General features: G+C 56.9%; 53 protein-coding genes (1 of these 53 cut by a window edge). 22 read left to right on the plus strand and 31 right to left on the minus strand.

The window, feature by feature from the left end; translation table 11 throughout:
• Positions 1–733 precede the first annotated feature (733 nt).
• The 5 genes from Q0915_RS22190 to Q0915_RS22210 form a co-directional block, all read right to left on the minus strand.
• Positions 734–1,366 (minus strand): hypothetical protein, encoded by a 633-nt coding sequence (locus tag Q0915_RS22190; RefSeq protein WP_299478936.1) that lies wholly within the window; start codon positions 1,364–1,366, stop codon positions 734–736.
• Positions 1,367–1,729: 363 nt separating this feature from the next.
• The gene (locus Q0915_RS22195; RefSeq protein WP_299544416.1) at positions 1,730–2,263 is read right to left on the minus strand and encodes a universal stress protein; all 534 of its coding nucleotides are present in this window, start codon (positions 2,261–2,263) and stop codon (positions 1,730–1,732) included.
• A 159-nt stretch (positions 2,264–2,422) separates the two neighbouring features.
• Entirely contained in the window at positions 2,423–2,737 is a 315-nt protein-coding gene (locus Q0915_RS22200; RefSeq protein ID WP_299478942.1) for a non-heme iron oxygenase ferredoxin subunit, read from the minus strand.
• Between the two features lie 55 nt (positions 2,738–2,792).
• Positions 2,793–3,824 carry a fatty acid desaturase gene (locus Q0915_RS22205; protein WP_299478945.1) on the minus strand — a complete coding sequence of 344 codons (1,032 nt, stop codon included), beginning with the start codon at positions 3,822–3,824 and terminating at the stop codon, positions 2,793–2,795.
• 2 nt (positions 3,825–3,826) lie between these two features.
• On the minus strand, positions 3,827–4,582 hold the full coding sequence (locus Q0915_RS22210; protein ID WP_299478947.1) for a class II aldolase and adducin N-terminal domain-containing protein: 756 nt from the start codon (positions 4,580–4,582) through the stop codon (positions 3,827–3,829).
• A 111-nt stretch (positions 4,583–4,693) separates the two neighbouring features.
• On the opposite strand from Q0915_RS22210, the gene Q0915_RS22215 reads away from it, so the two are divergent.
• A complete protein-coding gene (locus tag Q0915_RS22215) occupies positions 4,694–5,587 on the plus strand; it encodes a LysR family transcriptional regulator (protein WP_299478949.1) in 894 nt (297 codons plus the stop codon).
• A 245-nt stretch (positions 5,588–5,832) separates the two neighbouring features.
• The gene (locus tag Q0915_RS22220; protein ID WP_299478952.1) at positions 5,833–6,660 is read left to right on the plus strand and encodes a hypothetical protein; all 828 of its coding nucleotides are present in this window, start codon (positions 5,833–5,835) and stop codon (positions 6,658–6,660) included.
• On the opposite strand, the gene Q0915_RS22225 is transcribed toward Q0915_RS22220, so the two are convergent.
• Genes Q0915_RS22225 through Q0915_RS22260 form a run of 8 tightly spaced genes read right to left on the minus strand, consistent with a single transcriptional unit; the run spans position 6,661 to position 15,162 of the window.
• Positions 6,661–7,449, minus strand: coding sequence for a crotonase/enoyl-CoA hydratase family protein (locus tag Q0915_RS22225; protein WP_299478955.1), 789 nt, complete (start codon positions 7,447–7,449; stop codon positions 6,661–6,663).
• The gene (locus tag Q0915_RS22230; protein ID WP_299478958.1) at positions 7,446–8,306 is read right to left on the minus strand and encodes a hydroxymethylglutaryl-CoA lyase; all 861 of its coding nucleotides are present in this window, start codon (positions 8,304–8,306) and stop codon (positions 7,446–7,448) included. Before Q0915_RS22230 ends, Q0915_RS22225 begins: the two co-directional genes overlap by 4 nt.
• A 52-nt stretch (positions 8,307–8,358) precedes the next feature.
• Positions 8,359–9,990, minus strand: a complete 1,632-nt coding sequence (locus Q0915_RS22235) for an acyl-CoA synthetase (RefSeq protein ID WP_299478961.1) — start codon at positions 9,988–9,990, stop codon at positions 8,359–8,361.
• Complete coding sequence (locus Q0915_RS22240; RefSeq protein ID WP_299478964.1) at positions 9,977–11,971, minus strand: acetyl/propionyl/methylcrotonyl-CoA carboxylase subunit alpha; 1,995 nt, start codon at positions 11,969–11,971, stop codon at positions 9,977–9,979. The genes Q0915_RS22235 and Q0915_RS22240 overlap by 14 nt, the downstream gene beginning before the upstream one ends.
• Entirely contained in the window at positions 11,971–12,486 is a 516-nt protein-coding gene (locus Q0915_RS22245) for an O-acetyl-ADP-ribose deacetylase (protein WP_299478967.1), read from the minus strand. The genes Q0915_RS22240 and Q0915_RS22245 overlap by 1 nt, the downstream gene beginning before the upstream one ends.
• A gap of 3 nt (positions 12,487–12,489) precedes the next feature.
• Entirely contained in the window at positions 12,490–12,918 is a 429-nt protein-coding gene (locus tag Q0915_RS22250; protein WP_299478969.1) for an ASCH domain-containing protein, read from the minus strand.
• A 5-nt stretch (positions 12,919–12,923) separates the two neighbouring features.
• Complete coding sequence (locus Q0915_RS22255; protein ID WP_299478971.1) at positions 12,924–14,531, minus strand: carboxyl transferase domain-containing protein; 1,608 nt, start codon at positions 14,529–14,531, stop codon at positions 12,924–12,926.
• A 1-nt stretch (position 14,532) separates the two neighbouring features.
• On the minus strand, positions 14,533–15,162 hold the full coding sequence (locus Q0915_RS22260) for a TetR/AcrR family transcriptional regulator (protein ID WP_299478974.1): 630 nt from the start codon (positions 15,160–15,162) through the stop codon (positions 14,533–14,535).
• 185 nt (positions 15,163–15,347) lie between these two features.
• Between Q0915_RS22260 and ppk2 the strand changes: the two genes are divergently transcribed.
• The 3 genes from ppk2 to Q0915_RS22275 all read left to right on the plus strand — a co-directional run bounded on the left by ppk2 (position 15,348) and on the right by Q0915_RS22275 (position 18,247).
• Positions 15,348–16,256, plus strand: a complete 909-nt coding sequence (ppk2, locus tag Q0915_RS22265; RefSeq protein WP_299478977.1) for a polyphosphate kinase 2 — start codon at positions 15,348–15,350, stop codon at positions 16,254–16,256.
• Between the two features lie 105 nt (positions 16,257–16,361).
• Positions 16,362–17,369 (plus strand): Gfo/Idh/MocA family oxidoreductase, encoded by a 1,008-nt coding sequence (locus Q0915_RS22270; RefSeq protein ID WP_299478979.1) that lies wholly within the window; start codon positions 16,362–16,364, stop codon positions 17,367–17,369.
• 311 nt (positions 17,370–17,680) lie between these two features.
• Positions 17,681–18,247, plus strand: coding sequence for a VPLPA-CTERM sorting domain-containing protein (locus Q0915_RS22275; protein WP_299478981.1), 567 nt, complete (start codon positions 17,681–17,683; stop codon positions 18,245–18,247).
• A gap of 147 nt (positions 18,248–18,394) precedes the next feature.
• On the opposite strand, the gene Q0915_RS22280 is transcribed toward Q0915_RS22275, so the two are convergent.
• Positions 18,395–18,718 carry a hypothetical protein gene (locus Q0915_RS22280; RefSeq protein WP_299478983.1) on the minus strand — a complete coding sequence of 108 codons (324 nt, stop codon included), beginning with the start codon at positions 18,716–18,718 and terminating at the stop codon, positions 18,395–18,397.
• 87 nt (positions 18,719–18,805) lie between these two features.
• Entirely contained in the window at positions 18,806–19,345 is a 540-nt protein-coding gene (infC, locus tag Q0915_RS22285) for a translation initiation factor IF-3 (protein WP_299479180.1), read from the minus strand.
• 301 nt (positions 19,346–19,646) lie between these two features.
• Between infC and Q0915_RS22290 the strand changes: the two genes are divergently transcribed.
• A complete protein-coding gene (locus Q0915_RS22290) occupies positions 19,647–20,090 on the plus strand; it encodes a translation initiation factor IF-3 (RefSeq protein WP_299478986.1) in 444 nt (147 codons plus the stop codon).
• Here the strand turns inward: Q0915_RS22290 and Q0915_RS22295 are convergent.
• The 4 genes from Q0915_RS22295 to Q0915_RS22310 form a co-directional block, all read right to left on the minus strand.
• On the minus strand, positions 20,087–20,461 hold the full coding sequence (locus tag Q0915_RS22295) for a YkvA family protein (RefSeq protein ID WP_299478989.1): 375 nt from the start codon (positions 20,459–20,461) through the stop codon (positions 20,087–20,089). The genes Q0915_RS22290 and Q0915_RS22295 overlap by 4 nt on opposite strands.
• Positions 20,462–20,710: 249 nt before the next feature.
• Positions 20,711–21,871, minus strand: coding sequence for a glycerate kinase (locus Q0915_RS22300; protein WP_299478992.1), 1,161 nt, complete (start codon positions 21,869–21,871; stop codon positions 20,711–20,713).
• Positions 21,872–22,019: 148 nt separating this feature from the next.
• The gene (locus Q0915_RS22305) at positions 22,020–23,897 is read right to left on the minus strand and encodes an SLC13 family permease (protein ID WP_299478995.1); all 1,878 of its coding nucleotides are present in this window, start codon (positions 23,895–23,897) and stop codon (positions 22,020–22,022) included.
• Positions 23,898–24,027: 130 nt separating this feature from the next.
• A complete protein-coding gene (locus Q0915_RS22310) occupies positions 24,028–25,716 on the minus strand; it encodes an acyl-CoA dehydrogenase family protein (protein WP_299478998.1) in 1,689 nt (562 codons plus the stop codon).
• Between the two features lie 163 nt (positions 25,717–25,879).
• Here Q0915_RS22310 and Q0915_RS22315 point away from each other — a divergent pair, with 163 nt between their 5' ends.
• Positions 25,880–26,779: a YihY/virulence factor BrkB family protein gene (locus Q0915_RS22315; RefSeq protein ID WP_299479001.1), complete on the plus strand. Its 900-nt coding sequence runs from the start codon at positions 25,880–25,882 to the stop codon at positions 26,777–26,779.
• Between the two features lie 2 nt (positions 26,780–26,781).
• On the opposite strand, the gene Q0915_RS22320 is transcribed toward Q0915_RS22315, so the two are convergent.
• Positions 26,782–27,657, minus strand: a complete 876-nt coding sequence (locus Q0915_RS22320) for a DMT family transporter (protein WP_299479004.1) — start codon at positions 27,655–27,657, stop codon at positions 26,782–26,784.
• Between the two features lie 456 nt (positions 27,658–28,113).
• Here Q0915_RS22320 and Q0915_RS22325 point away from each other — a divergent pair, with 456 nt between their 5' ends.
• Positions 28,114–29,298 carry an FAD-dependent oxidoreductase gene (locus Q0915_RS22325; RefSeq protein ID WP_299479007.1) on the plus strand — a complete coding sequence of 395 codons (1,185 nt, stop codon included), beginning with the start codon at positions 28,114–28,116 and terminating at the stop codon, positions 29,296–29,298.
• Between the two features lie 46 nt (positions 29,299–29,344).
• On the opposite strand, the gene Q0915_RS22330 is transcribed toward Q0915_RS22325, so the two are convergent.
• From Q0915_RS22330 to secA, 7 genes are all read right to left on the minus strand, one after another.
• Entirely contained in the window at positions 29,345–30,142 is a 798-nt protein-coding gene (locus Q0915_RS22330) for an alpha/beta fold hydrolase (protein WP_299479009.1), read from the minus strand.
• Positions 30,143–30,217: 75 nt separating this feature from the next.
• Positions 30,218–31,399 carry an adenylate/guanylate cyclase domain-containing protein gene (locus Q0915_RS22335; RefSeq protein WP_299479012.1) on the minus strand — a complete coding sequence of 394 codons (1,182 nt, stop codon included), beginning with the start codon at positions 31,397–31,399 and terminating at the stop codon, positions 30,218–30,220.
• A gap of 67 nt (positions 31,400–31,466) precedes the next feature.
• Positions 31,467–32,972 carry a glycosyltransferase family 39 protein gene (locus Q0915_RS22340; protein ID WP_299479015.1) on the minus strand — a complete coding sequence of 502 codons (1,506 nt, stop codon included), beginning with the start codon at positions 32,970–32,972 and terminating at the stop codon, positions 31,467–31,469.
• Between the two features lie 38 nt (positions 32,973–33,010).
• Positions 33,011–33,442, minus strand: a complete 432-nt coding sequence (locus Q0915_RS22345) for a GtrA family protein (RefSeq protein WP_299479018.1) — start codon at positions 33,440–33,442, stop codon at positions 33,011–33,013.
• A complete protein-coding gene (locus Q0915_RS22350; RefSeq protein ID WP_299479021.1) occupies positions 33,432–34,463 on the minus strand; it encodes a glycosyltransferase family 2 protein in 1,032 nt (343 codons plus the stop codon). Before Q0915_RS22350 ends, Q0915_RS22345 begins: the two co-directional genes overlap by 11 nt.
• A gap of 135 nt (positions 34,464–34,598) precedes the next feature.
• On the minus strand, positions 34,599–36,368 hold the full coding sequence (locus Q0915_RS22355; RefSeq protein ID WP_299479024.1) for a B12-binding domain-containing radical SAM protein: 1,770 nt from the start codon (positions 36,366–36,368) through the stop codon (positions 34,599–34,601).
• 426 nt (positions 36,369–36,794) lie between these two features.
• Positions 36,795–39,569: a preprotein translocase subunit SecA gene (secA, locus tag Q0915_RS22360; protein WP_299479027.1), complete on the minus strand. Its 2,775-nt coding sequence runs from the start codon at positions 39,567–39,569 to the stop codon at positions 36,795–36,797.
• A gap of 266 nt (positions 39,570–39,835) precedes the next feature.
• Between secA and Q0915_RS22365 the strand changes: the two genes are divergently transcribed.
• The 4 genes from Q0915_RS22365 to Q0915_RS22380 all read left to right on the plus strand — a co-directional run bounded on the left by Q0915_RS22365 (position 39,836) and on the right by Q0915_RS22380 (position 42,829).
• Complete coding sequence (locus tag Q0915_RS22365; RefSeq protein WP_299479030.1) at positions 39,836–40,699, plus strand: peptidylprolyl isomerase; 864 nt, start codon at positions 39,836–39,838, stop codon at positions 40,697–40,699.
• A 149-nt stretch (positions 40,700–40,848) separates the two neighbouring features.
• On the plus strand, positions 40,849–42,090 hold the full coding sequence (gene argJ / locus Q0915_RS22370; protein ID WP_299479033.1) for a bifunctional glutamate N-acetyltransferase/amino-acid acetyltransferase ArgJ: 1,242 nt from the start codon (positions 40,849–40,851) through the stop codon (positions 42,088–42,090).
• Between the two features lie 82 nt (positions 42,091–42,172).
• Positions 42,173–42,574 (plus strand): (deoxy)nucleoside triphosphate pyrophosphohydrolase, encoded by a 402-nt coding sequence (locus tag Q0915_RS22375; RefSeq protein ID WP_299479035.1) that lies wholly within the window; start codon positions 42,173–42,175, stop codon positions 42,572–42,574.
• A 42-nt stretch (positions 42,575–42,616) separates the two neighbouring features.
• The gene (locus Q0915_RS22380) at positions 42,617–42,829 is read left to right on the plus strand and encodes a Flp family type IVb pilin (RefSeq protein WP_299479038.1); all 213 of its coding nucleotides are present in this window, start codon (positions 42,617–42,619) and stop codon (positions 42,827–42,829) included.
• A gap of 50 nt (positions 42,830–42,879) precedes the next feature.
• Here the strand turns inward: Q0915_RS22380 and Q0915_RS22385 are convergent, their stop codons facing one another.
• The gene (locus tag Q0915_RS22385) at positions 42,880–43,767 is read right to left on the minus strand and encodes a methyltransferase domain-containing protein (protein ID WP_299479041.1); all 888 of its coding nucleotides are present in this window, start codon (positions 43,765–43,767) and stop codon (positions 42,880–42,882) included.
• Positions 43,768–43,949: 182 nt separating this feature from the next.
• Between Q0915_RS22385 and Q0915_RS22390 the strand changes: the two genes are divergently transcribed.
• The 4 genes from Q0915_RS22390 (at position 43,950) to Q0915_RS22405 (ending at position 46,501) form a co-directional block, all read left to right on the plus strand.
• Positions 43,950–44,705, plus strand: coding sequence for a ComF family protein (locus Q0915_RS22390; protein WP_299479044.1), 756 nt, complete (start codon positions 43,950–43,952; stop codon positions 44,703–44,705).
• 108 nt (positions 44,706–44,813) lie between these two features.
• Positions 44,814–45,071, plus strand: coding sequence for a glutaredoxin 3 (gene grxC, locus Q0915_RS22395; protein WP_299479047.1), 258 nt, complete (start codon positions 44,814–44,816; stop codon positions 45,069–45,071).
• Positions 45,072–45,119: 48 nt separating this feature from the next.
• The gene (locus tag Q0915_RS22400; protein WP_299479051.1) at positions 45,120–45,974 is read left to right on the plus strand and encodes a carbon-nitrogen hydrolase family protein; all 855 of its coding nucleotides are present in this window, start codon (positions 45,120–45,122) and stop codon (positions 45,972–45,974) included.
• Entirely contained in the window at positions 45,971–46,501 is a 531-nt protein-coding gene (locus tag Q0915_RS22405; protein WP_299479054.1) for a DUF1178 family protein, read from the plus strand. Before Q0915_RS22400 ends, Q0915_RS22405 begins: the two co-directional genes overlap by 4 nt.
• Positions 46,502–46,571: 70 nt before the next feature.
• On the opposite strand, the gene Q0915_RS22410 is transcribed toward Q0915_RS22405, so the two are convergent.
• From Q0915_RS22410 to ubiG, 3 genes are all read right to left on the minus strand, one after another.
• The gene (locus tag Q0915_RS22410; protein WP_299479057.1) at positions 46,572–47,075 is read right to left on the minus strand and encodes a hypothetical protein; all 504 of its coding nucleotides are present in this window, start codon (positions 47,073–47,075) and stop codon (positions 46,572–46,574) included.
• A 220-nt stretch (positions 47,076–47,295) separates the two neighbouring features.
• Entirely contained in the window at positions 47,296–47,991 is a 696-nt protein-coding gene (locus tag Q0915_RS22415; protein WP_299479060.1) for an alpha/beta fold hydrolase, read from the minus strand.
• Positions 47,991–48,752: a bifunctional 2-polyprenyl-6-hydroxyphenol methylase/3-demethylubiquinol 3-O-methyltransferase UbiG gene (gene ubiG, locus Q0915_RS22420; protein WP_299479063.1), complete on the minus strand. Its 762-nt coding sequence runs from the start codon at positions 48,750–48,752 to the stop codon at positions 47,991–47,993. The genes Q0915_RS22415 and ubiG overlap by 1 nt, the downstream gene beginning before the upstream one ends.
• A gap of 199 nt (positions 48,753–48,951) precedes the next feature.
• On the opposite strand from ubiG, the gene Q0915_RS22425 reads away from it, so the two are divergent.
• From Q0915_RS22425 to clpB, 6 genes are all read left to right on the plus strand, one after another.
• A complete protein-coding gene (locus Q0915_RS22425; protein ID WP_299479066.1) occupies positions 48,952–50,202 on the plus strand; it encodes an aspartate kinase in 1,251 nt (416 codons plus the stop codon).
• Between the two features lie 71 nt (positions 50,203–50,273).
• Positions 50,274–52,541 (plus strand): phosphoenolpyruvate--protein phosphotransferase, encoded by a 2,268-nt coding sequence (gene ptsP / locus Q0915_RS22430; protein ID WP_299479070.1) that lies wholly within the window; start codon positions 50,274–50,276, stop codon positions 52,539–52,541.
• Positions 52,542–52,751: 210 nt separating this feature from the next.
• Positions 52,752–53,825 (plus strand): peptide chain release factor 1, encoded by a 1,074-nt coding sequence (gene prfA, locus Q0915_RS22435; RefSeq protein ID WP_299479073.1) that lies wholly within the window; start codon positions 52,752–52,754, stop codon positions 53,823–53,825.
• On the plus strand, positions 53,822–54,682 hold the full coding sequence (gene prmC / locus Q0915_RS22440; protein WP_299479076.1) for a peptide chain release factor N(5)-glutamine methyltransferase: 861 nt from the start codon (positions 53,822–53,824) through the stop codon (positions 54,680–54,682). Before prfA ends, prmC begins: the two co-directional genes overlap by 4 nt.
• A 362-nt stretch (positions 54,683–55,044) precedes the next feature.
• Positions 55,045–55,764 carry a DUF4167 domain-containing protein gene (locus tag Q0915_RS22445; protein ID WP_299479079.1) on the plus strand — a complete coding sequence of 240 codons (720 nt, stop codon included), beginning with the start codon at positions 55,045–55,047 and terminating at the stop codon, positions 55,762–55,764.
• 211 nt (positions 55,765–55,975) lie between these two features.
• Positions 55,976–57,303, plus strand: partial view of an ATP-dependent chaperone ClpB gene (gene clpB / locus Q0915_RS22450; RefSeq protein ID WP_299479082.1) — the 5' portion only. It continues 1,270 nt past the right edge of the window; only the first 1,328 of its 2,598 coding nucleotides appear in the window; the start codon lies at positions 55,976–55,978; the stop codon falls past the right edge of the window.

The following is a 57,303-nucleotide window of genomic DNA, read 5'->3' on the forward strand; positions in this document are numbered from 1 at the left end:
CATAGAGGTCCAATACAGTCCAAAGGCACGCAGGTTTCGTGGAGTCTGGTTGCGTCTATGGCCGCGCCCAATGGTGTGTCTTCGAGGGTCGTGCCATTCCGTTTTGGTGAGCATACAGGCTGACGGCTATGCCTCTGGTCCAGAGTGCGAGTAGGCGTCCGGGGCCGGGCACCGTAAGGTAACCTGAGTAGTCATGTGCAAGTCTTGAAAGTCAGGGTTCGGTCTGCTTCTGGCGCAATCCTCCTGAACAAAGCGCCACTTTGTATCGATCCCGGCAAAAAGCAAGTACCACATCTCCCGAACAGTCTCAGCTTTTTGCTGAGCTTGGGAATGCCTGCAAAAACTCGGGCTTCTTGCCTTCAAATTTGGCGCGATCGGGTTCCTGGTCGTTCGCGTAGTCCGGCATGCCAACTCCTTCTCCAACCCTCCTGATCCATCCAAAAGGCTTGCAGATCTGCGATAAGCTCACCCGCGCCTAACGAAGGCTCAAGCGCATTTTTACCCCTGTTAAGGTTTGTATGGACACATCCCAAGTGAGGTCCCGCTTGCAGCGCAGAGATGGACTACGGGCCTTGCTAACGCTGGCAAAGGGCTGGTTCCTGACTTTTGCGGCATGAAAAAAGAAGTTCTCGAGGGGATATTCGATCTTCTATGCCTGCTTTCGGGCCGTTGCGTCTTGAGGGAATACGGCCCCGGAGGGCCGTTTTGAAAAACGCGGGTTCTGCGACGAGACTTAAGCAGGTTGTGTCCTGCGCCAACCCATGAAGCCAAGCATTCCAAGCCCGCCGGCAAGGAGGGGGAGAGCGGCTGGCACTGGTACCGCAGTTAGCCGGATATCATAGGTGGCAGGGCCACTCGGGTCGTTGCATGGACCATTTTGGATCGAGAAAGTATATGGTGTTCCAGCCATCGCTTTGAAAATAAGCGAGGTGCCCATGTTGTCCGCTTCGGCCAGAATATTGGTTTCGAATAGTCTGCCTTCGTATGTGTCCGCCAAGTTCAAAGCGAATTCAGACATGTTTCCGGTGTTGCGCTCCTGAACGAACCCGCCATCAATTGTCTTTGTACCGTTTTTGACGGAAATCGGTCCGAAGATGAATTCGACAACAAAGTTCGATGTAGCGCTGAATGAAAAAAAGTCGGTAGCACCGACGATTCGGCCATGAAGATCGATTTGGCGGTATTCTGAATTTCCGAAACCCAGTACGCCAAGATTAGAGCCTAAAGGGTCGGAAGACGCGTCGTTGAGAATTTGTGTGCCATCCACAAGGTCTCTTGCTCCTTCAGTGAATCCTATGGTCGCAGCGTGCGCCGGTCCTCCCAAACTGGTTACCACAAGGGCGGCTCCGAAGATTTTCTTCAACATCTAAAGTATCCCTTTCCCGCACCATCCAACGCTATTGCATTGGCGCACAGAGCCATGGTGCAAGACAGCCCCAAGAGCGCCAGTACACTTGCAGAAGCAAGTGGTTGAGCTTGTCAGTGGCAATAACGATGCCACTCCAAAGCGAGCGCTGTTGGGGGAAAACCGGTGGCTATCCGACAAAATTGCAAAATCTGCGTTTCACTACGCGAAGCCGATTTGCATTTTGAAAAAGGACGTGTCCCTCCGGGTGAGGGGTTCGTTTTTGCCAATCATCAAAGGGAGACAGTCTTGCACCGGGATCACGCCAGGAGCTGTCCAAGAGTGATCTGGGCCCTCTCGCAATCGGCCTTTTTCAATGGTCTGCTATTTCACGGAAATGCAGGTGCAGTTGGCGCGGTTGAAGATCTCCTGGGAGACGCTTCCGAATGTCGAGCTTTCCGAATGTGTCACGCCGCGGGCGCCCATGACGATTGTGCCGGCCTCGATTTCTTCCTGCATCTTGAGGATCTCGTCCGCCGGTTTCCCGTCCAGGATGTCCAAGGTTTCGAACGCGATATCGTGACTTGAGGCCTTTTCGGCAAAATGATCGAGGATTATCTGCCCGATCTTGTGCAGTATCTTGTCGGGCGCAGGCCCCAGGTTCGCCGAGATCGCCTTGTTCAGGATCTGGTGCAACGGCTTGTCGAACTGGTTGGAAATATCCAAAGCCATCAGGTCGTTGGCATCTTTTCCGCGCAGCAGGACATGGCAAATATAGAGGCGCCCCTGATATTTGGCGGCCAGATCCGCGGCGATCCTGAGTGCTTTCATCGAATGGATGGAACCGTCTACGGGTATCAGGATCTTGTGCATGTCACGTCCGGTGATCTTGGAATCGGCAGTTAATACTATGATCATTACGCCCGGAGATGAAAGTCGCCAAAAGAACTGAGCTTCAGGCCAGCTTGATTTCTCTGAGGCGGCATTGCGGAACCGCCTCTGAGAGGCTTTTCAGCCTGTCCGGTAAACCCTTTTGAAACCGATAAATTCAGCTGTTGCCCGACAAGCGCAGCGTTTTCACTCGGCCAGGAGAACAAGCACGCGTCCATTTTTCACCTTGACCGGATAGGTCTTCAGATCGGTATTGACCGGCGCTGACAATGCCTTACCGGTTTTGATGTCGAAGCGGCCGCCATGCAGCGGGCATTCGATGACACAGTCGATCACGAGCCCTTCTTCGAGGCTTTCGTCCTCATGTGTGCACATCAGGTCCGTTGCGAAGAAACCCTCTTCAGTGTTGTAGATCGCCAACCGCTTCCCGCTATGGGTCCACGCGATCAGATCTTCCTTGTCTATGTCACCGGTGGCACATGCGTCGATCCAGGTGGTCATAGGGGTTCCTTCACATTTCTGGCGGTGCGCTCAGGCAGAATTGCGCGCGTTTCGGCTACATGGTGCGCCGCGCAAAGCGCTGGGTTGCGCCACCGTCGGTGATCATGTGCGGTGCCTGCCGGATGCTGGTCGCTCGGGTAGACAATCCGAGAGACCTGCGGACCGTCACCACCAGAACTTCCCAGTTGGTTCGAAAGAATCCCGGATCAGGTTCAGGGATCTGGTCCTTCACTGCCTTCGAAAGCGCGGGCAGCGCATGAAAGGGAACTTGCGGATAAAGGTGATGCTCCACATGATGGCTCATGTTCATATAGAGGAAATTGGCAATAGGCCCGCCCTGAAAGGACCGCGTGCTTTCAAGTATCGAAGGCGAGTTCTCCTGAAGTTCGACATGTTGCACCAGCGTGAACAGGAGCATGACCGGTGCACCCAGAATACGAGGCAGTATCAGGAACCAGACCGGCCACCAGACGCCGAAGAACGGGGCTGCTGCGATCAGCGCATAGATTGCCAGCATGATCCGGGCGTTGCGGGTCATTCTGGACAACTCCCCCGGATCGGGTGTCACCATTTTGATCGTGTCGGTATAGCGCTTGGCCGCCAGGTTCACGAATGCGGCGGCATGAAAGCGCAGGAGCCCGAGGCCGGCAATTTCAGTCAGCCACCCGCCAAATCCCATCGGAGTGTCGAAAGGCATCTGGCTGTCCTTGCCGACATGCCAGGTGTGGGTGTGGTGATTGGTGTGCGTATAGCGGCGATGCAGGGGTTCTTCCATATAGATCAGCGACGTGACCCACAGGACGGCCTCATTCAGCCATCTTGTGCGAAAGGCGGTTCCGTGCGCCGTTTCGTGGCTCATGGCGTAGCTCGGGACAGTCAGGAGGATCCCGTGAATGAGCATGGCGGGCCAGACCCACAAAGTGCCGAGCGTCCACCAGACCAACGCGCCTGTCAGAAAGAGACCGCAAAGCCACTGCGCCAGATAGACCAGGCCGGGCCGGTCTGAGCGGGCGGCAATGGCCTTGAGCGTCCTCTTGTCCAGGCGGACACCTGACGAAGCCGCATTTGTCGGCACGTAGTCGCGCACTTTCAGCTCGCGTAGTCAGAGTTTTCGCTGTCGAGAATGGCTTTGAGCTCGTTCAGATGGCGTTCCGACTGGCCTGGATAGTCTTCCAGTTCCTGTGCCGTCTTCTCGGCAATATCATGCGGAAGTATCCGCAGCGGCTGGCCCGTCTGGAGGGCGCGGATATAGGTTTCGGCAGCGCGCTCGAAATAGAAGAGACGGTTGAACGTGTCGCCGACCGTGTCGCCGATAATCAGGACGCCGTGGTTGCCCATGATCATCGTCTTGACCTTCGGGTCGGTCAGCAACGCGGCGCAGCGTGCACCTTCATCGTCAAAGGCAAGCCCGCCATAGCCCTCATCGACGACCTGGCGCCCGTAGAATGTCGCCGCATTCTGATCGATCGGAGGCAGGGTGCTGTCCTTCAGGCATGCCAGAACCGTGGCATGGATCGAATGAACATGCATCACGCAGCGTGCGTGCGGACACAGCCGATGAATGGACCCATGGAGGCCCCAGGCCGTCGGATCCGGTGCATCCGGCCCCTCCATTGTCGACGGATCGTTTGCATCGAGAAGCAACATGTCCGACGCCTTGATACGGCTGAAATGCATCTGGTTGGGGTTCGTCAGGAACTGCGTGCCGTCGTCATTGACGGCAAGACTGAAATGGTTGGCGACAGCCTCGTGCATATTCAGCCGCGCGGTCCAGCGGAACGCCGCTGCCATATCAACGCGCTCCTGCCAGTTGGTGAGATTGCTGTTTTCGGCGATCTGCAACATGTCACGACTCCCTCGTCCGGTTTCCGCATCCTCTCAAGCTTTCAGGATGCTGACAATCAATCGATTCGAAGTTATGACATTAAGAAAATTAATGTATAGGTTATGCGTAGAATGCCACAGTCCAATTTGCCCCCGTTGACCTGGCTGAGGGCTTTTGAAGCCTCGGCGCGACACCTCAGTTTCACGCGTGCGGCAGCTGAACTTCATTTGACCCAGTCGGCGGTCAGTCAGCACGTGCGAAGCCTTGAATCCTATCTCGGCCGGGATCTTTTTGTAAGGAAGACAAGGGCACTGGAGTTGACAGAGGATGGCGGCAATTACCTGCCGAGCCTGCGCGAGGCCTTTGATCTCATTTCCAGCAGCACACAGACATTCATTGGCGCGGACAAGGGAACCAATCTCACACTTCAATGCAACATGGCATTTTCTGTCTTCTGGCTCGCACCCAGACTGAAACGGCTTTATGAGGCAAATCCCTGGCTTGTCCTGAACATCGTGACGCCGATCTGGGATCCGGAGCGCCATGCTGCGAATGCAACAATTGAGATCCGCTTCGGCCGCCCGGAAGAGATGTCCGCTACCGCAGAGTGCCTGGCGACGGACAGATGCTTTCCGGTGTGCGCGCCGGAGTATCAAGGCGGGGCTCCAGACCTTGAGACCGCAAAGCTGTTTGATTGCGCTGGCACGACGGCCACATGGAGTACCTGGTACAAGACAAGGGGAGAGGCCTTTCATCGCGATGACGAGGTCAACCTGGCGTCGACTTACGTCATTGCCATTACGGCAGCCATGCGAGGGGCCGGGCTGTCGATGGCGCATGACCTGCTGGTGCGGGATCTGCTGGAAGACGGGTCGCTGGTAAGACCGTTTGAGCATTCGGCGCCACTTGCCGAAGCTTACTTTCTTTTCCCGCCATCCGCGCACGCCCGGACACCGGCCTCAGAGGCGTTCTTGAACTGGATCGGTGAAGAGTTTGCACACAGCTCGCTTAAATCTGCCAGTTGAGTAACATGGAAAAATAAAATTCATTAATTAAGTCAAATATTTATATGGATCTATCGATCCGTTTAGCTGGGAATTGGTTCTAAATTTAATCTAGTTTTGGCGTGTACATTCGCCAAACCGCTTACATTGTTTCTGGATAGATTCATCTCATTCTTGATTTAATTTCGCTCAGTTGATTCAATGGAAGAATCAGTAAGTCTCCCCAGTTTGTTACGGATCCGCTGTTTAAACGCATGGAGAGCGGTTTGGGCAAAACGGCCAAGATTGAATTTATTCGTCGTGTGATACCATTAAGCCTTAGCGTCCTTGCGATTGTTGGCGGCTTTTTCTTCATATCCTTTTTGAGCGGCCTCGTTTGCCTGTTGGCGGCGGCCGGCATCTACGCTGCACTTCCGAAACCGTCGATGCCTTCTGGCGCGGTGAAACCAGTTTCCAAACCTTCCGTTATGGTTCTGGACGCAATCGGTTTTGGTTTTGGAATTGTGTTCTTTTCCATAGCCATTCTTGGAATGGTGAGCGCGACGGGCGGATTAGCGCTTGCCGCTCTGTTGGCGCTTGTTCCGGCTAGCGCGTCCTTCCTGTTCTTCGCAGTGGCAGTGCGGCAGGAAACGTCCTGGGTCCGCTTTTTCGGCAATGGGTTTGAATTCACGCAGTTTGGGCGGCGTGCGCGCGTTCCCTACGAGGAGCTAAAGCAAGTCAGTGTCCGGCTCTGGGAGGCTTCCGGCTGGGTTGCCTGGTTTCAGTCGACAATCGGATCGATCGGGCACAAGAAGGCAGTCCTGTTGAACGGTGAGCAAAGCACCAAGACACTCGTCTTGAAACACCCCGTCAGCGGCACTTTCACAATTTCATCCGAACTCATTCCAGACCTGCAGCGCATTCTTATCGGCATGGACCGGGCGGGCATCGAGTTGCCGGAAGGCATCAGCGAGTGGCAGCGCAAGAAAATCCGCCGCCGCAGGGAGCGCATGTATGGCGGACCGGAATCCGACGCAGCGAAGCCCGAGGAACAGGTTGAGGTTGCACGTATCGCAGCCTTGATTGAACACGCACGGCGGCAGGCGACTTCCTGATCAGCCAGCCGCCCAGGTTGGCTTTCTCTTTTCGAAGAAAGCGGAAATTCCCTCATGTGCTTCAGGTGTCTCCCAGACATCGGCGAGCCGTCGGATCGTATCCTCAATGATGTCGGGCGTAATCGCAGGCCCAAGAGAGCGCGCCAGAGCTTTTGATGCGGCGACCGCAGATGGCGCTGCGCCCAAATAAGGCCTGACTTCACTTTCAACTGCCAAATCCAGATCCTCTCCGGACACGACTTTTGCAACAAGGTCGAGTTTGGCCGCCTCGTGCGCCCCAAAAATTCGGGCAGACATGAACACCCGGCGCGCCTTGGCTTCGCCCATCCGCGCAAGCACGTAAGGGCTGATTGTTGCGGGGATCAGACCAAGCCGCACCTCGGTCAGTCCGAATTTGGCCGTGTCAACCGCAACGACCGTATCGCAGACGCTCATCATGCCGATGCCGCCACCAAAAGCCTGGCCCTGAACGCGGCCGATCAAGGGTTTCGGCAGCTCATTCAGCGCCTTCAGCATCATCGCCAGTTTGCGGGCTTCAGCCATCCGGGTCTGCCGGTCCGCCTCGAACTGCTCGCGCATCCACCCAAGATCTCCGCCGGCGCAGAAACTTGTGCCTGCGCCCGTCAGTATGATTGCTCGGATTTCGGGGTCAGCCCCAAGACGCCCGGCTGCGTCCGTAAGGTCTGAAATCATCATCGCGGAGAAAGCGTTGTGCTTTTCAGGCCGGTTGAGCGTGAGTGTGGCAACGCCGCGATCATCCGTCGCTATGGAAATGGTTTCAAAACTCATGCTGTGTCGCTCCTCAGACTGCGCGCGAACTCGGAGACTTCGGCCAGCCGGTCGGTTCGAATGCCCGTCTCAAATCCCTTGCCTTCCACGAGCGCAACAACCGCCTCCGTTGCGACATTGCCTTTTGCACCGGGCGCATAGGGGCAGCCTCCCAGTCCGCCGACAGCACTGTCGAAAGTGCGCAGGCCACGTTCGAGGCTGACCTCAATATTCTCCAGTGCGCGTGCCTTGGTGTCGTGATAGTGGCCTGCCAGTTTGTCTGCCGGCACGACTTCAAGAACGGCATCCAGCATCCTTGAGATGGTTTCGGGCGTACCGGCACCGATCGTATCGCCAAGCGAAATTTCATAACAGCCGAGCTCGAACAGGAGCCCGGCAACATCGGCAACCTTTTGCGGCGGGGTCGGGCCGTCATAGGGACAATCGGTGACGCAGGAAACGTAGCCGCGCACCGGCATTTCATCATGATGCGCCTTGTCGAGAAGGGGTTTGAAACGCTCAATGCTTTCGGCCACCGAGCAGTTGATGTTCTTTTTCGAAAAACCCTCGGACGCGGAGCCGAATATCGCAACCTCGTCGGTCGATGCCTTGCGGGCGGCGGTATAGCCTTTCACGTTCGGTGTCAGCACCGAATAGACAACGGCCGGATGGCGGTAGATGCTCTCCATAACCTCCTGGGCGTCGGCCATCTGAGGCACCCATTTCGGGCTAACGAAACTGGTCACTTCGATCTTGCGGAAGCCGCAGTCCGACAGCCCGTCGACGAGCTCGATTTTCTGCTCGGTTGGAACAAAGCGCTTTTCATTCTGAAGCCCGTCGCGCGGACCCATTTCGAAGATTGTGATGAATTCGGACATCGGTGTGCTCATTTTGCAGAAAAAACTTTGGTTACAGGCTTGTCCAGATTTGTCACCCTTCCTGCTCAGCACGTGCCCTGAGTTCCTTCCGGATAACCTTTCCGGTGGTCGTCATCGGCAAGGCATCCACAAAGGCGACTTCGCGTGGATATTCATGGGCGGCAAGGCGTGTCTTGACGAAATCCGCAATCTCCTTGCCCAGAGCTTCGGTCGGCTCGAAGCCTTCTTTCAGGACGATATAGGCCTTGACGATTTCGGTACGCTGTTGGTCCGGCTTGCCAACAACACCAGCCAGCGCGACTGCGGGATGGCGGATAAGACAGTCCTCGATTTCGCCAGGTCCGATACGATAACCAGAGGACGTGATGACATCGTCGTCCCGGCCGACGAATTGCAGCCAGCCGTCGTCGTCCTCAAGCCCAGTGTCACCTGTCAGCAACCAGTCGCCGGCAAATTTCTTTTCCGTTGCCTCGGGATTGTTCCAGTATTTCAGAAACATGACTGGATCCGGACGTTTCACGGCTATGTTTCCAAGCGTATTTGCCGGCAGAATTGCGCCCGTATCGTCCACGACCGCAACTTCATGGCCCGGCACCGCACGTCCCATGATCCCCGGACGGGATTCCATGATACGGCTACAGCTGGAGACGATCATGTTGCATTCGGTCTGGCCATAGAACTCGTTGATGGTCAGCCCGAAGGTCTTGCGGCCCCATGCAATCAGCTCGGCGCCGAGGGTTTCGCCACCGGACGCAACGGAACGCAGATCGAAATGCCAGCGGTCTCCTATGTCCGGAACCTGCCGCATCATCTTCAGGGCTGTCGGAGGCAGGAAGGTATTGCGGATCTTCTGGTTCTCAAGAAGCTGAAAGGCAGCCTCCGCTGTGAATTTGCCGAAGCGGCAGGCGACGACGGGAACACCCAAAAAAAGCGCCGGCATGAGCACATCGAGCAAGCCGCCGATCCACGCCCAATCAGCGGGCGTCCAGATCCGATCACCCGGTTGACCGAGAAAGTCGTGGCTCATCTCGACACCTGGCAGATGGCCGAGCAGGACCCTGTGCGCATGAAGTGCGCCCTTGGGCTGGCCCGTTGTTCCAGAAGTATAGATGATAATCGCGGGATCCTCGACGGCGGTCTCGAAGGGGGTGAACGTGTCCTGATGTCCGGCCATGTGGCTGGCCAGATCCTGTGCGGCACCATCTTCTCCATCGACACAAAAAATAGTGGTCAGTTGCGGCAGGTGGTCGCCAAGCTTCGCGAGTTTTGCAGCGCCGCTCGCATCGGTGATCACTACCTTCGCGCCGGAATCGCGCAACCGGTATTCCAGTGCCTCTTCTCCGAAAAGCGTGAAAAGAGGAATGGTGATCGCCCCCAGTTTCAGCGCAGCAATATGTGCAAAGGCCGTCTCGGGGCGCTGCGGCAAAAGCACTCCGATCCGGTCACCCGGCAGAACGCCGCGATCCGCAAGAAGATTGGCCAACTGGTTCGACAGGCGGCGAAGGTCCGCATAGCTGTAGCGGGCCGTATCACCGTTCTCTTCCACATAGACCAGTGCTTCCCGTGCCGGTTCCCGATCCGCCCAGGCGTCGCACACGGCAACGCCCATGTTGAACTTTTGGGGGATATTCCAGCGAAATTTCCGGGTCAGATCCTCATAACTTTCCGCCTCAGGCAGCAGCATCGGCATCCTCCACGAGTGCCAGCAGAACCGTGCCATCGGTGACCTGTTCACCCTCCGCCACGAAGACTTCACCGATCATCCCGTCGCGCGGAGCTTTGAGCGTATGCTCCATCTTCATTGCTTCAAGAATGACCAGGGGCTGGTCCTTGGAAACTGTGTCGCCGTTGCCCGCGGACAGAACTTTCACAAGGCCCGGCATGGGCGCGATGACCTGATCACCAGTCCCTGCCGCATCATCATCGCTGCCGAGCATGTCCGGTAAGCCGATGGAAAAAGCGTGACCGTTCTGGAATACGGTCAGGCCATCACCACTGCAAACGACTACAGCACTCGCACGATGGCCTTCGCAGTCGTAAGTTATTGCGTTTCCATCAACTTTGACGACTGTAAAGATCCTCTCACCTTCTGTGAGATGAACCTCAAACCGGCGACTTCCAAGTGCGCGAACCTCAACGTCCCTCCGGTCGCTGCCGATGTCCAAAAGCGCAAACTGCCGGGATGCGCTCCAGATGCGCCATCCGGCAAGCGTTTCGAACGGATCATTCCCGCTGGCTGGTTTGGTAAGGCCGAGTGCTGCGAGTGCGGCGAGTGCAACAGCGTCTTCGGGGACAGAGGGCTCTTCGACCAGCTCTTCCAAGTCGCGGTCGATGAGCCCGGTATCAACGTCTCCGCTCGCGAAACCCTTGTGTCTGCATAGTGCCGCCAGAAAACCTGCATTCGTGACACAGCCTGCCACTTCCGTTGCTTCCAGCGCTGCCAGAAGTTTGCCGAGCGCTGCGTCTCTTGTCGGGCCGTGTACAATAATCTTGGCGATCATTGGATCGTAGAAGGGCGTGATTTCGTCACCGGAGCGAACACCGCTGTCCACACGCGCGCTTTTTTCCGGCAATGAAAGATGGTCCAGCGTGCCGATAGCGGGCAGAAAGCCTTTGGGCGCATCTTCGGCATAGAGACGGGCCTCGAAAGCCCATCCGCTGAACGCCAACTCATCCTGCCTTTTGGGCAATGTTTCACCGAAAGCGACGCGGAGCTGCCACTCGACCAGATCCTCCCCGGTGATCAACTCAGTCACCGGGTGTTCGACCTGAAGTCTTGTGTTCATTTCCATGAAATAAAAGCGGTCAGCGCGCAAACCGTCCGAAACATCGGCGATGAATTCGATCGTTCCAGCTCCCGAATAGTCGATCGCTTTTGCAGCCTTCACGGCCGCGTCACCCATGATCTTGCGCATTTCATCCGGCATGCCGGGGGCAGGGGCCTCCTCGATGACCTTCTGGTGGCGGCGCTGCAGGGAACAGTCGCGCTCGAACAGATGCACGGCATTTCCGTGACTGTCGCCAAACACCTGGATCTCGATGTGGCGCGGCTTGGTCAGGTATTTTTCGATGAGGACACGGCCGTCGCCGAAACTGGCTTCCCCTTCGCGCTGCGCGCCCGACAATGCGTCCAGAAAATCCTGCGGATCGTCGACGCGGCGCATGCCTTTGCCGCCGCCGCCTGCGCGTGCCTTGATCAGAACCGGGTACCCGATCTCGCCGGCTTGATCTTTCAAGAACACGGGGTCCTGGTTGTCGCCATGATAGCCGGGCACGACGGGAACATCCGCCTGTTCCATCAGCGCCTTGGCGGCGTCTTTCAGGCCCATGGCCCGAATGGATTTCGCACTGGGACCGATGAAGGTAATGCCTGCCTTTTCAAGGGCTTCGACGAAGTCCGGGTTCTCCGAAAGAAAACCATAGCCGGGATGTACAGCTTGTGCTCCGCTTTGCCTGCAGGCTTCGATGATCGTGTCAGTCTTGAGGTAGCTTTCAGCGACCGGCGCGGGACCGATCCGAAAGGCTTCGTCCGCCATTGCCACGTGTTTGGCATTCGCGTCAGCATCCGAAAAGACGGCAACAGTCCTGATCCCGAGTTTCTTTGCGGTCGCGATCACCCGGCAGGCGATTTCACCGCGATTGGCGACGAGGATTTTCTTGAACATCAGTCTTCTTTCCTCTCAAGCGCTGCCTGCAAAAGGGCATGGCTCTGATCATCAAATGCGACAAGCGTGACGGTTTTGATTTCGGGCAGACTGGCCAAAGTGGCCCTGACGGTTTTGACCGCAATATCGGCCGCAAGATCCGCCGGATAACCAAAGATCCCGGTGGAAATTGCCGGGAAGGCAACTGTCTCGCAGCTGTTGGCCGCTGCCAGCCGGAGGCTTGTCTCATAACAGCTTGCGAGCAGGGCGGGCTCGCCTTCATTGCCACCCCGCCAGACAGGGCCGACCGTGTGAATGACGTGCTTTGCCGGCAATCTGTACCCGGCCGTAATCTTCGCCTCACCCGTTTTGCAGCCGTTCAAGAGCCGGCATTCCTGGACGAGCTCCGGCCCCGCGGCGCGGTGGATCGCGCCGTCGACACCGCCCCCGCCAAGCAGGGAAGAGTTGGCCGCATTGACGATAGCGTCAACTTCAAGCTGCGTGATATCTCCGATATGCGTCTCGATCCGGCTCATGGCTTATCCTTCACGCTGCACTTCCTGAAGATCCCGGACCACCCTGAAGCGTTCGCAGACCAGCCACATTTCTGGATCAAAGCCGCCGTTCCGCTCGAAAAAGGCCTGATGATCCTTGCGCCAGCCCGCGAGGTCAACGTTCTCGCCTTCGGCCAGGGCGAAGTCTTCGGGAACGTCACAAAACCGCATGGTTTTGATGTCAAGCGTCTCAATGACAAGCGCCGGCGTTCCGTCCCAATCGAGGGCTATGTCCCTACGCCCTACCTCCGGCATGGTTTCCCCGCCGGCTTCAAAATCGCGTAGTGCGCCACAGGTCGCGGTTTTCGTGCCGGCCCGGACAAGTGCGATCAGATGGCTGCTCAGCTCTTCCCCGTCGCCAAACTTGAATGTCGTGGCGCCGGGATAGGTCTCCTTGAGGTGCTTAAGATCCATCTTACTCACATCCTGAAGAGACCGAAGCGGGTGTCCTCGATCGGCGCGTTCAGGGCCGCTGAGAGGGAAAGACCCAGAATGTCGCGCGTCTTGCGCGGGTCGACGATGCCGTCGTCCCAAAGACGTGCCGTGGCATAAAGCGGATGCCCCTGTTCCTCGAACTGGTCGATGATGGGCTGCTTGAACGACTGTTCTTCCTCTGCCGACCAGCTTCCCCCTTTTCGTTCGATGCCGTCGCGGCGGACCGTTGCCAGAACACCGGCCGCCTGCTCACCCCCCATCACCGAAATGCGGGAATTCGGCCATGTCCAGAGGAAGCGCGGCGAATAGGCACGCCCGCACATGCCGTAGTTTCCGGCACCGAAGGAGCCGCCGACGAGCATCGTGATTTTCGGGACGGACGTGGTGGCGACCGCCGTTACAAGTTTAGCGCCGTCCTTGGCGATGCCGCCACTTTCATATTTCCGGCCGACCATGAAGCCGGTGATGTTCTGCAGGAACACCAGCGGTACCTTGCGCTGGGAGCAGAGCTCAACGAAATGCGCACCCTTGACCGCGCTTTCGGAAAAGAGGACGCCGTTGTTGGCAATGATGCCGACCGGCATGCCGTGAATATGCGCGAACCCGCAGACCAGGGTCGTGCCGTAGCGCGCCTTGAATTCATCGAACCTTGACCCGTCGACGACACGGGCGATGACTTCCCGGATGTCGTAAGGCGTCTTCAGATCCGCTGGGACAACACCGAGGATTTCGTCCGGGTCGTAAAGCGGGTCCTCGGGCGTTTCCAGTGCTACCTGCGAGGTCTTTGACCGGTTCAGGCTGGCGATGGCGCGTCTTGCGAGCGCGAGCGCGTGTGCGTCGTCACGTGCAAGATGGTCGGCAACACCGGACAGGCGCGTGTGAACGTCGCCGCCACCAAGATCTTCTGCCGAGACTTCCTCGCCCGTTGCCGCTTTCACAAGCGGGGGGCCTGCCAGAAAGATCGTGCCCTGGTTCTTGACGATGATGGTTTCGTCCGACATTGCCGGAACATAGGCACCACCTGCGGTACAGGACCCCATGACAACGGCGATCTGCGCAATGCCCTTGGCTGACATGTTCGCCTGATTATAAAATATCCGGCCAAAATGATCCCGGTCCGGAAAGACCTCGTCCTGATTGGGCAGGTTGGCGCCGCCTGAATCCACGAGATAAATGCAAGGCAGATTGTTTTCTAAGGCGATCTCCTGGGCACGCAGGTGTTTCTTGACCGACATCGGATAATAGGTGCCGCCTTTGACGGTCGCGTCATTGGCGAGGATCATGACCTCCTGGCCCTCCACCCGGCCGATGCCGGCGATCATTCCGGCAGAGGGTGCGGCGCCTTCATACAAGTCGTGGGCAGCGAGCATGCCGACCTCCAGAAATGGAGACCCGGGATCAAGAAGGCGCGACACACGCTCCCGGGGAAGAATTTTGCCGCGGGAAACATGGCGGGTGCGCGCAGTCTCGCCGCCACCGTCCAGCGCTGACCGCGCCGCAGTACGCACGGCATCCATCGCCGTTTCGTGTGCGGCCTTGTTGGCGGCAAATTCACTGCTTCTGGATGACAGGTTCGATTTCAGGATGCTCATGTCATCCGTTCTCCCTTTGCAGGTCTTTTTCTTCCGGTGCGACCGCCTTGCGCACCATCGTCAGGTAGAGGTCCCCGATCTCGTGTTCCCCAAGCCGTCCACCTTCCCGGTACCAGGTCGGGATGCCCGTGAGCATCGCAATGATGGCTCTGGTCGTGACTTTCGGATCCTCGACGTCGTAGCGACCGGCGGCCGAACCTTCTTCGAGGATCGACGTCAGAACCGCTTCATAGCTGCGCCGTTCTTTCTCGACGGTCCTGAAGTTCTCGGGTTCCAGATTGCGCAGTTCCATGTATGAGATGAACACTTCGTCCGCGCGCTCCAGGTGATAGCGGATGTGAAAGCGGACAAACCGTTCGAGCGGATCCATGGCCACGGGAAAAACCGCTGATCGCCACGCTGCAAGGAGCTCGGCCATGTGGGTCAGCATCAGGTCTTTCAAAATGTCCTGCTTGGTTGGGAAGTGGTTGTACAGCGCCCCTGGCCGGACACCGACATCGGTCGCGATCTCACGCATGGAAACCGCAGCGTAACCGGTACTGGCAAAGCGTTTCAGAGCCGCCTTGCGCACGCGGTGCGCGGTCTCCTGCCCTTTGGACCGGGACTCTGACCTTTCCGCCGATACAGACATTTGTTCCTCCTGAAGTCAGGTATAAATGAACGTTCATTCATTTTCAAGCAAAGAAGACCTCCCTGGCTGCCTTTGAGAAGGATCAAGGACCGCTAACTGGTTAAACTGTCAAAAAACTTACATGGTTAAGCTGTTCACACTCTTTCAGAGTTTCACCGTTCGAGACGTTTCAAAAGGACCGATTGATGACTGAAGAAAGCGCAAAGAGTTGGGTTGAAGCCGAATGGGCGGATTCCCTAGATGAAGAACTTGAAATGGAGATCGACGACAATCTGGTCGCAAAGGATCTTCAGTTCATCTCGGACAAAAAGCACAAGTCACCGATCGACCGGAACACCTACTTCCACGAACTGCTGAGATTGCAAGCCGAACTGGTGAAGCTGCAGGACTGGGTTCAGCACACCGGCGAGAAAATCGTCGTCATTTTCGAAGGCCGTGACGCAGCTGGAAAGGGCGGTGTGATCAAGCGCATTACGCAGCGCCTGAACCCCCGCGTTGCGCGTGTCGTTGCCCTGCCGGCGCCGACGGAGCGTGAAAAGTCGCAGTGGTACTTCCAACGCTACGTCCCGCATCTGCCGGCTGCAGGCGAAATCGTCATGTTCGACCGTTCCTGGTACAACCGGTCCGGCGTTGAACGGGTCATGGGGTTTGCAACCGAAGACCAGGTCGAACAGTTTTTCAACGACGTTCCGGAATTTGAACGCATGATCGTCCGCTCCGGGGTCCGGCTGATCAAGTACTGGTTCTCGATCACGGACGAGGAACAGCAATTGCGCTTTCTGATGCGCATCCACGACCCGCTGAAACAGTGGAAACTGTCTCCGATGGATCTGGAATCACGCATTCGCTGGGAAGATTATACAAAAGCGAAGGAAGAGACCTTCGAGCGCACCAACATTCCCGAGGCGCCCTGGTTCATTGTGGAAGGCAACGACAAGAAGCAGGCGCGCCTTAATTGCATCAGCCATCTTCTGTCGCAAATTCCTTATGAGGAAGTCCCGCACGATCCGGTCGCGCTGCCGGAGCGCCGGTTCAATCCGGACTATGAGCGCAAGGTTCTTCCGGAACATCTCTATGTACCTGAGAAATTTTGACAGTATGTGATCAGCTCCGGTTACGCCGGAACGCATCCCGGCCTTGCGGGCCGGGATTTTTTCGTGCCAACTGAAGAGTGTGCCTAGGGAACGGGAGAAACATAAATGGACAGCAAAAAGGTCCGCTGGGGGATCATTTCAACCGCCAAGATCGGCCGTGAAAAAGTTATTCCCGGGATTCAGGCGTCACAAACCGGGATTGTTACGGCCATTGCTTCTCGCGATGCCGAAAGGGCAAGCGCGGTTGCTAAGGATCTTGGCATCGAAAAAGCATACGGCTCCTATGAAGACCTCTTCAGCGATCCGGACATCGATGCAATCTACAACCCGCTTCCAAATCACATGCATGTTCCTGTGACCGTGCAGGCTGTCGAAGCCGGCAAGCATGTCCTTTGCGAAAAACCGATCGCTCTCAGCGCTGAAGACGCCTCGACACTGCTCGACCTGCCGAAAGACCGCCTTGTCGCGGAAGGTTTCATGGTGCGCACGCACCCGCAATGGATCCGGGCCCGCGAGATCGTGCGCTCAGGAGAGCTAGGCGATCTACATGCAATCCAGGGCTTTTTCAGTTTCTTCAACAACGACCCGGACAATATCCGCAACAGGGCCGATATGGGCGGCGGTGCCCTGATGGACATCGGTTGCTACACCATGCTTGCCGGCCGCTATTTCTTTGAAGCAGAACCGGAACGGGTCGTTTCGCTGATTGACCGTGATCCGGACTTCGGGACAGACCGGTTCACCAGCGTGATCATGGATTTCGGTGCAGGACGCCAGCTTACCTTCACTGTGTCCACACAGCTGACGGCGCATCAGCGGTTGCAGCTCGTTGGAACCCGGAAACGTCTTGAAATCCCGATCCCCTTCAATGCCCCCCAGGGCGCGGCCACCGAGCTTCGGATGGACGACGGCTCGGCCCTTGGCGACGCATCGATGACAACCGAAAACGTTGAACCGTGCGATCAATATGCCGAACTTGCCGACGTTTTCGGACGCGCAGTGCTGGGTGAAAAGGTCATGACCTACGGTGTCGAAGATGCGCTGCAGAACATGAAAATTCTCGACGCAATTTTCGCTTCTGCTGAAAAAGGCGGGTGGGTCGACATCGTTTAGACCAGTGGCGCTTGCCCGGGTCACTTAGCCGATTTTCTGGGCCTTCACCGTTGAGCAAGCGAGATGGCATATTGCTTTCCGCTGGATGTCAATGACGTGCCGGTAAATCTGCGTTTCAAAAAGAAGAAAACGAACCCAAACTGGCGAAGGAATGCAGCAAACGCAAAAATGGAGGTTTATGCGAATGCACAACCTAAAATAGTTAATCGGTTGTACATTACCGTAACATCCTGAAAATTAACTCGAATTAATTTGACATGCCTTACCTTTAAGAATTTAATTACCATCAGTATTTTTATGGAGTTATGCGTATGCGTATTTTCAAACGCTCAATGGCAGGCGTTTTCGTGATCGCTATCGTCAGTGCACTATTCGGCTTTGCGAGCGGGCCTGCACAAGCGGTTCCGATGAGTTGTTCAAGCGCCGCGACATATACGCTCGGTGATTCGACATCAGCCGCCTGTTTTTCCGGCAATGACACGAACCAGATAGATGGGTCTTTCCCGCTGTTCGGTATGACGGGATGGGTGCTCGCCGACAAGAATGACGACACGGCGTCCGGGGATGGAACGATCAAGTTCGTCACCGGGCCTACCAATGGTGCGAAAAACGGAACCTGGTCGATCGATACGCTGGCGGGTCTGACAAATGTCGTCATTACGTTGAAGGCCGGGAACGGTTTCGGCGCGTTCCTGCTCGATCTTACGGTCCCGGATCCGCTGTCCGGTATTTGGTCGTCGTCAAAGGGGCTGTCCCATGCGTCGATCTACTATAACGGCACACCGACCACGGTTCCCCTGCCCGCGGGAGCGGTCCTCTTGATTTCCGGTCTTGCCGGGATCGGGCTCCTGACGTCGCGACGCAGAAAAAAGACTTAAACCAGTCGCGGCTACAAGTTCTGAGCCGACAATGAAAAAGACCCCGCAATCGCGGGGTTTTTTGATCGATTGGGTTCGGCAATCCCGCCTTTGGCCATCTTGCAAAGACGTAAGGATCAAATCGTCTCTGAGGTCGTGTTGGTCGGTCTATTGCGCGAGTTTCCCTGTGGCGACAACTGTCTCGAAATACTCGACCTTCAGGTCGAATGACTTGAGCAGCTTCTGTGTACTCGGTTTGACGACGGCGTCGTCAAAGGCACCTTTTTCAAAATGTGCAGCCGACTCAAGGTCCGACCAGAGGCTTGTGACCACCAGTTCATGATCGTTGCCTTTGACTTTCACAGCCAGAGCAGCCCCCAAATGTCCCGGCAGCTCAGCCATCTCGACGAATGTGGTTCGTTTCAGATGGTCCGCATAGCGCGCCAAGACCTGTTCGCTTCCGGCAACGGCTCTCCACAAACGGATGATCATGCGGCTCCTCCTCGATATTGTGGGATTGTAGTCATCATAAAAAACCCCGCCGAAGCGGGGTTCAATGATCTCAGATTTCTGCTTCGCCTATTTAATGGGAGCCAGAACCATCACCATCTGGCGGCCTTCCAGCTTGGGTGACGATTCAACCTTGGCGATTTCTGAAGTTTCCTCACGGACCTTGTTCAACAGATTCATGCCGAGGTCCTGGTGCGCCATTTCGCGACCGCGGAACCGGAGTGTGACCTTCACCTTGTCGCCGTCGTTGAAGAACCGCAGCATGTTTTTCATCTTCACTTCATAGTCATGCGTGTCGATGTTCGGACGCATCTTGATCTCTTTGATCTCGACGGTCTTCTGTTTTTTACGGGCTTCTGCAGCTTTCTTCTGGGCCTGGTACTTATACCGGCCATAGTCCAGGATCTTGCAGACCGGGGGATTTGCGTTCGGCTGGATTTCTACGAGATCCAGACCCGCATCCAGTGCGATATCCATCGCTTCTTCTGTCGGTATGACACCGCGGTTGGCGCCTTCATGATCAATCAACTGGACTTCGCGAACGCGAATTTCGTGGTTTGTGCGCGGGCCTTCCTTTGTGGGAGGCGGGGCGCGGAACGGACGGCGAATGGTCGCTAACTCCTCTATCGTTTCAACCTGGCACCAGGCATTGGCTCTTCAAGATACACGAAAGACCTCGGAACTCATGTACCAAGGTCTCCGTTGCATTTGTCCTAGCGCCGTCCCCTAGACTCCTGCGAAACCGGCGAAAAGTCAACCGAAATAAGCGGTTTTGAGTCTTTCCGGTTGTTCGCCCAGAAGGGGTTCCTGTCTTGATGATTGGGCTGCGGCAATCGCAGCCAAGTGTTGTATTTTTCCGGATGATACCTCACTTAGGGATCGGTCGGGAAGTTTAAAAGAGGGATCTCTATTGGACGGCACAAAGTTTCTGGTTCAACTCCTGAAAATCGTCTGCGGCTTCATCTTCGGGCTGATCGCCTGTGGTTTGTTCCTTGCCTGGGGCTTTTTCCAGTCCGTGCATCCCGGTGAGAATCCAGTCGCATTTGGTGCCATGGTCGGAACCGGCCTTGTCAGCGCCAGTGCCGTCGGTGCGGCAGCTCTGGTCCCTGCAAGTGTGTTGATTGCAGTTGCCGAATTTGCACGCCTTAAAGGGATCGTGTTTCATCTTGCCGCAGGCGGGGGCATCGCATTTCTGCTTTGGACACTCGGTTCAGCCGGTCAGAATTCGGATATAAGGCCCGGCAGCGTCATTGCGCTTGCGGCCGGGTTTCTTGCAGGACTGGTCTACTGGGCGATAGCCGGACGCACGTCCGGATGCTGGCAGCCGCGAAAGCAGGCGGAAAACCAGCCTTAGAGGTCTCCGTCCTTCAGAGCTTCCTTGGCGGCGTCATAGTGGTCATCGCGGATATGGCTGCGAACCATGGCGATCGCCGCCATGAGCACCGTCGCATCGTCGCCAAACCCAACTCCGATCAGAAAATCCGGAATGGTGTCCAGAGGCAGAACGAAATAGGCGAGTGCGGCAATGACCGTTACACGGACTTTTGCGGGCGTCGCGGGGTCGAGCGCGCAGTAATACCCGGCGACCACATCTTCCATGAAGGGGATTTGCCGGGCCGCTTTCTTTGCCGTTGAAAGCAGTTTTTCCCTGACGGTTTTCGTCTGTTCTTCTTCGGGCCCGAGATATTCAGGTTCGAATCCCAGATCTTCAAAAGTCGTGTTCATAGGCCTGCTCTCTTGTCCCCGATGCACTTAAGATAAGCGTTGAGACGAGCCGGTTCAACTTTTGCGCATTCCTGCCTTGGAGACAGGGGAACCTTTGAACCGTCGACAATTGATGTCCAGCAGCCTGTGACGGAGCATTGCGTTCATGAACGAAAAAAGGCCGCCGCCGGTTCGGATTTGCTTTGCCCGAAACCAGCAGCGGAGTCGTAACCATCTCTATTATTGTTGTTTTTGTTCTTTGCCGAAGGCTCAGGCGGCTTTCAGCCGGGCTCCGACCATTATCATCCGAAGCGCGTCTTCGCTGGCGTTTCTGAGCAGTTTCCTTGCTTCCAGGATGGCATCTTCGAGTGAGCACGGCCGTTTGAGAATTGAAGCGAACGCGTCAATTCCGGTATCCAGGGTTGTGCGCACACCGGTGCCGATGGTCCCGGCCAGTGCAATTGTCGGAATATCGCGTTTTCGCGCGCGTTGGGCGACCTCACAGGGCACCTTGCCAAAGGGGCTTTGCCCGTCGAGGGATCCTTCGGCCGTGATGACGAGGTCAGCCGACGTCAGCAACGCCTCGAATTCGAGATATTGCATGACGATATCGAAACGCGGGTGCAGAGTTGCCCCGGCAAAAGCCATCAGTCCCGTGCCGAGTCCGCCGGATGCACCGGACCCGTTTTTCAGTCCGAGATCCAGGTCGAGGTCTCTGTTCAACAAGAATGCGTAGATTTCCAGCGCTTCTTCCAGCGCCTGTACCTGCGATGGCGTCGCTCCCTTTTGTGGTCCGAAAACCCGGGCAACCCCCCGTTCACCCAAGAGGACGTTGTGCCAGTTGACGGCAGCATCGATTTGGGTATTGGCGAGCCGTGGGTCGAGGCCGGAAACATCGATCCGGGACATGCGTGCCAGTTCAAGACCGCCGCGGCCGATTTCGCTGCCATCCTTGTCAATCAGGCGGGCACCGAGAGCTTGTGCCATGCCGGCACCGCCGTCGTTGATGCCGCTGTCGCCGCATCCGACGAGAATGCGCTCTGCACCCGCATCCAGTGCGGAAAGAATGAGTTCACCGACACCAAAACTGGTCGTCAGGGTCGGATCTCTCTGATCACGCGGCACGAGGCTCAGTCCTGCCGCCGCGGCCATTTCGATAACCGCTGTCTTCGCTCCTTCGCCGCCAAGCATGCCGAAGAAGCTGTCGACGGTTTGGCCAACCGGGCCCGTTACCGCAACCTTGTGCAAGGTTCCTGCGGTAGCGCTGACAAGGGCTTTTGTAAAACCTTCGCCACCATCGACCATCGGTGCCTTGAGGATGCGGCAATCCGGCAAGGCCCGGTGGCAGCCTTCGGAGATTGCTTCCACGACATCGTTCACGTCGAGTGATTCCTTGAAGCCTGACGGGGCGACCAGAATGTTCAGTGGCATAATCATCTCCTTTTTGTTTCTGAAGGTGAAAGGAGAACGAGCCAGGCCCCGAATTATTCCGCGGCAGGTAAAACTTTCGGTGGCATACAAGGAAAGGGCCCGGCGTGATGCCGGACCCTCGCGTTCATGCCAGGATTGCGATAGCAGATCAGGGTTTCTTCCTTGGGACAAGCGGGATTGTTGTGCCTGCCGGTCCACTTTCCTGAAGAGCGCCAGAGCACAGGCTCGCTGCCTCGCGAACGCGTTCGCTCCTCAGATTGATTTCTGCAATTGCAACGGAATGATCGCGCAGATAGACCATGTCTTTTTTCCGGTAGATCTCCTTCACCGCGGATTTTTCAACCGGATAGCCAGTTTGCCGCAACCGGTTCCAGACATGCCACCAGCCGGCGGCCCACATAGTCTCGTCGCGGATCGTTCCAAGCATCAAGACTTCAAGATGATGAGCGGAACAAAGGGCTCCTTCCATCGGTTGAGGACGGACACTGTCGTGTGCCGCCAATGATGTAACTTCAAACGGGTCTGCATGCAGGCCCTGATGCTGCACAATCGGGTTCCGTTCGGAGAGGACGGGCATCTGGATTGGCCAGACGAAGATGGCAAAAACGGCTATGACAGCGACTTTGAGCGGCAAGAGCGCCAGTGCAAGCCTCATCAGGTCACTCTGTTCGAAGTGATTTTCCCCGACAGACCGGAATATGGCGATGGGTTTGGCGCTTGCCACCATGGTCTGGCAAAACCCGGTGCCGAGAACAGTCACAAGGATGAGAGTCGCGGTGTCGTGGTCGAATTCGGCCAGGGGAAGCGCCAGCGCCGGAATGAGAACGGCTGCACGGGCACTGCGTGAGTTGATGACCAGATGAGCTGCCACCGAAACGAGCACGACAAACAGAATGGTAAGCTCGCGATTGTGAAGGACGTCTGCGGGCAGAATGAACAGGAGCTTGTCTGCCAGCCACTTGCTCTTGCCGGTCGAAACGACGGCCTGCGCGATCACCAGGGTAGACGCGAGGAAAACCAGGAGCTCGGTTTCCACGTTTCGAAACAGTTCCTTCGGCTTTTCTTCCGTCAGCAGCGGCGTCACCACCAGTGCAGCTCCAAGACATGCAATCACAGCGGTGCCGAGCCCGTGCCAGCCGGTGGTGGACCAGGCGAGAACCATGGCGGAGAGCACGAACAGCAATCTCTTCTGCTTGGTGCTGAAAGACCCGGATGGAGCATCGTCGCTCGTCGAAAGCCTGGTCCTGCGCTCATTTGCGGGCACAAACAGTTGAAGGATCAACAGCGTGGCCCCGTGTGCGGAAAGCAGGGCGACCGGGAACGCGAGCATGATCCACTCGAAGAAGGAAATGATGTTTCCCGTGGAGGTGCGGATCGTTTCCACCGCGACAAAATGCGCTCCGGCGCCGATCAGTGATCCGCCGGCCGACAACAGGATCGCGCTTGGGAACAGCAACGCGAGGGCCCGGCGCAGGTTTCCGGTCGGCATTGCCGGGAGCAGGCTGACGAAGACGGGAACAAGCAGTGCCGCGCGTCCGGAAGTCGACGGTACGAGGAAAGCAGTTGCGGTGATGACAAAGGTTAATCCGTGGAAGAGCCCGGAAACCGAGGAAAACCTCTTGGTGACCGCAAATGCCAGCCATTGTGTCAGGCCGGACGATTTGATGGCGGCGGCAATCACGAAAGCGGCTATCAGCAACCAGACAATTTCCGTCCCGAGCGCCTGATAGAAGCGCTCTTCCGGAAATGCGCCGGTGAGAACCAGCCCTACCGCAGCAAACACCGCAACGACGGAGTCGGGTATTGGTGTCAATGTCCAGCCCACGATCGCCAGACCGGTCAGCAGAAACGCGGCGGCCGCTTGTTGCGGCATGCCATGTGGCGCAAGGAAAACAAATCCGGCAAGCACCGACGCAATCAGAATTGCGATTGCCGTGTTGGGCGCAATTCCAATCAGCTTGCCAAGCAAAGGATCTATGACGGCGGGCATCCGGGCCCGGCGAATGGCAGCGGCGCGGTCAGGCATTTCGTTGTTCTCCTTTGTTTGCGGGTGTGGAGAACAACGAAACTGGCTAAGGAATTATTCCATTATCTTTCATGAGAGCAGATGCTCCATGCGCAGATTTTTTTTCACAAGCGGCGTCTGCGCAGCCGGATCAGGCATTGCCGCGCGTTTCGAGAAGGCGCCGAGCGATCACCTGCGCCTGAATCTCGGCAGCACCTTCGAAAATGTTCAATATGCGGGCGTCGCACAGCACGCGGGAGATTGCGTATTCCAGTGCAAAGCCGTTGCCGCCATGGATCTGCAGGGCGTTGTCCGCGGCAGCCCAGGCGACACGCGCACCCAGAAGTTTCGCCATACCGGCCTCCAGGTCACAGCGCTTGCCGGAGTCCTTTTGCCACGACGAGAAATAGGTAAGCTGCCGGGCGATCATCAATTCGGCGGTCATGACCGCGAGCTTGTCGGCAACGCGCGGAAAGTGAATGAGCGCCTTGCCGAACTGGATGCGTTCTTCCGCGTAGCGCAAGCCAAGGTCCAGTGCGGATTGGGCAACACCAAGCGCGCGCGCAGCCGTTTGGATACGGGCACCCTCGAAAGTCTGCATGAGCTGCTTGAAGCCTTCGCCCTCGACCTGACCGAGCAGGTTGTCAGCTTTGACCTCGAAGCCGTCGAACGCGATCTCGTACTCCTTCATGCCGCGATAACCGAGAACCTCGATCTCACCGCCGCTCATCCCGGTGGCCGGAAACGGATCCTCATCCGATCCGCGCGGTTTTTCGGCAATGAACATGGACAGGCCCTTGTATCCCGGTTCATCCGGATTGGTGCGGGCCAGTAGCGTCATGATATCGGCGCGAACAGGATGCGTGATCCAGGTTTTGTTGCCCGAGACTTTCCAGGTGTCGCCGTCCTTGACGGCGCGCGTTTTCAGGGACGCCAGGTCCGAACCCGTATTCGGCTCTGTAAAGACGGCCGTCGGCAAAATTTCGCCCGATGCGATCTTGGGCAGCCAATGCTGCTTTTGTTCTTCCGTGCCGCCGCACAGGATCAGCTCAGCGGCAATCTCCGACCGCGTTCCCAGAGACCCGACACCGATATAGGCGCGTGAAAGTTCTTCAGAAACGACACACATGGCTTCCTTGCCAAGCCCGAGCCCGCCATATTCCTCCGGAATGGAAAGCCCGAAAACGCCGAGTTCAGACATCTGATCGACGACATCAAGTGGAATGTACTCGTTCTTGAGATGCCATTCATGGGCATTGGGAACGACGGTGTCTTCGGCGAAACGGCGCATCTCGTTGCGGATCTGTTCCATTGTTTCGTCAAGACCTGGATCGCCGAAGGTGGACTTGCCTGCCTGGTCCCGAATGAGCGCTGTGATTTCACCGCGAATGGATGGCGTGTTGCCTGTCTCGATGAGAGCCTCGACTTCAGGTGTCCGGTAAGCCCCGGCCTCCGTCGCAGAGATGCCGAGGTCCGAGAGCCGGACGATTTCGCCCTGGTTCATCGGGATGCCGCCAAAGATCTGGGCCAGGTATTCGGCAAATCCGAGCTGGACGATCCGGTCTTCCAGAGTGCCGTATTTTCCCTGGCTTCTCAGGCGCTCGGCATAAGCGTCGAGTTGGCGCAACGATTCGACGTATGTGGCCAGCCATGCAAGTCCGTGAGTGGCGCGCTGTTCCTGTTCCATAAGTCTGGAGGACACGCGCCCGTTTTCACTCACGAGTGCGCGCACACGCTGCGCTGCGTCATCAAGCAGATTATCAAGCGTCCCGACTATGGACGCAGTTTGTTCAGTCAGGCTCTCTGGCGTTTCTGCCGCCGTCAGGGCTGCAGTGGACATTGGCAATCTCCGTTTTCATTTGTTGCGCAAACGCGCTTGTTGTTGAAGCTATGTTGCGTCGCACACATCAATTTGTCGAGCCGGAATTTGTTCTTCTTTCGGAGGGGGCACAATTCGCCGGTTCGCACTTGACTGATAAGGGTGCTGGAGGCCAGATCAGATAATGGCTGTGCGGCAGACATTTTCGGCAATTTATTCGGTTCTCAAGGACGCGATCGGGCACTTCGCCCGCGATGACGGCTTTGCGATGGCCAGCCACGTGGCGCTTTCCGGATTGCTTGCGATCTTTCCGCTGTTGATATTCATTGCCTCCCTTGCCGCCTTCTTCGGCATGACGGGGGCGGCCGACACGGTGTCGGATCTTGTCTTCGACGCTTGGCCCGAAACGGTGGCAGCACCTGTCGTGCGCGAGATCCACAACGTCCTGACCGTGCGGCGCGGCGATCTGCTTACCTTCGGCGCGATTGCCGCCTTCTGGTTCGCCTCCAATGGCGTTGAGGCCTTGCGAACTGCATTGAACCGCGCCTACCGGCAACAGGAACACAGGTCCATCGTCTTCCTGAGGCTACAATCACTCGGTCTTGTGCTTTTGGGTGCGGCTATCCTGCTAGCCTATACGTTTCTGGTCGTGTTGGCGCCGCTGGCGCTGGAAGCGTTGCAAGCCTACGTCCCGAAGGTCGAAGCATTCCTGCTGTCCATTAACGTCGCGCGCTATTCTCTTGCCGGCTCGCTCCTGATTATCGGATTGTTTGTTACACACTGGCTGCTGCCGGCGGGGCATAGATCGTTTCGGGACCTGTGGCCAGGCGTTCTGGCAACGCTCGTGATGTGGATTGTCGCAGGCAGCGCCTTTGGTACCTATCTGGCGAGTTTCGCAAATTACGTTTCCACATATGGCGGCCTTGCCGGGATCATGACCGCCCTGATCTTTCTCTATATCTGCGCTCTCGTCTTCATCCTCGGCGGCGAACTCAACGCTGCGATCTCGCGCCAACGGAGATTGCGCGCACGGCTGAAGGCGCGCGGAGGGCCGAGCGCGATGCCCGAAGCGGCGGGGGAATAGGGTCACGCTTTCCGGGCGGATTGCCTGATCATCAGAACGGCGGCGATAATCAGTGCCATCCCACCGACCTGAACGAATGTCAGCGTTTCGTCGAACAGGAAATAGCTTTCGACAGCGGTGGCAACAGGCACGAGATAGAACAGGCTCGCGACCTGTGAAACAGCGCCCTCACGTATGAGAAGCATGAGCAGAAGAATAGCCCCGACCGACAGGACGAGCACAAGCCAGACCATCGCAAAGACAAGTTCGCCTGACCAGATGATCTGCCAGCTTTCGAAAAGTGACAAGGGCGCGGTGATCATGAGGGCGCCGACATACTGCCAGATTGTGGCGGTCAGCAGGTCGGTGTTCGGCACGAAACGCTTCTGGTAGACCGTGCCAAGACTGATTGCCGCGACCGAGAAGAATGCTGCGCAAATCGTAATGGCAGTAATGCCCGTGCCGGTGATGTCAAATTTGGGGCCCAATACCAGAACAAGACCGCCGGCGCCGATCGCCATGCTGATCCAGTGGTTTCTCGACACCGTTTCGTTCAAAAGCATGACCGCGATCAGGGCGGTCAGGACCGGCTGCAGGCCGACGATGATAGACGACGCACCTGCCGGCATGCCTTGTTTGATCGCCCAGAAAATGCCGCCCAGATATATTCCATGCACCAGCATTCCGGTGATCAGACAATGTAAGATTGCCAGGGGTTGGACCGGCCATGACCTGGCCAGGAAAAGCGCGAGCACGATCAGAATGGGAAGGACGGAGAAGAAACGCACCGTCAGAAAAACCATTGGATCGATGTATGGCGCCCCGAGTTTCGAGCCAACAAATCCGGTGGACCACAACAGAACGAAGATAACCGGTGCGGTTTTCGTCAGAAACTTCAAGGGAACCTCAACCGGAAAGGGGCAGGGGCAAGCGCGCTTCGTGTTGAAACTCGGAGAATTGCAAAATCGTTGACCGTTATTCGGCACGACCAGACAACGTTGAAACGCGGTTCGCAGTTTAGGGGACATACGATGCCGGCTTTCGAATCGCAATCACCTTTTCGGATCCAGTCGCAGCTGTCAGTGAAGGTCAGGGCCCGTTCCTGATGGTCAAATCCGCCGCGGAACCGGCCCGATCCAAAGGAAATAAGCCAGCACAACCGGCCGAATCTCTTGGCAATCAGGGTACCTTGATCCGGCGGAAAGTTACCGACTTCCTGAACGCGGTTCGCGAGGCATAAGGCCCGTTTTTCCTGAAGTTGCGTGATCTGACCCATCGCGGCGTTTCGCCCTTCTGGCGGAGAGCGAATCTTCGTGCTAGTGACGATAGAATATGCATGAAGAAGGCGAGACGGAATGCAGGAAGAAATCGTCATCATCGGTGCCGGACAAGCCGGTGCTCAACTTGCCCATTCGCTTCGGCAGGGCGGGTTTGAAGGTCCGCTGCGCCTGATTGGCGACGAACCGCATCCGCCTTATCAGCGGCCGCCTCTTTCCAAAAAATACCTTTCCGGGGATGTGGGTGCCGAAGGTCTCTGGCTGCGTCCTCCGGCGTTTTTCGAAACCAATCAGATCGACCATATTCCCAACTCCAGAGCTGTTTCGATAGACCGTTCCGCAAAAAGAGTTCAACTGGAAAACGGCGATACGCTCTCCTATGGCAAACTGGTACTTGCGACCGGAACCAATGCGCGCAAGATCCCCTTGACCGGTGCCGACAAGGCTGGCGTCGTCACCTTGCGGTCGATCGCCGATGTTGACGCCATTCGCGACGGTCTGAAAACGAGTAATAGCATTGCGATCATCGGAGCCGGCTATATCGGCTTGGAAGTTGCCGCGGTGGCGAAGGCGTTGGGCAAGTCCGTCAGCGTCATCGAGGCACAGGACAGGCCGATGAAGCGGGTCGTCAGTCAGGCCGTCTCGGACTACTTCTCGGGTCTGCACCGGGATAAGGGCATTGATCTTCTCCTTGAGGCGTCCATCGATTCACTTGTCGGAGAGGACAGGGTCACCGGCGTCAAGCTGACCAATGGGAACGTCATCGAGGCCGAACTGGTGCTGATCGCCGTTGGCGCGGACCCCAACGATCATCTGGCAGGTGAAGCCGGACTGGAAATCGACAATGGTGTTCTCGTGGACGGATCAGGCCAGACGAGCGACCCGCATATTTATGCCGTTGGAGACTGCACAAGGTTCTATTCGGGCAGGTATCAACGCTCGGTTCGCATGGAGAGTGTGCAGAACGCGATCGATCAGGCCAAGGCTGCCGCGCAGGCCCTGCTTGGCGAAGAGGTCGATTACGATCCGTTGCCCTGGTTCTGGTCCGATCAATACGATGTCAAACTGCAGATTGCCGGTTTATCGGAAGGCTATGACGATACCGTTGTGGTCGGCTCGCCCGAAGATCACAAGTTCTACGTCGCCTATCTGAATGAGGGCCGGCTGATCGCTGTTGACAGCGTGAATTTCCCCCGTTCGCACATGCTTGCGCGCAGAGTGATCGGAGAGACCTGGCGCGAAGGCCTTTTGCCGGACGTTTAGGATTGCGCCGTCCAGGCTCTGTTCTATTTGCCGCCTGTCCGCAAGTTCAGTTCACGCCTGCGTTTTGCAGGATGAGCCGGGTCACTTCCTTTGGAATTTCCAAATGAGGCATGTGGCCAACGCGCTCGAAAATATGCGTTGCGACGATGCCAGGGAGCTTGTGCGCCTGGCGCGTCGGCAGGACCCTGTCCTGTGTTCCCCATATCACCTTGATCGGCATTAGCAAGGCTGCCAACTCATCTCTGGGCAAGGTCTTTTGCACGGTTCCGTCGATAATCTCGTCTGCAATGGCTTCCAGTGTCGCCGTTGCACCCGGTTTGCTTCGGCTTTCGGCAGTGGTCTTCGCCAGATACTTCGGCAGCCTGAATTCCCAGCCGAAAAATTGCTCGAGCAGAACCTCCATATCGGCTGCGTTGGTTGCTGTCGCATAGCGGCGCAACAAGCGGTGATTGATCTCCGGACCGAAGCCGCCGGGCGCCAGGAGCGTCAGGCTCGATACGCGTTCGGGATCTCGCAGGGCGACGAGAGCTGCGATTGCTCCCCCCATTGAATGACCGACGAGGTTGACCTTCGTCAGGTCGAGGTGCTCAAGCGATTGTGCGACCGCTTTCGCAGCAATGCCGGCATTGCCGACGCTCGGCCAATCCAGGGCCTGCCCATGACCAGGCAAATCGAAGGCGAGCGAGCGTTTTCGTCCCGACAGTGCGGTTTGAGTGTTGAGCCAGGTTTGCCGATCGCCTCCGAACCCGTGCAACAGCACGATAGGCGTGTCATCTGCCTGACCTGATTTTTCCTGGTCGTTGAAAGGCAGGTGAAGGGGAGGCGCTGGGCGGAGATCGGTCATGTTTTCTCTTGAGAAGGTGCTATCGATATTTGAAAGGCAGTGCAGGACTTTGGAGGTGCATGATTACGTCTAACATCATTCAAGCGCAAACAATGGCTGAGGGTCCGTAAATCCGCTGAGCTCGAATGACCCGACCGGACGGGCGCGTTCACCGCAAAGCCTGGCAACATCCTCTGTCATCAGAACATCCGAACCCGCGGACTTAGTCAGGCTCTCTATCCGTGCAGCAGCGTGAACCGTCTGACCGATGACGGAAAAGGTCAGTCTGTTCGGGACGCCGATGTTTCCAAACATGACGGAACCGACCGAGAGCGCGACCCCGGCTTGCATGGGCAGAACGTTCGATGGGTCTTCGTTGATTGCGATAAGACGTTTGCGTGTCTCATCCGCAGCCTGAATTGCATGTGCGCCGGCTTTTTTCAGGCCCTGGCCATCAAGTGGAAAGACGCCGAGGACGGCGTCTCCGATGAAGTCGAGAACTTCACCATGATTGTCGAGAATCGCCCCGGCGGTTGCTTCGAAATAAGTGTTTAGCCAAGCAAGATAGGCATCGGGTCCAAGCGCTTCCGCAATTGCAGTTGATTGGCGCATGTCGCTGAAATAAATCACGGCGTCGACAGTTTCGCCGTCACCGTGACGGATTTGTCCGTTCAGCACCTTCTTGCCGGCGTTCCTGCCCAGATAGGTTTCCGCAATTGTCCGGCTAATCTGACTTTCGATTGTGGCCCGCGCGGCAAGCGCCAGCCGTTTCTGAATATACTCAATCGCTGAAAGGGCTTCGTCGGAAAATCCGTTTTCAGCGCGGGTCGCCCAGCTGACTATGATCCCGCTGGTCGGATAATCCTCGTTGGTAACGGGCAGATCGAAACGTGTTGGAAGAACGAGGTAGTCCGTGTATCCGGTGGCGCTCAGGCGGGTGAGAAGCGGAAACTCCTGGGGTGCATTCGAATTTGTCAATCGGCGGCGGAAACGCGGTTCTTGGTTGACCAGAACCGCTCTCACCGGGCTTTGCAGCCAGTCCTCGGTTTCTTCTTCTGAATGTGCAATGAGATCGTGCTGAAGTTCAGCGCCGCTTTCCCAGACCACGACTTCGGCTTCAATGAGCGGGTGCAGTGTCGACCAGGCCATCATTGCCCGGTCGATCGGAACATCGCATTGGCGCATCCGTTCGCACATCTGCGCAAACATCTTGGCCATGTCCGGCGAGCCAAGCGCTTGACCGATCAGCCAGTCTTCGATGTCGTCGATTTTCGCCATACTTATCATGACGCCAAGTTAGTGTCCTTTTGCTGCCGTTTCCAGACGGGCGATTTCCAGTCTTCAACTATCCGGCGGGTGTTTTCGCGACCGCGCCGGGTGGAATGATCAACCAGTTCACGATGACATCCGGGATGTCAGCCGCGCTCTGATAGTGGAATGTTCTGCTGCCCTGGCGGACGGCGTCCGGATAAAACCGGAGCAACTCGTTAAGCGGTGCCTCCCGGTCTCCGCGCCAGACAATCATCAGGCCGTGTTTTTCAACGTCTTCAATGTCAATCCATGGGCTCAGCGCCTGGCTATGCAGGTAAAACATGGAGGGGCGGCCCGGAGCGTGAAGCGTCACATTCGCTGCGGACCACATGTCGCCAGCGACATAGCGAAGGTCAGTTTTCTGGTCATTTTGCCAGATTGCCGCCAACTCTTCTGCGACTGATTTCGCCGGATAGTGCATCCGCGTCTGTTTCTTTTTCCAGTAGGGCTCAAGCACGGCCTGACCAAAAATCACTGCCAGGAAGATTGCCTGGATTGCAACAGCGGCGACAAATGCGCGCCGGGGATGTGACCACAGGTCGGGGAGAGACAGGTAGCGGACAGCGACAACACCTGAGAGCACAAACATCGGCGTGCCCCACATGTGTTCAAATTCATTGCCGGTCAGCGCTGAGGCGAACAACACGACGATCAGGGGAACGAAAGCAAACCAGAGCAAAAAGCGATCGCCGTGTTCAACCAGTCGAGTGTTGTTCTTCTTCAACTCTGCCCGAAGCTGTTTGAGCTGATGCCAGCCAAGGCCAGCCGCGATCGCGAGAAACAAACCGGCGTGGTTGCCGATCTGGGCGAACAGAAAATTCAGCGGATTGAACAGGTGGTCGATGACCGTCGCCGCGGATTTGCTGCGGCTGGCCGCATACTGGATTGTGAGGAAATCGGTCTGCAGCAGCCATAGAATGTGCGGAACAAGCAATACGGCACAGATCAGGGTGCATAGCCACGGGCCAAGCGTTCTGAACAGGCGGCGGGCATCAGGGAACACCAGCACGTAAAGACCGATGGTTCCTATGAGGAGGACGACAAAGTACTTGGTGTAGAGCCCGAACGCGGCGACGGCGCCCAGCAGTATCCAATCAAGTAGACGGCTGGTTTCCTGCGCGCGCAGAAAAAGCAGGATCATCGCGCCCCAGACAGGTATTTGAAGGATGTTCGGATTGAACTCCGGCATCGGCAGGGTGAAATAGAACGTCACGCTGGTCAGAATGACGGCCCAGAATGCCTGCCAGTTGTTAAGTCCCAGGCGGCGGCCGATCTGCCAAATGAACAGATACCCCAACGCGGCCGACGTCGCGCTGAGCCAGTATCCGCCGAAATAATATCCCCCGGTCATCCGGTATGTCGCCTCGAGCAGCCAAGCCTGCATCGGAGGGTGCTTGGTGTAGCCAAGCTGCAACTCGCGCCCCCAGGCAAATCCTTCGACAACGTCCAGCGGTGGCCCTGGAAATGTGAGCGTGGGTACCAGGGCATAAAGCAGCGACAGACCGGCGGCATAAAGGAGCGCAGCGCGTGTTGCTGTCATTCTGTTTTCCTCTTTGAGGTCGCTTGAATATTGTCCGCTCAGGACGCCGCCGGATGGTGGGCAAAGGCCCAGAGCCTGGCTCCTACGAAGGAAAAAGCCGGCACCACCGCAATTGCAAGCCAGAGACCGTAGATCTCAGGCCACGGGGCGAACGCAAGCCAAAGTGCGAGGATCGTGGAGTTGAGCGCGAACCCGCTGACGGAAATGATCAGGAACCTCGTCATGGTTTTCAATAGGGTTCCAGCCTGCCTCAAGTGGTTGAAGCTCCAGAAATAGTGCCCGCTGAAGGAGACAGCAAAGGCTGACAGAAAGCCGCAGACATTCGATGGCACGACGGCGAGAAGCCTTGTTTCGAACAAGACCGAGGCAACGACCGCGTGGGTAAGCGTTGCGAGAATGCCGATTATCGCGAATTTGCCCGCCGCTGCACCTTCCGTTTTCAGCGTTTCACGGTTCACCTTAGCCAGCATCGGTGCCCTTGCCTGTCTCTGCGCCTTCCTGTTGTTCGCCTTCGATGACATCCTGCAGGATATAGACCGGCCGCTGCTTGGCTTCGTTGAAGAGCCGGGCGATATATTCCCCGATCATTCCGATCGACAGGAGCTGGACGCCAGAGAAAAACAGGAGCGCAACCATCAAGGAGGCATAGCCAGGCAGGTCCACACCAAAAATGGATGTGCGGATTATGAGGAAAATCGCGTAGGCAAAAGCTCCGAAGGAAATTGCTGCGCCTCCGTAAAACCAAACGCGCAACGGCAGCGTCGTGAATCCGGTCAACCCATCAAGGGCGAAATTCCAGAGTTTCCAGTAGTTAAATTTTCCGTCGCCGGCCTTGCGCGCGGGTCGTTCATAAGGAATGGCCATCGCCGGAAAACCGACCCAGGCAAACAAGCCCTTCATGAAACGATTCCGTTCGGGAAGGCGCAGGAGGGCGTCGATGACGGCCCGGTCGATCAGGCGATAGTCGCCAGCATTTGCCGGCATGTCGATATTTGCGAGCTTGTTGAACAGTTTGTAGAACATGTTTGCGGTCGACCGCTTCAGCACCGTGTCGGACGATCTGTCGACACGAAGACCGTAGATGACGTCGTATCCCGCACGCCAGCCGTCCAGCATCTGCAATATCAGTTCCGGCGGATCCTGAAGGTCGGCGTCCATGATGACGGTAATGTCTCCGCGCACCGCTTCCAGACCCGCAGACAAGGCGGCTTCCTTGCCGAAGTTCCGAGAAAGGCCAAGCAATCTGCCGGGGAGACCGTTTTTGAGTTTTTCGGACAGGAAATCTGCGGTCGTATCGCGGCTGCCGTCGTCGATGAAAACGTACTCGTAAGCAAGTCCTGTTTTCTCGAGTACGGGCCGGGTTGCCTCAAGAAAATGGCCTATCACGTCTTCTTCGTTAAAGACGGGGACAATCACGCTCAGCAATGGATCTGCCGGTCTTGCAGTCTCCCGGCGCGAGACGTAGATTTTTGAGGCAGCCGTCTTGTTCATCAAGGTGTCAGGTCTGAATTGAGGCAAGGATGCTCGCCGCAACCTGCAGCAATTTCAGGAAAAAGGCCAGCCCAAGCTTTGCCTTCGGCAAGCTGTTTCACAAGTAGTCACTGCGCGCCGCACCACCGGCTCCGCTCATGCCGAAACCTTTTTCTCCTTGGGCTGCGTTTTTCCCAGGATCTCCTTCTGACGCTTTGCCTTCGCGACGGCCTCTTTGGCGGCATCGTTGAGATTGAAGATTTCAAGATTTTCACCTTCTGCGTCAGTCACCGGCTGAATGGCGAAATCCGTGTAGTTTGCGCCTTGAGGATCTCTCTGGATCCGCTTTCTCAGTTTGTGAATTTTCCATCCGTAGTGACCGAAACGGAGGTATTTCACCAGGCTTTCAAATGCAAATGCAGGATAGTGAAGCGCAGCGGGCCAGCGCTTGAAGCCCGGTCTGCGCTGGCGCCGGTCCTTGTATCTGAAATAGCCGCATTGCTGCGGGTGCACGCCCTCGAAGCGCATCGCGCCGTAAATCTGCAGGCAGAGCCGCCAGACCCTGACGGGCTTGATGCCATAGGCCACATTCCGGCGCATCAGTGTCTCGACATGTGCGTCCGTGTAGTACCAGTCCCAGATGTCCCGGTAGGTCTGCTGCCAAACCTCGGCGCTCATGACCGGATGCTCGCACGTGGTGTGTTCCAGGTCGTACCGGTTGAGGTCGGGATCGAGCCATGTTCCCTTTTCGTAGAGTTTCTGATGGTCCTCGGAGCCCGGCAACGGGGTGAGCATGGTGAACTCAAGCATGTCGACCGGCAATTCCCGCTGAATGATCTCGATGTCGCGGCGAATGCTTTCAGGCGTGTCGTTCGGCAGGCCCATGATGAAACCGGCATAGGTTATGATCCCGGCCTCTTTCCAGAGCTGAAACATCTTCCGGTATTCGGTGATGCGGTTCTGCCCCTTCTTCATGTGGGCGAGGTTTTCGGGGTTGATGCTTTCCAGCCCGATAAAAACATGGGTGCAGCCGGCGCGTGCCGCCTTGTCGACAAAGCCCGGCAGGCGGTGCGCGAGCGTGTCGATCTGGATCAGGAAATGAATGCGGATCCCATCCTGTTCCTTCAGCTCGATGATGCGGTCGAAAATCGGCTCCCAGTTCTTGTTGCGGGCAAAGTTGTCGTCGGTGATGAAGAAGGACGTGATGCCCTGCGCGTGGTTGGCCCTGATCAGATTCTCGATATCGTCCGCGTCCCGCCAGCGCGACTTCCTGCCCTGCACGTTGATGATCGTGCAGAAGGAGCACTGGAACGGACACCCGCGTCCCGCATCGAAAGAGGAAAGGCTGCCATCGTATTTGCGCACAATGGACTGAGGCAGCAACGGCGGCACCTGCTGCTGCAGTCCCGGCAGATCGTGCATCACGTTGTAGACCGGCTTCAAACGACAATCTGCGGCTTCTTTCAGGAGCGTTTCGAAGTGTTCTTCGGCTTCTCCAGCAAACAGAACCACGCCCATGTCTATTGCTTCCTGAAGGTCGCTTGGGATGTCCTTCAGCATGGACAGGCACCCGGAGACGTGAAACCCGCCCATGAGCACGGTTACGTTTTCGCTCCTGAGCTGCTGCGCAATATCCAGCGCTCTTGGAAACTGGTTTGATTGAACGCCTACCAGACACACAATCCCGCGACCGTCTCTGGTCCTTTCTATGATCTGGCGGAGCGGGACGCGCATCGTCATTTCATCATAGGCGTCGACGGCAATATCCGTATCTTCACCGAGGACTTTGCGCGCAGAACAATCCTGCGCAATGGCGTAAAGACAAGCCATTGAATTTGAGGGGATCCAGGCTTTCCACCATTGCAACACATAGCCGTCATCGTCGTAGTGGGACGGCTTGATGATTTCGATATGAAACTTACCCATTCTGCACGGCCTCGCTATCGCGTATGGCTTTGCAGCTCAACCGGACGCAGCACTTATTGGTCTTGTTGTCGCCTAAACCGAGAACCCAAACCCACATGTTCCGTTGGTGACGTAGGGTAATGCATGCTCATATCCGACACAACAATTTGCCTCCGTAGCTCCGCTACGGTCGAGCAATAGGAGTTGTTCTTGTAGCAAGTTCTTTTTGGAGTTGTTTCGAGACAGTGGCCGAATGAGATGCTTTCGGAAGAGGGCACGGCAAGGATAAGCAAGCTGCAAATCAATGGTGCCTCGGGTGGCGCTGCATCAGCTGATCCGTTGCAAGACGAATACACCGCGTAGCCGGGTCGTGGCCGAAGAGGTGTAGACGAAAAAAGCGGCGCACTATGGCGCCGCTTTGAGAGTTTCTCGTTCAAAGTATGTCGGTCAGTTAAGCGCGCCGTGGCAGTGCTTGTATTTTTTGCCTGATCCGCACGGGCAAAGCTCGTTGCGACCGACCTTGCCCCATGTCGACGGTTCTTGCGGATCCCGTTCGCCTGGTGGGACCGATCTGAGCTGCGCATCGGCCACTGCCATTTCATCTTCCCCGGTGGTCGGGTCGATGTGGTGCGCATGCATTTCGGGCTGCTCCGGCATCTGCGGAGGCTGTTCCGTAACAAGTTCAACACGCAGCAACTGTGCAGTCGTCATCTGGCGAAGCTGTGCGAGCATGGATTCGAACAGCGTAAATGCCTCTGTTTTGTACTCCTGAAGCGGATCGCGCTGCGCATAACCGCGGAACCCGACGACCGACCGCAGATGGTCAAGGTTGGCCAGGTGTTCACGCCACAGATTGTCCAGTGTCTGAAGCAAGATGGCCTTTTCGACCTGGCGCATGATGTCGGGTGTGTATTTGGCAACCTTCTGAGCCATGGCCTCGTCGGCTGTCCGGCGCAGGCGATCTTTCACTTCTTCTTCCGCAATACCCTCTTCAGCCGCCCAGTCCTTAACCGGAAGATCCATGTTCAGGTATTTCTGGACCTCCTCCTGCAGGCCTTCGGTGTCCCATTGTTCCGGATAGGCTTTTTCCGGAATATGGGCAGCAACGAGATCATCGATCACGTCGTGGCGCATGTCGTTCACGGCATCCTGGATCGCTTCGCTGTCCATCAATTCGATACGCTGCTCGAAAACCACCTTCCGCTGGTCGTTCATCACATCATCGAATTTCAGCAGGTTTTTGCGGATGTCGAAGTTGCGGGCTTCAACTTTCTGCTGCGCCTTTTCCAGCGCCTTGTTGATCCAGGGATGGATGATGGCTTCGCCTTCTTCCAGACCGAGCTTCTGAAGCATGGAATCCATGCGCTCGGATCCGAAGATGCGCATCAGGTCATCCTGCAGCGACAGGAAAAACTTCGAGTGGCCTGGGTCGCCCTGGCGGCCCGAACGTCCGCGAAGCTGGTTGTCGATCCGCCGGCTTTCATGGCGCTCTGTGCCGATCACATAGAGACCGCCAGCGTTCAGGGCCTTGTCCTTAAGTGCTTCGACCTCGGAACGAATCTTGGCTTCCTTGGCAGAGCGCTCCGCGCCTTCCGGCATGTCTCCGAGTTCCATCGAAATCTGCATGTCGGCGTTGCCGCCGAGCTGAATGTCGGTGCCGCGGCCTGCCATGTTGGTTGCAATGGTGACGGCGCCCGGCAGACCGGCCTGGGCAACGATGAAAGCTTCCTGCTCGTGGTATCTCGCGTTCAGAACCGCGAAGATCTTGGATTTGCCGCCCTCTTTCTTCTGAGCGGCCGCAAAGGCAGCCGGGTCGCTGAGGTCAATCTGCTTGTAGCCGTGCTTTTTTAACAATTCTGCGAGGAATTCGGATTTTTCGATCGACGTGGTGCCGACCAGAATGGGTTGCCCGCGCTCCTTGCAGTCATCGATCAACATGGCGATCGCGTTGAACTTTTCCTGGACGGTCCGGTAGACCTCGTCGTCGTCGTCGATGCGTTTAACGGTCACGTTGGTCGGAATTTCAACGACCTCTAGCTTATAGATGTCCGCAAATTCATCGGCTTCGGTTGCTGCGGTGCCGGTCATGCCGGCGAGCTTTTCATACATGCGGAAGTAGTTCTGGAACGTGATCGACGCGAGCGTCTGGTTCTCAGGCTGTATACGAACCTTTTCGCGTGCCTCAAGCGACTGATGCAGACCTTCCGAGAAACGGCGGCCGGGCATCATGCGACCGGTGAATTCATCGATGATCACCACTTCGCCGTTGCGCACAATGTAGTCCTTGTCGCGCTGGAAGAGCTTGTGTGCCTTCAGAGACTGTTGCAGGTGGTGAACGATCGAGACGTTCTCGACGTCATAAAGCGAGTCACCTTTCAGGAGATCCGCTTCTCTAAGCAGTTCTTCGAGCTTTTCGTTTCCGGCCTCGGTGAAGCTCGCAGATCGTTGCTTTTCGTCGAGCTCGTAGTCTTCTTCCGTCAAGAGCGGGATAAAAGCGTCAACCGTGTTGTAGAACTCCGAACGGTCTTCCAGCGGTCCCGAAATAATCAACGGTGTCCGTGCTTCATCAACCAGGATCGAGTCGACTTCGTCGACGATCGCAAACGAATGGTCGCGTTGCACCATTGACGCACGATCGTGCTTCATGTTGTCGCGCAGGTAGTCAAATCCGAATTCGTTGTTGGTGCCGTAGGTCACATCCGCGTCATAGGCCGCACGGCGTTCATCGTCGGAAAGGCCATGGGTGATGCAGCCGACGGTCAGGCCGAGAAACTTGTAGACCTGCCCCATCCATTCGCTGTCACGTTGGGCGAGGTAGTCGTTCACGGTGACCACGTGAACACCGTTACCCGTCAAGGCATTCAGATAAACGGGTGCGGTCGCGACCAGCGTCTTGCCTTCACCTGTCCGCATTTCAGCGATCTGCCCGGAATTGAGGACCATGCCGCCAATGAGCTGGACGTCGTAGTGCCGCTGCCCGAGTGCGCGCTTTGCAGCTTCACGCACCGTCGCAAAGGCAGGAACAAGAATGTCCTCGATGCTTGCGCCGTTTTGCAATTGGCCACGGAAGTCGTCTGTGCGGGCCTTCAGAGCCTCGTCGGACAACGCCTGAACTTCCGGCTCAAGGGCGTTGATTTCGTCAACTCTTGACCGAAATGTCTTGATCTTCCGGTCGTTCGCCGAACCGAAAAGCTTACGTGCTAATGCGCCAAGGCCGGCCATGCGGCGGTCCTTCCCTACCAGGCGGCACCAAGTGGCAATCTGGTGCCCGCCCATGAAATCGTCTCAATTGCTGTACACGTTGCCGCCAAGTGCAACGCGCTGGCCGGTGAATGCGGCCGAAAAGATGCCATCCCGGCCCAAAGCAGGGACGCCCGACAGATAAGAGGGGGCTCTATGCTTGTCAACGCCGCAGGAATAGGCAATGTACCCACGCCCTCAGGATTGAGGGGATGAAAATTACCGATCCTATTTGTAAAGGACATCTCATGTTCCGAATTTCGATGCGCAGGCCGGTTCAGGCTATTGCCGTTTCCCTTCTGGCCATGACGCTCGGATCCGCCTCTCTCAGCGCCGCCGAACCCGGCGATGTGATTGCCAAGGTTGGAGATGCGGAGATCACGGAAGCCGATATTGCGTTTGCCGCACAAGACCTTGGCCAGCAGCTGCAGCGTTTTCCACCCGACCAGTGGCGTGCAATTTTGCTCGATGTCGTTGTCGACATGGAGCTGATCGCGCAAGCGGCGCGGCAGGACGGACTGGATCAGGATCCGGATTTCAAGAAACAAGTTGAGTTCCTCGAGCTGCAGGCATTGCGCAATGCGTATATCGCCCAGAAGATCGATGGCAGCATCACCGACGACGTGCTCAGCTCCGCCTATGAAGAACAATTCAAAGACTACGAGGGTCCTGAGGAGATCAATGCGCGTCACATTCTGGTGAACGACAAGGCTGAAGCCGAAAGCCTAATCAAGGAACTGGATGGTGGCGCGGATTTCGTGGAACTCGCCAAGGAAAAGTCGACCGGCCCGTCAGGTCCGAACGGTGGAGACCTCGGCTATTTCGGCAGAGGTCAGATGGTCAAGCCTTTCGAGGAAGCTGTGTTTGCTCTGGAAGCCGGTACCTACACAAAAGAACCGGTCGAAACCCAGTTCGGCTGGCACGTGATCAAGCTGGAAGACAAGCGCCAGCAGGAGAAACCCGCGTTTGAATCGGTTGCCGGTGAATTGCGTCAGCAGCTCATGCGTGAGCAATACGAGGCCAAGATGGTAGAGCTGAAGGATGCGATCGCCGTCGAAATTCTTGATGAAACGCTTGAACTGCCAAGCGAACAAGGCCAGGCGTCTGAATAAGTTCGGACTGGTCCCGGAGAAAACCCGGCAGTTGCAACTGCCGGGTTTTTCTTGCGTTGCGCGGTGATTTCCACGTTTGGAAAAGACTTGCGCTTGCCAGATCCGCTCCTTAAGGACAGCTGAAAGTTCAAACAACCTGGACAGCTGTCATGTCGACGACCGTTTCACCGCTCGCTCCAAAGTCCTACCCCGACATGCCCGAGATTGCCGGCGTGCAGTTTTCAACTGCGGCGGCGGGCCTCAAATATGCGGGCCGGACGGATGTCCTGCTCGCAACTCTTGACGAAGGCACAACGGTCGCGGGCGTTTTCACCAAGTCCCGCTGTTCGTCCGCTCCCGTCGACTGGTGCAAAGAACGGCTTCAGGGTGGAACAGCGCGCGCTCTCCTTGTCAACTCCGGGAACGCGAACGCTTTTACCGGGAAAAAGGGCAGGGCTGCCGTCGACCTGTCCGCCGACATTGTTTCCAGGGCGCTCGGTTGTCCCGTAAGCGAGATTTTTCTTGCGTCGACAGGCGTGATCGGCGAACCGCTCCCGGCCGAAAAGTTCGAGAATGTTGTCGGTGGTCTTTGTGCGGATCAGGATGCAGGCGCCTGGCTTGAAGCGGCCAAGGCAATCATGACGACGGACACCTATCCGAAGGTTGCGACCTGTAACATCGATCTGGACGGGCAATCGGTAACGATCAGCGGGATTGCAAAGGGGGCCGGCATGATCGCGCCCGACATGGCAACCATGCTGTCTTTCGTCTTTACCGATGCGGCGATTTCCCAGAATGTGCTGCAAGCGCTCTTGAGCGGTGAAACCGGTGGAAGCTTCAATGCGATCACCGTGGACAGCGATACATCGACGTCGGACACAGTCCTCCTGTTCGCAACGGGAGCTGCGGAAGGGCGCGGTGTTGCGCCTGTCCTGACCTTGGAAGATCCGAGAGTGGATGTCCTGCGCGCGTCCTTGCGAGACGTTATGCAGAACCTCGCCCAGCAAATCGTGCGCGACGGGGAAGGTGCCCGGAAATTTGTCGAGATCAGTGTCGAACGGGCCGAGAGTGATGCCTCTGCGCGAACCATCGCGCTTTCAATTGCAAATTCACCTCTGGTGAAAACTGCTGTTGCCGGCGAAGACGCGAACTGGGGCCGTGTCGTCATGGCCGTCGGGAAAGCCGGTGAACCGGCCGACCGGGACAAGCTGGCGATCTGGTTCGGTGATGTGCGCGTCGCCGTCGATGGGGAAAGGGATCCTGACTACAGCGAAGAGGCCGCATCAGCGGTGATGAAGGCTGAAAACATCTCCATTCGCGTGGACCTCGGACTTGGTGAAGGTCATGCGACTGTGTGGACCTGCGACCTGACGAAAGAATATGTCGCAATCAATGGCGACTACCGCAGCTGATACGATTCCGCATTTCTGACAAGTCGATGCCGAAAGTGCTTAACGATTTCCTGCAGCACATTCCAGAACTGGACCATTTGCAATGACCAAGATCGTGCTTGTCGCGGCCTGTGCGCTCGTGGACGTTGACGGCAGAATACTGCTTGCGCAGCGCCCTGAAGGCAAATCAATGGCGGGTTTGTGGGAGTTTCCGGGGGGGAAAGTGGAAACCGGCGAACGACCGGAAGAAACCCTTATCCGGGAACTTGGTGAAGAGCTCGGAATCGAGGTTAACGAAGCGTGTTTGGCTCCCCTGACTTTTGCAAGTCACACTTATGAAGATTTTCATTTGCTCATGCCACTTTACATCTGCCGCAGGTGGGATGGTGTTCCTATGGGTAAGGAAAACCAGGCCCTGAAGTGGGTGCGCGCGATCAGACTGAGAGACTATCCGATGCCGGCAGCAGACGAGCCACTCATTCCACATCTGATCGACGCGGTGTAAGGCAGCAAGGCAACAGTCCCAGGCGGGGCGGGAGCATCTGAATTGAAAAAAGAGCAAAAGAAAGACGGATCGGTCAAACGGCTGGCAACCCGATTTGCAAAAGACAGAAGTGGTGCCACGACCATGGAGTATGGAATGATTGTCGCCCTGCTCGGGACAATCATCATCCTCGGACTCGGCCCGATCGGCACAACAATGCGCGATGATGTCTTTGGAAAAATCTCCAGCACGCTCGACGAAACAACCAAGGAATGATTGGGCGCCGGTCATTTTGATAGAAAATTTGCTCTCGCACCGTCTGAGCACTAGACCTTTTGTTCTTTTACTCCCAATGCATCAGCCAGCCGTGACTTTGCCGAACCGGGACGCAGCGGTTGTTGCTGACTTTCGTGGGGGGCCCACCCCGACAGGGTCACCAACGCAAAACTTGCTCTGATACGGCCATCACTGTCGGCATGGTTTTCAGCGTAAATCTCTGCCGCCCGAAAAAGTGTTCGCCTGGACAACGGATGCCGCGCGGTCTGTTTGAGGATCGACGTCGCGCCCATGTTGCGCAGGTCTTTCACCAGCGCGAACATGTTGTCGTAGCGCACGGTGAGTGTATCAAGATCCGTGACAGGCAGCGCAAACCCGGCACGCTGCAGCAAGCTGCCCAGATCACGTGTATCGGCGAATGGAAGCACGCGCGCAGCCGCACCGCCGGTGCATTCAAGTTCAGCCCTTGTCAGGCTGTCGCGGAGCTCCGTCAATGTACCGGCCCCAGGTAGAACGGCCAGAAAGAGGCCGTCTGGTGCAAGCGAACGCCGGATCTGAACCAGACTGCCCGGGAGATCATTGACCGCATGAAGGGTCAGGGCAGAGACGATGAGGTCGCACGATTGCGGTTTGAACGGAATGCAGGCTTCGTCGCAGACCAGATCCGGAGCAGACAACACCGGATCTGGAAAGAACAGATCCGCCCTGATCGTCTTGTCCACTTTTCCCGAACTGGAGATAGCCTTTGAGATCAGGCCGGTGTGACCGCCGAGATCGACTGCCGTCTGAAAACGTCGATTTACAAGGCGCAACCTGTCCGCCAGGTCATGTGCGACCTCCGCCAAGAGAAAGTCGGTCCCAGGTGCCCCAAGCCGCAATGCGCGCTCGCGTCTTACCCTGAACAAATCGCGGTCAAAAAGATCGGGTTGTGCGGTCACGTAAAAACCCAGCGTTCACAAGTGGAGTGGTTCGTCACTTAGGACAGTTGCGTTTTCAGGTCAAAATCGTTCCCTGGATAAAAGTGGTTTTATTCGGGAGAAAACACTTTTAGGTTGTCCTTCGAGGTTTTGCCTTTCCAGGATTGGTTTTTTTGATTTCTTTGCGCGAAAAATTTTCACGAATGCCATCAACCGTCACCCGTGGCGTCCTAGATGCGCTCCTGCCCTTGCGGTGCATGTGCTGTGACACCCGCGTCGGATCTGAAGACGGACTTTGTCCGGTGTGCTGGAACGGTATGCCCTTTATCGAGAAACCGGTGTGCTACCGGCTCGGGGTCCCGTTTTCATATGATGTTGGCGAAGAGGCCTGGAGTCCGCGTGCTATTGCGTCACCACCGGTTTTCGACCGTCTGCGTTCAGTTGCCTTTTACGAAGGGTCGGCACAGAGCCTCGTGCTCGCATTCAAATTTGGCGGCCGGCGCGAGCTCGCCCGGCCCATGGGCAAGTGGATGACGTCTGCCGGGAGGGAAATTCTGAACACAGACAGTCTGATTGTACCGGTTCCCTTGCATTGGATGCGTCTGCTGTCCAGGCGCTTCAACCAGTCGGCTGCACTTGCCCAGGTGATTGCGAAGGAATGTGGTGCGGCTTATGAGCCGGAATTGCTGACGCGACACAAGCGAACGCGGCAACAGGTGGGGCTGACCGCCAAAGAGCGCCAGAAGAATGTGCGCTCAGCCTTCCGTATTTCTCCCCAGCGCGCCGGGCATCTGGATGGTCGTCACGCTGTTTTGATCGATGATGTGATGACAACAGGGTCGACCATTGCCGCGTGCACAAAAACTCTGTTGAGCGCGGGGGCCTTATCGGTCGATGTCCTCACATTCGCGTTGGCGGATCCTTCACGAAGCGATCAGGAGGGATCGGCAATTCCCTGACGAATTGCATTCCCGCTTGTGTTTCCATAAACGGCACGCATATATCGCCCGACTTTGATTGATGTCGTTGATGCCAGCGGCAAACGATTTGAAAAAAGGATCCAACCGATGCCAAAGGTGGAAATCTACACCCGCCAATTGTGCGGCTTTTGCACTGCTGCAAAACGGCTGCTCGACAAAAAAGGTGTTGCCTACAAGGAATACGACGCGACTTTCGACGGTGGCCTCCGCAAGCAAATGATCCAGAAGGCGAACGGACGTTCCACCTTTCCGCAGATCTTTGTCGGTCGGACTCATGTTGGCGGTTGCGATGAACTGCATGATCTTGAGCACCAGGGCAAACTGGACGCCTTGTTGTCTTCCTGATTAAGTGTCGGATCAATCACACTCTTTCACGGAACGTGAGGCGATCGAATGGCCACCTTTGTTGCTGCCTGCATTCAATTGCGAAGCTGCAAGACCATCTCGGTAAACACGGAAAACGCGGAAAACCTGATCCGGGCTGCCGCAGCAGAAGGGGCGACCTACATTCAGACACCCGAAATGTCGAATGTGCTCGTCCGTAGCCGCAGCGAGTTGCTGGAACGTATTTCGGTGCTCCACGAGGACAAGTTCCTAAAGATGGGTTGCCGGCTTGCTTCGGACCTCAGTGTGCACCTCCATATCGGTTCGCTCGCTATTCTCCTGGAAAACGGAAAAGTCGCAAACCGGGCCGTTCTGATTTCGCCTAATGGAAAGATTGCCGTCTTTTACGACAAGATCCACATGTTCGATGTCGACCTGCCCAATGGTGAAAGCTGGCGTGAATCAGCGACCTATGCGCCCGGCAATGAGTCTGTGATTGTTGAACTGAGCGGCGTCAAACTCGGAATGGCAATTTGTTATGATGTGCGTTTTCCGGAAATCTTTCGGGCGCAATCGCGTCTCGGCGCTGAAGTGCTGACAGCGCCGGCGGCGTTTACGCGGCAGACTGGCAAAGCCCATTGGCATGTGCTACAGCGCGCCCGCGCGATCGAAAACGGGGCATATGTCATTTCAGCAGCGCAAGGGGGGAACCACGAGGACGGCCGCGAAACCTACGGTCACAGCGTGATCGTGGACCCTTGGGGGAAGATCATTGCGGAGCTGGAAGGCGACGAGCCGGGGTATGTTCTCGCGGAGATTGACAAGCAAGCCGTTGAAAAGGCACGCTCTCGCATTCCCGCAATTGCAAATGAACGCCAGTTCGAATGCAAGGTAACAGAGGCACTCAAGGAGGAACCCGCTTGATCAAGTACTCGCTTGTTTGCGACGCCAAACACGGTTTTGAGGGCTGGTTCCGGAATTCCGACGATTTTGAGTCCCAGCGGGAGCGCAAGCTTGTCGCATGTCCGGTATGCGGATCGATGAAAGTTGAAAAGGGGCTGATGGCCCCGGCCGTCTCGACGTCCCGCCGCAAGGAAAAACTCGTGCCTTCACAAATTGCCGAGACCGCCACTGCCAACGCGGCATCGGTGCAGACGAAGGCGCCGCCGGCAGAAGGTGCGGCAACTCCCGCGCCTCAGCCCAATGCACTTCTTCCAACGGATGTGCAGCAGAAAGAGATCCTGGAAACGTTGCGACAGGTTCGAACCAGGATCATCGAGAATTCAGAAAATGTCGGCACCGATTTCGCCTCGGAGGCACGGAAGATACATTTCGGCGAGTCTGAAGAAAGAAGTATTTACGGTGAAACGACGCCGAAGGATGCAGCGGAACTCCTTGATGAAGGTATTTCCGTCTTTCCGCTGCCTGAACTCCCCGAAGACAAGAACTGATCTGGCACATCCGCCGCTCTCGTCGGTGAGCTTAACGCACCATCCGTTTCTGTCAGGGTTTAAGCTGTTCTCAGCCTTTCCCGGATGCCGCGTTTCTTGAGCGCGTTTTCGTTGCGGGCTTCTGTTCCTTCAGGCTTTCTTCGGCGGCCTTGCCCAATTCACCGACGCTTTCCATCGCCGTTTCGTTGATCTCCTCCACTGCAGCCGCGTTTTCGCTTACGCTTTCCCTGAAGAGCGCAGCCTGTTTTTCGAAGTGTTCCTTATATTCCGTGGCCATTTTTGAATAGAAGGCCTGAAGTGTCGCCATTGTCTGTTCAGGCGCGACGCATTGGCTCAAGGATTTTGCGCATTCGAAATCTTCATGCAGGCGATGGCTGACAAATTCCATGTGGTCGTCGAACGCCTTTTCCGCGTGCGACCACATTGTGTTGCCCATTTTCTGGAAGCTGGCGACTGCCTTTGCCTCCATCCGGTCCTCGCGCTCGGCAAAGGCCCAGTTTGTGAAAGCCGGCATCGGCCAGTCAACTTTCAAGGCAGTAAAATCGAATGCTCCGGTGTTGCGTTTGGTCGGCATGAGGAATCCTCCGCTTGTGTGCGTTTCAAGCGATGTGAGCTCACATTGCGACAAGCCGCTTCCCGCGGCTTGACGGGTGAGCTCAGAGCATTTTCAGCTGGTGCTGGTAAGCTCTCAACCAGCGTGCGGTAATTCTAACTTCGCTGCAAGACGGTTCATTGACAGGGATCAAAAAATTTCACCCTGCCTGTTCGAAAGCGGAAAAAGCCTGCCGCCAACGTCATTTCGCGGTGAGAAACGCCCCAAGTTCCGCAGTCACCCTTTGAGGGTCTTCCAAAGTGGACAAATGACCGCACTCCTCGATCATTACCAACTTGCTTTGTGGGACGCGTTCGCGAATTTCGACTGAAAGTTCCGGTGGCAGCAGCCTGTCGCCGTCACCGGTCAGCACAAGTGTCGAGCAATCGATGCTTTTCAAATATGGTCTGGAGTCGATCCTGTCGGCGTTTGCTCTTTGCTGGCGAACAAAGGCGTCCGGGCCGGTTTCGACGGCCATTTCAACGACGGCGGACTTCAACGTCACGTTGGATTCGTTTTTCTCGTGCACAAAGCCCGGAAAGAGGAGTTCAGGGACCCTTTCAAAGCTTTTTTCGGTCGCCATCTTGACGAGTGTGCTTCGGCGTCTCGACTGTTCCTCCGTGTCGGCGCGCGCGGAAGTGTTCAAAAGCGCGAGCTTGCTGACCCTATCCGGTGCGGTCCGCATCACTTCCATTGCGATGTAGCCGCCCATCGAAAGACCGATGAGTGCAAATCGGTCCGGCGCTGCTTCGAGCAAACGTGCGGCGATGGCATTTATGCTGGTGTCGTCCCGATTGTTCGCAACCATGATCGGGTGGTCCGCAAGCGCCGCGATCTGCGGTGCGTAAAGCGCATCGGTGCATAGCAAACCCGGTACGAAAACTATCGGCTCTGCCATCAAGATTTGTCTGCCCGTTCGGCGAGCATCATGTAGTTCACATCCATGTCGCGGGACCGGGACCAGATATCGGTGACCGGATTGTAACTAACCCCCGAGCGGTCAATTATTTTCAGGCCCGCCGTTCCCAACGGACCTTCGATCTCCGATGGTCGAACCAGCTTTTCATAGGAATGGGTACCTTTCGGCAGCCAGCGCAACACATACTCCGCGCCGACAATCGCCAGCGCGTAAGCCTTGAGCGTGCGGTTGATGGTCGCAACGAACATCAAGCCTCCCGGGCGAACCATGCTGCTGGTTGCCTGAAGGAACAGCGGCACATCCGCGACGTGCTCCACGACTTCCATGTTCAGGACGACATCAAAGGTCTCGTCCGCGGCTGCGAGATCTTCGGCGGTCTGCGCCCTGTAGTCTATTTCCAGCCCGGAACTTTCCATGTGAAGCCTGGCGATCTTGATATTCGTTTCGGAAGGATCGGCGCCAACGACATCCGCTCCAAGGCGTGCCATCGGCTCGCTCAAAAGGCCTCCGCCGCAGCCGATGTCCAAAAACCTCAAGCCATTGAAAGCGTCAGCAGCCTTCGGATCCCTCTCGAACTGCCTGCAGACTTCCTGCTTGATGTAGGCCAGTCTTACGGGATTAAATTTGTGCAGGGGTTTGAACTTGCCGGTCGGGTCCCACCACTGGTCAGCCATCGCCGAAAACCTGGCGACCTCGTCCTCGTCGATCGTGCTTTTGGTCTGTCGAGCCTTGCCTGTCATCGGACGATCCTTCCTAAGCGTGACGCTGCCGCATCTTAAACGGGTCCATTGTTTAGCTGTCGTTCAGTGTCTTTGACCATATGTCAAGTAAGCGCAGGTCGCGCGGAGTTGCAGCAACGCATCTCAGCCTGTATGCATGTGCGCCGATCCAAGCGGAGCGTGCAGCGCTTCATGACACGATAAACAGAATACGAGTGGTATGGCCCGACTGGTTTTAAAATTTGGGGGGACTTCGGTTGCCGATCTTGATCGCATCCGAAACGTCGCCCGCCATGTCAAACGGGAAGTGGAAGCCGGCCATCAGGTCGCGGTTGTCGTTTCGGCGATGGCCGGACAGACCAACAAGCTGGTGGAGTTCTGCCGCGACGCGTCGCCGCTTCACGATGCGCGGGAATATGACGCTGTCGTAGCTTCCGGCGAACAGGTCACGTCCGGCCTCCTGGCAATTGTGCTTCAGCACATGGGTGTGAATGCGCGGTCCTGGCAGGGTTGGCAGGTTCCGATCAAGACGGACGAGAACCATGGTGCCGCCCGAATTCGCGAGATAGATGGCGGCTTTCTGACCGAGCGTCTGGAGCAGGGCCAGGTTGCGGTGCTTGCCGGCTTTCAGGGGATTTCCCCCGACAACCGGATCGCGACGCTCGGACGTGGCGGGTCGGACACGAGCGCGGTTGCAATTGCGGCCGCCATTGAGGCCGACCGCTGCGACATCTATACAGATGTCGACGGGGTTTACACCACTGACCCGCGGATCGTTCCCAAGGCGCAACGCCTGGAACGTGTCTCATTTGAAGAAATGCTCGAAATGGCGTCGCTCGGCGCCAAGGTTCTTCAGGTTCGATCCGTCGAGATGGCGATGGTCCACAATGTCAGGACTTTCGTGCGCTCCAGCTTCGATGACCCGGATGCGCCTCAGGCCGGAAAAGACGGTCTTCCGATTGGTACTCTTATTTGCGACGAGGATGAACTCGTGGAACAGCAGGTTGTCACCGGCATAGCATATGCCAAGGACGAAGCTCAGATCTCTCTGCGTGACGTGGCCGACAAGCCGGGCGTTGCCGAATCCGTATTCGGTCCGCTGGCCGATGCTCATATCAACGTCGATATGATCGTCCAGAATATTTCCCCGGATGGAAAGACGACGGACATTACCTTCACGGTTCCGGAGGGCGATTTCGAGCGTGCCAAAAAGGTTCTGGACGACAACCGCGACGAAATCGGCTTTCAGATTGTTGAGGGCGCGACCGACGTCGTCAAAGTGTCGGTGATCGGTATCGGGATGCGTTCGCATGCAGGTGTCGCAGCGCAGTGTTTCAAAGGCCTTGCGTCCAAGGGCATCAACATTCGCGCGATCACGACCTCTGAAATCAAAATTTCCGTGCTCATCGATTCTGCATACGCGGAACTTGCGGTGCGGACTCTCCATTCGCTATACGGGTTAGACGGATAGTTTAACCGGCGGGCGGCTCCCAGAGGTATGGTACGGGAGCGCGCCTGAAGCGGAATTCAGACGGGGGCGCAATGCGCAGCAACCTAGCCGGACCGCGCCTATTGCTCCGCAGGCTCCGCGAAGTCATGGCGGAACCGATCACGGCGCAAGAGCGACTCGACAAGATTGTCGTGCTGATCGCCTCGAATGTCGTCGCAGAAGTGTGCTCGGTTTATATACTGCGTGCAGATGGCGTTCTCGAGCTCTATGCGACCGAGGGTCTCAACAGAGAAGCGGTGCACAACGCCTCGCTGCGAGTTGGCCAGGGCCTCGTCGGTCTGATCGCGGCCGAAGCCCGTCCCTTGAACTTGCCGAACGCCAGCGCCCATCCGGGGTTCGCCTATCTGCCGGAAACGGGCGAAGAAGCCTACAATTCGTTCCTCGGCGTCCCGATCCTGCGCGCAGGCCGGACGCTCGGCGTGCTTGTGGTGCAGAACCAGTCCCACCGGACTTACCTGGAAGACGAAGTCGAGGCGCTGCAGACGACCGCGATGGTGATCGCCGAGATGGTGGCCGCCGGGGAACTGGAAGCGATTGCACAGAAGGCGACGGGCCTGGATCTGTCGAGACCTATTACCGCCGCGGGATCGGGATTGTCTGAAGGTGTCGGTCTGGGGCACGTGGTTCTTCACGAACCGCGCGTTGTCGTGACAAATCTGATCGCGGAAGACACCGATCAGGAGACCGCCCGTCTGGAAGGCGCGATCAACCGACTAAGACTTTCCATCGACGACCTCCTGGCAAGCGGCGAAATTGCCGCGACTGGTGAACACCGAGAAGTCCTCGAAGCTTACCGCATGTTCGCCTATGACCGCGGCTGGATTCGCAAGATCGAGGATGCGATCAAGAATGGCCTCACCGCCGAAGCGGCTGTTGAAAAGGTCCAGAGCGACACGCGCGCCCGGATGTTGCGGCAAACAGATCCCTATCTTCGCGAACGCCTGCATGATCTCGACGACCTTGCACATCGTCTGATCCGGGAGCTGATGGGGCGCGAACATGGCCCGGGGACCGGCGATTTGCCTCAAGACGCAATCATCGTCGGCCGGAACATGGGCGCGGCGGAATTGCTCGACTATGGACGCGACCGGATCCGCGGCCTGATTCTCGAAGAAGGCGGTCCGACAAGCCACGTTACCATCGTCGCCCGTGCGCTCGGCATACCGACAGTCGGGCTTGTGGATGACATCGTCAGCCTGGCTGATGCCGGGGACGCGATCATCGTCGACGGCGACACCGGCGAAATTCATCTCAGGCCGGCCGTCGATCTTGAAAACGCCTATGCGGAAAAAGTCAGGTTCAGGGCACGGCGTCAGGCGCAGTACCGCAGATTGCGGAGCAAGCCATCGGTCACGAAGGACGGCGTTGAATTTTCCCTCCAGATGAATGCTGGCCTTCTCATCGATCTTCCGCATCTTGAAGAATCCGGCGCTGCCGGTGTCGGCCTCTTCCGGACAGAGCTGCAATTCATGGTCGCGTCGTCATTCCCGAGGATGCGCGAACAGCAGTCCCAATACAGCCAGGTTCTCGACGCTGCGGATGGCAAGCCCGTTACTTTCCGGTCCCTCGATATCGGCGGCGACAAGGTCTTGCCCTACCTGCGTTCGATCCAGGAAGAGAACCCGGCAATGGGCTGGCGCGCACTCCGGCTCGGTCTCGACAGGCCTGGGCTTCTGCGTACGCAGATCAGGGCGCTGTTGCACGCAGCCGCCGGTCGCGATCTCAAACTGATGTTTCCGATGGTGGCGGAGGTCGACGAGTTCCTGAGCGCCAGGGCGCTTGTCGACAAAGAAATCAAGCATCTTCGTCGTCATGGTCACGCGGTTCCGGAAAATATCCGGCTCGGGGTAATGATCGAAGTCCCGTCTCTTCTTTTTCAGCTCGACGAATTGATGACCTATGTCGATTTCGTTTCGGTCGGGTCGAATGATCTTTTCCAGTTTTTCTGCGCAGTCGATCGCGGCAACACGCGGGTCGCGGAGCGGTTCGATACCTTGAACGTCGCATTCCTCAGAGCCTTGAAATCGATCGCAGATGCCGCACATAACAATCATGTCCCGGTCACCTTGTGTGGTGAACTTGCGGGCAGGCCATTGGAAGCGATGGCGCTTGTCGGTCTCGGCTATCGGGACCTGTCCATGTCACCGGCCGCACTCGGACCGGTCAAGGCTATGTTGCGGACGCTGGATACCGGGCGATTGTCCGCAAGGCTTCTACCGCGCCTGGAGTCGGGTCACGGGGACAGCAACATTCGCGATGTGCTGAAGCGCTTCGCCGCTGAAACGGATGTTGCCCTCTAGGTGCCCGTGATCGCGTGCGGTGTGCACTAGCTGACACCTCGGGACACTGATATGTCAGAACAGTGAAACGTGGTAGGGGATTCGGTGCCGTGAAGGCCAATGTCCCCGTCATAGGCAACACCTGAGACCGTGTTGTGTTTAATTGGAAAATATGTCGGTTCTGGGCATTGATGCCACTGACTTCGACCGGATCTAGGAGACATTGCGCGTATGCTGGCGCGTCACAGACTTGATACCCTATTGGACCGATTTGCCGAGATTGAACACCTGATGTCGACGGGACCTGATCCCGCAGCTTATGTGAAACTTTCCCGCGAATATGCCGGCCTTGAACCACTGGTCACGAAAATCCGGGCTCTGATCAAGGCTGAGGATGAGCTTGCCGATGCCCAGGCCCTCATTGCCGATCCGGACATCGACGCGGAGATGCGCGAACTTGCCGAACTCGAGCAGGACGAGCTTTCCGCCAGCGTTGAAGATCTGACGCAGGAGGTGCGCATCGGCCTTCTGCCGAAGGACGAAGCCGACGCCAACGATGCGATCCTCGAGGTTCGCGCCGGCACCGGCGGCGACGAAGCTGCTCTGTTCGCCGGCGATCTGTTTCGCATGTATCAACGCTTTGCCGAGATTCAGGGATGGAAAGTGGAAGTTTTGTCCGCGAGCGAGGGGGAAGTCGGCGGGTTCAAGGAAGTGATTGCGTCCGTCTCGGGCGACAATGTGTTTGCACGGATGAAGTTCGAATCGGGCGTTCACCGGGTTCAACGGGTTCCCGCAACCGAATCGGGAGGGCGCATTCACACATCCGCGGCGACGGTCGCGGTTCTGCCGCAGGCTGAAGATGTGGATATCAATATCCAGGAGAGCGATCTGCGCGTCGATACGTTCCGGGCGTCCGGCGCAGGCGGTCAGCACGTCAATACGACCGACTCCGCCGTGCGCATTACGCATCTTCCGACTGGAATCGTCGTCGCGGTGCAGGATGAAAGATCGCAGCACAAGAACCGGGCCAGGGCGATGCAATTACTGCGCGCCCGCATCTATGACGAAGAACGCGAGCGAGCGGCCAGCGAACGAACCGAAGCCCGCCGGCTGCAGGTCGGTTCGGGTGATCGCTCGGAACGCATTCGCACGTATAATTTTCCGCAAGGGCGGGTCACCGATCACAGGATTGGGCTCACGCTCTACAAGCTTGAGCAGATTATTGCCGGGGACGGTCTGAACGAGGTTGTCGAGGCACTGATCGTCGACCATCAAGCCAATCTGCTTGCTTCAGAAGACACATGACCCTGAGCGTCGGGCAGCTTTACCTGCAAGTGCGGGACCGGTTTCGCGCTGCCGGTCTGCCCACTGCGGATCTTGATGCCAAGATCCTTGTCAGCACGGTCCTGGGAACGAGCGTTTCCGGCCTGGTCCTTAGTGAAGACACAGAAGTTGAAGACAATAGTTGCCGAGACATTGGCATCAAAACCGAGTTGCGCATCTCCGGAATGCCTGTTGGACGGATCCTCGGCGAACGCGATTTTTACGGGCGCAGGTTCCTGTTGAACAAGGCGACGCTGGAACCAAGGCCCGATACCGAAATTCTGATTGATACCGTGCTGGCGAGAACACCGCACGACAAGGTGTCAACAATCTGGGATATCGGAACCGGATCGGGAGCAATCGCTGTCACGCTGCTGGCGGAATTGCCATTCAGTCAGATGATTGCGATCGATCTTTCCGAAGAAGCGCTTGGATGCGCGCAGAAAAACGCACAGTTACATCAGGTGGGAGACCGCTTCCATCCGCTTTGCGCCGACTATCTCAGCGCGTTCAGACCGGATCTTGCGACCGGGCCGGACTGGATCGTGAGCAACCCTCCTTATATCCGCAAAGATGTTCTTGGCGAACTGGATCCGGAAGTTGTCCGGCACGATCCTGTGCTTGCACTTGATGGCGGCGAATCTGGTTTGGACGCTTACGTTGCCATCGTCGGCGATGCGGCGCATCTTTTGCAGACCGGAGGCCAAATAGCGCTTGAGATCGGATATGACCAGGGCCCAGCCGTGGAAAAACAGTTGCGTCATCATGCCTTTGGAGCGATTGAAATCATTAAGGATCTTTCCGGAAACGACCGTGTGGTGACGGCTCGCAGGTTATAATTTCATTGTTTTGATCCAATCGCGAAAAAGCGCTTGGAAATCGCAACGGAAACGGTTAGGTTCGACTTGCCGAAACCGGAGATGTTAACAGCGTTTAGCGGGGCATACGCATCCGGCAGCATGAAGACGAGAAACGCTATATGCGCTAAGGAATCTGCTGCAAGTCGGGCTTTCCGGTGTTTTGGACTGTCGAAGAGAAAGACGAAAGCGCTGGCCAGTGGCCTGTTATGCGTTGCGTGTGTTTTCAAAGACAGCCGCTAACCAGCATTGTTGGTTTCGGTGTGTATTTCGTATCGGTTTAAGCAATTCCGATGTTGGGTCAGCGTTTCGCTGACCGCCGTTCCGCAAGAGAAAACGGCAGGATGAGACCAGGAAATCAAAGCAATAAGCGCATGCGCGGGCGGGGCCGCAAAGGCCCTAATCCGCTAACCCGGACTTACGAATCAAACGGTCCTGATGTGAAAATCCGCGGCACTGCGATGCACATTGCGGAGAAGTATCAGCAGCTAGCCAGAGATGCTCAGGCATCGGGCGACCGCGTGATGTCCGAAAACTACAACCAGCACGCAGAGCACTATCTCCGCATCGTCGCGGCCGCACAGCCGCAGCAGCAGCCCGCGACACAGCCGGCTGCCCGTAGCGATTCCGAAGAACCCGCTGAAAATGCGGCATCGAACGGATCCGGATCGCCGGTAAACGGATCCGAGCGGCCGGCGCAGGAGCGCGCAAATGCCGACGGGGATGTCGTTGACGCGAACAGCCCTCAACCCTTTATCGAAGACATGCCCGTGATTGACCAGGAAGGACAGGTCAACGGTGCCGGTCAGAAGGCGGATGCCGAGGACGCTGACTCCGACGAAAAACCCCGCCGTAGGGCCCGCACGCCAAGATCGCGCACGCCGCGTCGCACGGCGTCCGAGGCGAGCGCGGATGCCTCGCCCGATGCAACGGCGGATGCGGGCGAAACCAACAGCGAAAGCCCGGACGAAGAACAGGCCAAGCCTCGCCGGAGGACAACTCGGACCCGGCGGGCGAAAACCAGTGACGACGCGCCTGCGGAGACGGCAGCCGCCTCTGAATAGTCTGATGCTGAGTGTGATGAACTCGAAAACGGCGCCTGCAGGGCGCCGTTTTTGTTTTGCGCTTTTCAGTGATGGGGGCTTTTGTGATTAAAATGCAACACTATATTAGGTGAGCAGTGCTGAAGAAGGCTGCGCGGACGCCCGTGATCGGGGTCCGTATCCAACAACGTTCCCCCACGCTTCGGGTGGTGTGAGCGGGTAGGAGGTGCATATGAATTTCGAAAAATACACTGAGCGTGCGCGAGGCTTTGTTCAGTCCGCTCAGACCTTTGCTCTCGGGCGAGGGCATCAGCAGTTCGCGCCTGAACATATTCTGAAAGTTCTTCTGGATGATCCTGAAGGCATGGCAACCGGTCTGATCGACAGAGCGGGCGGTCAGGCGAAAGCCCTCAAAGGAGATCTGGAAGGCATTCTCGACAAAATGCCGAAGGTTTCAGGCGGATCCGGCCAGCTTTACATGGCACAGCCGACCGCAAGGCTGTTCGAGCAGGCAGAAAAAATTGCCGAAAAGGCGGGCGACAGTTTCGTTACTGTCGAGCGTCTGCTGCTGGCGCTTGCCATGGATACGAGCAGTGAAGCTGGTAAGCTTCTGAAACGCCATGGGGTTACGCCGAATGCGTTGAACGAGTCGATCAACCAGCTGCGCCAGGGCCGGACGGCCGACAGCGCAACTGCTGAAAACCAGTATGAGGCTCTCAAGAAATACGCCCGGGATCTGACGGAAGTCGCCAGAGACGGCAAACTCGATCCGGTGATCGGGCGTGACGAAGAAATCCGGCGCACGATGCAGGTGCTGTCGCGCAGGACCAAGAACAATCCCGTGCTGATTGGTGAACCCGGGGTCGGCAAGACCGCGATCGCGGAAGGGCTGGCGCTCAGGATCGTCAATGGAGATGTTCCGGAGTCACTGAAAGACAAGCAGCTGCTCGCGCTCGACATGGGCGCCTTGATTGCGGGTGCCAAATACCGCGGTGAGTTCGAAGAACGGCTGAAAGCCGTCCTGTCCGAAGTTGAAGCGGCGGCGGGCGGCATCATCCTGTTCATCGACGAGATGCATACGCTTGTCGGTGCCGGCAAGGCTGACGGGGCCATGGACGCTTCCAACCTGCTCAAGCCGGCGCTTGCGCGTGGCGAACTGCATTGTGTCGGGGCAACGACCCTTGATGAATATCGCAAGCATGTGGAAAAGGACGCGGCACTTGCCCGTCGTTTCCAGCCCGTATTCGTCACGGAACCGACGGTCGAGGACACAGTTTCGATCCTTCGCGGTATCAAGGAGAAATACGAGCTCCATCACGGTGTCCGGATTACCGATTCCGCGATTGTTTCGGCGGCAAACCTGTCCAACCGCTACATCACGGACCGTTTTCTGCCCGACAAGGCGATCGATCTTGTTGACGAAGCCGCGAGCCGCTTGCGCATGCAGGTCGATTCCAAACCGGAAGAGCTGGACGAACTGGACCGCAGGATCATCCAGCTCAAGATCGAGCGCGAGGCGCTGAAGGTTGAAAGTGACGACGCCTCCCGTGACCGGCTTAC

This window comes from uncultured Roseibium sp. (genome assembly GCF_947494555.1).
Taxonomy (GTDB): domain Bacteria; phylum Pseudomonadota; class Alphaproteobacteria; order Rhizobiales; family Stappiaceae; genus Roseibium.

Coding starts and splice junctions, on each gene's coding strand:
- Q0915_RS22190 (WP_299478936.1), bottom strand. CDS start 1,366: ATGTTGAAGAAAATCTTCGGAGCCGCCCTTGTGGTAACCAGTTTGGGA.
- Q0915_RS22195 (WP_299544416.1), bottom strand. CDS start 2,263: ATGATCATAGTATTAACTGCCGATTCCAAGATCACCGGACGTGACATG.
- Q0915_RS22200 (WP_299478942.1), bottom strand. CDS start 2,737: ATGACCACCTGGATCGACGCATGTGCCACCGGTGACATAGACAAGGAA.
- Q0915_RS22210 (WP_299478947.1), bottom strand. CDS start 4,582: ATGTTGCAGATCGCCGAAAACAGCAATCTCACCAACTGGCAGGAGCGC.
- Q0915_RS22215 (WP_299478949.1), top strand. CDS start 4,694: ATGCCACAGTCCAATTTGCCCCCGTTGACCTGGCTGAGGGCTTTTGAA.
- Q0915_RS22225 (WP_299478955.1), bottom strand. CDS start 7,449: ATGAGTTTTGAAACCATTTCCATAGCGACGGATGATCGCGGCGTTGCC.
- Q0915_RS22230 (WP_299478958.1), bottom strand. CDS start 8,306: ATGTCCGAATTCATCACAATCTTCGAAATGGGTCCGCGCGACGGGCTT.
- Q0915_RS22235 (WP_299478961.1), bottom strand. CDS start 9,990: ATGCTGCTGCCTGAGGCGGAAAGTTATGAGGATCTGACCCGGAAATTT.
- Q0915_RS22240 (WP_299478964.1), bottom strand. CDS start 11,971: ATGTTCAAGAAAATCCTCGTCGCCAATCGCGGTGAAATCGCCTGCCGG.
- Q0915_RS22245 (WP_299478967.1), bottom strand. CDS start 12,486: ATGAGCCGGATCGAGACGCATATCGGAGATATCACGCAGCTTGAAGTT.
- Q0915_RS22250 (WP_299478969.1), bottom strand. CDS start 12,918: ATGGATCTTAAGCACCTCAAGGAGACCTATCCCGGCGCCACGACATTC.
- Q0915_RS22255 (WP_299478971.1), bottom strand. CDS start 14,531: ATGAGCATCCTGAAATCGAACCTGTCATCCAGAAGCAGTGAATTTGCC.
- Q0915_RS22260 (WP_299478974.1), bottom strand. CDS start 15,162: ATGTCTGTATCGGCGGAAAGGTCAGAGTCCCGGTCCAAAGGGCAGGAG.
- ppk2 (WP_299478977.1), top strand. CDS start 15,348: ATGACTGAAGAAAGCGCAAAGAGTTGGGTTGAAGCCGAATGGGCGGAT.
- Q0915_RS22270 (WP_299478979.1), top strand. CDS start 16,362: ATGGACAGCAAAAAGGTCCGCTGGGGGATCATTTCAACCGCCAAGATC.
- Q0915_RS22275 (WP_299478981.1), top strand. CDS start 17,681: ATGCGTATTTTCAAACGCTCAATGGCAGGCGTTTTCGTGATCGCTATC.
- Q0915_RS22280 (WP_299478983.1), bottom strand. CDS start 18,718: ATGATCATCCGTTTGTGGAGAGCCGTTGCCGGAAGCGAACAGGTCTTG.
- Q0915_RS22295 (WP_299478989.1), bottom strand. CDS start 20,461: ATGAACACGACTTTTGAAGATCTGGGATTCGAACCTGAATATCTCGGG.
- Q0915_RS22300 (WP_299478992.1), bottom strand. CDS start 21,871: ATGCCACTGAACATTCTGGTCGCCCCGTCAGGCTTCAAGGAATCACTC.
- Q0915_RS22305 (WP_299478995.1), bottom strand. CDS start 23,897: ATGCCTGACCGCGCCGCTGCCATTCGCCGGGCCCGGATGCCCGCCGTC.
- Q0915_RS22310 (WP_299478998.1), bottom strand. CDS start 25,716: ATGTCCACTGCAGCCCTGACGGCGGCAGAAACGCCAGAGAGCCTGACT.
- Q0915_RS22315 (WP_299479001.1), top strand. CDS start 25,880: ATGGCTGTGCGGCAGACATTTTCGGCAATTTATTCGGTTCTCAAGGAC.
- Q0915_RS22325 (WP_299479007.1), top strand. CDS start 28,114: ATGCAGGAAGAAATCGTCATCATCGGTGCCGGACAAGCCGGTGCTCAA.
- Q0915_RS22330 (WP_299479009.1), bottom strand. CDS start 30,142: ATGACCGATCTCCGCCCAGCGCCTCCCCTTCACCTGCCTTTCAACGAC.
- Q0915_RS22335 (WP_299479012.1), bottom strand. CDS start 31,399: ATGGCGAAAATCGACGACATCGAAGACTGGCTGATCGGTCAAGCGCTT.
- Q0915_RS22340 (WP_299479015.1), bottom strand. CDS start 32,972: ATGACAGCAACACGCGCTGCGCTCCTTTATGCCGCCGGTCTGTCGCTG.
- Q0915_RS22345 (WP_299479018.1), bottom strand. CDS start 33,442: ATGCTGGCTAAGGTGAACCGTGAAACGCTGAAAACGGAAGGTGCAGCG.
- Q0915_RS22350 (WP_299479021.1), bottom strand. CDS start 34,463: ATGAACAAGACGGCTGCCTCAAAAATCTACGTCTCGCGCCGGGAGACT.
- Q0915_RS22355 (WP_299479024.1), bottom strand. CDS start 36,368: ATGGGTAAGTTTCATATCGAAATCATCAAGCCGTCCCACTACGACGAT.
- secA (WP_299479027.1), bottom strand. CDS start 39,569: ATGGCCGGCCTTGGCGCATTAGCACGTAAGCTTTTCGGTTCGGCGAAC.
- Q0915_RS22365 (WP_299479030.1), top strand. CDS start 39,836: ATGTTCCGAATTTCGATGCGCAGGCCGGTTCAGGCTATTGCCGTTTCC.
- argJ (WP_299479033.1), top strand. CDS start 40,849: ATGTCGACGACCGTTTCACCGCTCGCTCCAAAGTCCTACCCCGACATG.
- Q0915_RS22375 (WP_299479035.1), top strand. CDS start 42,173: ATGACCAAGATCGTGCTTGTCGCGGCCTGTGCGCTCGTGGACGTTGAC.
- Q0915_RS22390 (WP_299479044.1), top strand. CDS start 43,950: ATGCCATCAACCGTCACCCGTGGCGTCCTAGATGCGCTCCTGCCCTTG.
- grxC (WP_299479047.1), top strand. CDS start 44,814: ATGCCAAAGGTGGAAATCTACACCCGCCAATTGTGCGGCTTTTGCACT.
- Q0915_RS22400 (WP_299479051.1), top strand. CDS start 45,120: ATGGCCACCTTTGTTGCTGCCTGCATTCAATTGCGAAGCTGCAAGACC.
- Q0915_RS22410 (WP_299479057.1), bottom strand. CDS start 47,075: ATGCCGACCAAACGCAACACCGGAGCATTCGATTTTACTGCCTTGAAA.
- Q0915_RS22415 (WP_299479060.1), bottom strand. CDS start 47,991: ATGGCAGAGCCGATAGTTTTCGTACCGGGTTTGCTATGCACCGATGCG.
- ubiG (WP_299479063.1), bottom strand. CDS start 48,752: ATGACAGGCAAGGCTCGACAGACCAAAAGCACGATCGACGAGGACGAG.
- Q0915_RS22425 (WP_299479066.1), top strand. CDS start 48,952: ATGGCCCGACTGGTTTTAAAATTTGGGGGGACTTCGGTTGCCGATCTT.
- ptsP (WP_299479070.1), top strand. CDS start 50,274: ATGCGCAGCAACCTAGCCGGACCGCGCCTATTGCTCCGCAGGCTCCGC.
- prfA (WP_299479073.1), top strand. CDS start 52,752: ATGCTGGCGCGTCACAGACTTGATACCCTATTGGACCGATTTGCCGAG.
- prmC (WP_299479076.1), top strand. CDS start 53,822: ATGACCCTGAGCGTCGGGCAGCTTTACCTGCAAGTGCGGGACCGGTTT.
- Q0915_RS22445 (WP_299479079.1), top strand. CDS start 55,045: ATGAGACCAGGAAATCAAAGCAATAAGCGCATGCGCGGGCGGGGCCGC.